The following is a 41,194-nucleotide window of genomic DNA, read 5'->3' as shown; positions in this document are numbered from 1 at the left end:
GCCAGCCCGCCCGCTTGCGTCTGACATCGTTCAATCAGCGCACCACGCCGGATCTGGAAGGGGAGGTGTCCTACGTCGCAGCCGCCAGCACACTTGACCCCGAGACGGGCTTCCCGGGCTTCGAGGCTTCGACGACAGTCAGCCTGCCCGTGGTTGAAGGGGCCGAGCCGCTCACGCTCGTGCCCGGTATGCCGGTCGAGGTGTTCATCCAGACGGGCGCGCGCACGCCTGTCGAGTATCTCCTCCAACCCGTCATCGACAGCATGCGTCGCGCCATGACCGAGGACTAGGTTTCGTCGAAATCAAGGCACAGTTGAACCAGATTCAGCCCTGATGATGAAGAAACGGGTGCGCAGCGTGTTGCGTGGAAAGCAACGAGACAAGTGTCGTGAAAGTGGGGCCTGATCGAGCGCCGCTGATGAACGAGGGTCAGCGCATTCCGGGAGGCTGCGAGGGCAATGAAAATACTGTTGGTTGAAGATGACTCGTATATTGCCACCGGCACCAAACGGGGCTTGGAGAGCGCGGGATATTCGGTCACATGGGAGTCCGACGGTGTTGCGGCGCTGGATCGCTTGTATGAAGAGTCCTACAAGCTCATCATTCTTGACCTTCTGCTCCCCAAACTCGGTGGCCTGAATTTCCTCAAGCTGATCCGAAATGAAGATATCGAGATCCCGGTCATGATCGTATCCGCACTAGACTCGGAAGACATGCGGATCGCAGCTTTGGATTGCGGCGCTGACGATTTTGTCGTCAAACCTGTGTCTAGTGGCGAGATATCGGCTCGCGCTCGTGCGATTTTGCGGCGCTCCGTCGGTTTGAATTTGGCAACGACGTTTTCCTATAAAGGACTTGTCCTTGATGTGGGCAAGCACAGTGTCCAGAGAGATGGAAAAACGATCAGTTTAACGAACCGTGAGTTCATGCTCCTCGTTCTTTTGCTTGAGAATAAAGAACAAGTGCTCAGTCGCGATTTTATTCTCGAAAGTATTTGGGACATGAACTTTACCAGCAATGGCAGCGTGGTTGATGTTTGCATACGGCGTCTGCGTGCGAAAGTTGATGAAAGCTTCAAGGAAAAGCTTCTGCATACAGTCCGCGGGCGTGGATATGTCCTTCGCTGATATCATGAAGTTTCGCCCGGGGTGGCGTAGGTCGCGTTTGTCACTCACTAGAACGATCATCCTCAGCAACGTCTCCATGACGATCCTGATGGCTCTCGTGGCCATACTTTTGATGAGTGAATTGACTTGGAGTCTTTTGGTCGGCCAAGAGAAGCAGGTGATGTATCAGCGTCTTGGCGTGATTACGGCGATGCTTCCTGTGGATGACCTGGGCTCGGGGGAGCTGCATCATGAAATCAGTGAGCAAGTCACGACACCACGTGAGCTTTTGATCCAGTTGAACTGTTCGTGCCTATCCTATGTTGTAGAAACCCCGGGCTTTACGGAGCAGTTTTCAGGCTCGGATTTGCAGGGCATTGATGCAGGGGAATTTGACTATGTAACTCCCCAGAGCGGTTCTGATTTTCTCGTGTACAGGCACGTTACGACACTTCACGACGACAGAGGCCCGGTTGATGTTGAGATCATCATGGGGGCCAATTTGACTCAGGATGAAGAAGCATTTGCCTATTTTTTTGGCAGAGCTGTTCTGGTTTTTGCCGTGGCTGTGATCTTGCTAGGTTTGCTCAAAGCGGTTCTCGTCAGCAAGCTTCTGATGCCCTTGCGTAAGCTCGCCGATGAGATGTCACGGATTTCTCCGGAGACCCTGGCGTTGAGGGTTGGGCATGACCGGTTGCCGACGGAGCTTCATATCTTAGCGCAGAGCCAGAACCGGCTGCTGGATCGTATCGAGGATTCTTATGACGCTCTGAAGTCCTATGGGAATAATGTCGCCCATGAGATCAGAGGACCTATTTCTCGTATCTCTCACGAGATCGACGGTGTTCTGGACGATGCGGATTTGAACGAACTGGGGCGTGATCGTGTTCTCGAGATTGCCACGCATCTTGAAGATTTGTCCCATCTGGTCGATCGCGTCCTGTACTTAGCGAAGGCCGAGAATGGGGTCTGTCCTGTTGACCTACTGCCCTGTCGCATAGATGGGCTCCTGCATGATCTCTATGACATCTACTTGCCGGCATTCGAAGAGAAGAGCGTTAGGTTTGAGGTTGGCACTGAGGATGGTCTGCTCTGGGTAACGGATACCCTTTTGCTGAGGCAAATTCTGATTAACCTCATTGAGAATGCGCTCAAATTTACACCGGCGGGTGGGACTGTATCGCTTGAGGCTCAGCGCCTGCAAGGCGGTCTTGTCCTGAGTGTGAGAGATACGGGTATCGGTATTTCCGAGGAGATGGTTGAAAAAGTCTTCGAACGATTTGTTCAGGAAGACGCAGCTCGGTCTTCACGGTCTGGAGCTGGACTGGGCCTCTCGATTGTGGCGACGCTTGCAAAACTCCTTAGGGCGGAGGTGTCAATCCGCAGCGATAAAGGGGCGGGTACGATGGTGCGTGTTCGCTTTGGCGCTGGGAGCTGAAGCGCCTGTGAAGAGGAGGGCAGAACTGGCTGTGGCAATCTAAGCAGCCGCTATGGCTGGCTCTACAGTCAACAACTTTACAATCAGCTCTCGGCACCAAAACGATGTGGTTTTTGCTTTTGGCCGCGGGCATCGCGGTCTGCAGCGGCCTGTTTAATTTTTCCGCCTTTGCAGTCGTGGGTTGGGGATTGGTTGGGATCGGCGCCGGGGCTTTCGTGGGGACTTACGCCGTTCCAAGGCTCTTGGAGCTGGTGGCCTTGTTGATCGCAGCGGTTATTCGGCTCGCCTTCGGGCTCCTCGAGATCGCGCTGTTTCTCGCTGTTGGCGCCGGACTGATCTGGTTGCTGCTGAAGATCATGACTGCCGTTTCTTGAGGTGACTGTAGAGCAAAAATCTCGGTCAGGCGGGAATGCGGTGGGTGCTCTGCCTTGTGGATCGTGGCAGACCCGCCTTGGTACGCAAATGTTCCGAGCTGGAGGATTCATCGCCGCTTCCTCACTTTGCCGCTCGGGGGGGCACATTGAGATCGCCGAGGTGCTCCTTGATGACCTCTGCAAGTGCTTCGCAAGTCTGCCGAACCACTTCTTGAGAACTTGGTGCGATGACGTGTTCAGCTATCGCCAGTCGATTCCAGGTGCCTTCATCTCAAGGACGTGCACCTCGTTCCTCTCCGGGTGGTACTCGTAGAGGAAGCTATAACCCTCAACGACAAAGAGGCGGACGCTTCCTTGAAAGGGACTTCCGCTTTCAGGGAAGGTGGAGAGTGTTCCGACAAGTCGCTGCTGGACACGTTCTAAGAAGCGTATGACCGTGGGGATGCTATCCAGCTCCACGTAGTCAATCATATCCCGGATCGCGGCATCGACGCTCGAGCCAAAAATTACGGTCGCTTTCTTCATGCTAGGGCAGGGGATTAGGACATACGGCTCTGTGCTCGCTCGCGGAGTGAAGCAAAGTAGCTTTCGTCGGCAACCGCACCGCGACCCTCCGCAATGGCTTTCCGGTTTGCCTCGAGGCGCTTGTTGAGGCTGATCTGCTGAATCATAGCTTCAATCACGTTCAGCCTACCAGCTTCCACGTCTTCCTTCAGTGGCACCGCAAGGAATGCACTTGCAAGGGAGTGGATGTCCTCCATTGAGAACATCGCCGCAATCTCGCGGTTGTTCTTTGTCACCGCTACCGGCTCGCGGTGTACGGCTTCAAGAAAGCGCCCGAAGGCGTTCTTGGCCTCCACGGCAGTCATGGTCTTCATGGTCATAGACTCGCTAGTTAGTAGCTAATGTGTCCATTATAGCTGGTTTGGCTGATTTTGCAAATTTTTGGCTGCTCTCGCGGATGTGTGATAGCGATTTGCTAGCAAGTAGCTATTTGCTTTAATCAACCCCGTCGATAAAGGTCTCAACAAAGGCTTTGATCTTCGCAATTACTCGCCCTTGATAAGGTCATCGCTATCGAGCCCATGCTCTTCGATGTCCTGATTGACCCCAGCCGCCCATCAAAGATGAACAGCACGGAGACGGTGTCGTCTCGGAGCGTGTAGTAGATGTTGTAGCGCTTCTGGAAAATCAGAGTAAGCCTGCGGTGAAGGCCGTCTGCTCTGATTGAGCAAATGGTCGTAAGGCATTGCCTTATGGCATGCGCTTCAATTGTTTCACCAATCGAGATCTTCGCCGCCGATGAGGGTGGCCGTCGTCGCCACCGCGATCCTCGACCGGATGCTGCACCACAGCCACGTGCTCACCATCCGCGGCGAGAGCTACCGACTACGCGAACAAGCTGAAGTCGCACGAGCGCTGGCGTGGACGGTACTCATTACAGATGCGTCCTGATTTTAGAAAGGCTGGGCAGTGGTGTCGACGCGCCGATCTCTCAGTCTATGCCCAGAAACGGATTATCGATCACCAACGACGCCTCGACGACCAGACCATGGTGCATGTCCTCGCTGATGAGTTGCGTAGCACCACTCTGGAGGGCCGCTGCGACGATCATCGCGTCATACACCGCGAGCTGATACCGAGCACCGAGAGCCCGACCAATGTCGTGAATTTCCGGCGTCAGGTCCACCACAGAGCAGATCTCGCGGATACCGTCCAGAAACTCTCCGGCTTCGTCCCAGGTCATTTTCGCCTTGCGCAGGCAGTTGACCAGAACCTCGTTGAGGACCTGCACGCTGATCGCTCCACCTTCGGCGATCAGCTTCTCGGCCACGTCCCGCTTTGGGCCATCATCGAGAAGGTAGAGGATGATGTTCGTGTCGAAGAATCTACCGCTCATGCGCCTCGTCGCGGCTCAGGCGGTCCGATGCGGGAAGACGGCCTCGGAACCGTGCGAGGTCAGTCAGGACCTCGTCGGCGCGGCGCCGCCGCGCGACGCTAAAGCCCTGTTTGTCGCGGTGGAGGTCGACCTGGTCCCCCTCCTTCAAGCCCAGTTCGCGGACCAGGTCCGCCGGAAGCCGAACGGCGAGTGAGTTGCCCCATTTCGCGACCAGCATAAATTGACTCCGCGCTTGGATATCCATTGTCTAATGTATATCCAATAATTGCTCAACTCGCAAGGTCTGCATGAGCATCGTCCCGTTGAGCTCACCCAGTCGGAATGTGTCCTGGTGCCCGTCAGCGGCTCGTGCGCCCAATGGTCTAGGACTTGCACGACGGGTTGCGAACCGAACACGCCCGAATGTCGAAGCACAACCCCGTCGCCAAGGCGATCCACTACACGTCCGATCGGCAGGGTGCTACAGATCGCCCCGTCCACCTATTATGATCGCTTGGCGAAGCGCGCCGATCCGGCCCGGTTGTCGGATCGTGCCCGGCGCGACGCAGTCCTGCGGCCTGAGGTCGAGCGCGTGTTCGAGGAGAACTGGAGGGTCTACGGCGTGCGCAAGGTCTGGCGTCAGCTGGATCGGGAAGGCTTCGATGTCGCCCGTTGCACAGTCGCCAGGCTGATGAAGGACATGGGTATTCAAGGCATCATCCGGGGCAAGCTGGCGCTGGGAGCTGAATCGCCTGTGAAGAGGGGGGGGCGGAACTGGCTGTGCCAATCTAAGCAGACGCTATGGCTGGCTCTACAGTCAACAACTTCACAATCAGCTCTCGGCACCCAGTCGTCATTGCAGGCGAAGGAAGACTGACACAAACTCAAGCCGAAGCTGTTGAGCACGCAGCCATACTACCTTCCGGGGGGTCACAAGTAGCCCGGTGTCGATCGGAGATTTAGCTTTTTAGAAGAGGGTCTTGATGCCAACACATGATTCCACAGACAAAGAGTTCCATAATTATTTGACGGGTCTCAATACTGGATACTCTGGCGGCACAGCGATGGGAGAGTTGGGGAAATCTCATAGATCCCAAGCCGCGCCTCCTCGAGGCGGTCCCGCACGCCCTGCTGCCTCCCCTAAGCCCAGTATTTTCACCCAAAACGATACGGTCTTTGATGGCATAGCCGACAGTATGAATGATTGGTTTTCGCGTATTACGCGAACAATGTGGTTTTGTCTTTTGGCCGCGGGCATCGCGGTCTGCAGCGCCCTGTTTGCTTTTTCCGCCTTTGCAGTCGTGGGTTGGGGATTGGCTGGGATCGGCGCAGGGGCTTTCGTGGGGACTTACGCAGTTTCGAGGCTCTTGGGGCTGGTGGCCTTGTTGATCGCGGCGGTTATTCGGCTCGCCTTCGGGCTCCTCAAGATCGCGCTGTTTCTCGCTGTTGGCGTCGGACTGATCTGGTTGCTGCTGAAGATCATGACTGCCGTTGCTTGAGGTGACTGTAGAGCAAAAATCTCGGACAGGCGGGAATGCGGTGGGTGCTCTGCCTTGTGGATCGTGGCAGACCCGCCTTGGTACGCAAATGTTCCGAGCTGGAGGATTCATCGCCGCTTCCTCACTTTGCCGCTCGGGGGGCACATTGAGATCGCCGAGATGCTCCTTGGTGACCTCTCCAAGTGCTTCGCAAGCCTGCCGAACCACTTCTTGAGAACATGGGCAGACTTCCGCGAGACGAGGGCGGAGGTCTCCATGCGCACCAAGATTTCCGCTCCAAGGCCGACACGGGAGAGATGGACTTTGACCTTGGAGCCTATCTGTCGCAAAGGAGGCATGCTCGAAGGGCCGCAAGCGGCTCGTTTTCTGGAGGATGACCCAAGATGAGCGACCCTATTTCTCTGTCATGGCTGCGGGCCCGGGGCATTGAAGTGCTGGAGCGGGCAGGGGGGAAGATCCCACTGCCGCGCAATACGGTCATTGAAGCGCCATCGAGTCTCAAATGGACAGAATATGTCCATATGGTGCGGTTGGGGGCATTTTCCTATCAGGTTTCAGGGTATTGTTTTGCTGCCAAAATCGGGCGGTATTGCTCGTTCGGTGAGGATGTTCACATCGGTCGGCAGAACCATCCCATGACCTGGATTTCGACAAGCCCTGCCTTCTATTTGGGCGACCGCCTATTCGGCCTGCATGATGGTTTTGCCGGCGCCGAAGAGTATCATTCCTACAAATTCTCGTTCACCGGCCCGCCCACGAAGGTGAAGGTGACGACGATCGGCAATGATGTGTGGATCGGGCATGGGGCGCAGATCATGGCGGGCGTCACGATCGGAGATGGCGCGATCGTTGCCGCAGGCGCGGTTGTTTCCAAGGATGTGCCCCCTTATTCGGTTGTTGCGGGCAACCCGGCAGTCATCAAGAAACTCCGGGTGCCGGCACATCTGATTTCACCGCTCTTGCGTTTGAAATGGTGGCGCTTTGCTCCGTGGCAACTTCAACATCTCGACCCCAGCGACCTTCAGGGGTTTGTCGCAGGCCTGCACAAGATGGGTGATGTTGAGCCCTTCACGCCCGATGTCGTCGATTTGAGGGAGAACTGAGGTGCCTGCACTTTCAGCGCGCATTGTCTTCTTGCACATCCCCAAAACAGCGGGACAAACGATCCATTCCGAGCTGACACGGGTCATGGGAGCCGCGGCGGTCTCTCCGGTCAGGGTTCACACGCAAGCGCCTCGGGGAGAAGCACAGCTTCCCGCTGGCTATCGGCTGTACTCTGGCCACATCGACTGGGAGGCCTTGGACACGGTGCCCGAGCCGCGGTTCGTGTTCACGGTTTTTCGGGACCCGCTCGAGAGAATAGCCTCGTTTTATTTCTACATTCGCCGGCAGGCTGAAGGTCTGTCGGCGGCCGAGCTTGCCAGTCCGACGCGGACGGGGATGCGTATGGCGCTTGAACAATCCCCCGACGACTACTTCATGAATGGCCCTGCTCATTGGCAGAAGTTCATCGTGGATCACTATCACTCGCCCTATTGCAGCTACCTGGCCACACGGCAGATCCGTGGATACTCGCGTGTGGTCGACTTGTCAGAGGAAGAGCTTCTGGCGCGTGCTCTTGAGGGCGCCGAAGCAATCGACGCGATTTACACAGTTGAAGATCTGGGGCGCCTTGAAAGAGACCTGAAGGAGCGGTTTGGTTTTGAGGTTCAGTTGACCGGTCGCTACGTCAACGCGGGCCCTGAGGGCTCGGGGGCTGCTCGTTGGCCGAAGCTCTTGGCCCAGTTGCAACGCGATGAGACGCGCGACCAGTTGGAGCGGTTTGCTCGTACGGATCGCAGACTCATGGAGAGGCTGGGGCTACTCGCGTGACCCCAAGGGGGCAATTCTGATGTTGTTGCCCCCTTCTGCGAGCTACAGGGCCGAGGTCCAGGCGATCTCTCGTACACGCTGAGAACGGGTATGCAAAATTAGTCCACGCGGGCGGCAGGGTGGCGTTGCTAGAGCCGGCGCAGAAATCGACCAATTGGGTCTGTCGGTAGCGGTCAAGGGGAGATGACGCTCTATAGGGTTTTTCAGAGCAGGATCTCTTCATGACGTTTGATCGCGTCTTCGATGTCATCGAAGACTTCGATCTGCCCCTTGTTGAGGACGATCCCTGTATCGCAGAAGGCACGGATATCCGTCATCGAATGGCTCACCATGATGGCACTGGACTGGGCCATGCGCTGTTTGAAGACCTCCTTGCTCTTGGCTCGGAAACGCGCATCCCCTGTCGCGGTTGCTTCATCGATGAGATAGGTGTCGAAGGGGATCCCCATGGAGACACCGAAGGCGAGGCGGGCCTTCATCCCTGAGGAATAGGTGCGGACAGGCATGTGGAAGTGTTTGCCAATCTCGGCAAAATCCTCAACGAAGGCGGTTAGTTCATCACTATCGACACCGTAGATGCGCGCGACGAAGCGGGTGTTCTGAGCGCCCGTCATATCTCCGTGGAAACTTCCGGCGTAGCCGACCGTGAAGGAGATGCTACCGTCGCTATAGATCTTGCCGCTATCGGGGCGCAGGGTTCCTGCAACGATACTGAGGAGGGTTGATTTCCCTGCGCCATTGCGGCCCAGCAATGCGAGAGAGCGATTGCTGGGCAGTGTCAGGTTGAGGTTCCGAATGACGGGAGTATACTCTCCCTTGATCCAGAACCCTTTGGAAATATTCTCAAATCTGATCATGGCGGGGTAGGACTCACCCTCTGTCCCGCAGGCTGTAGTAAACGAGCGCCATGATCGACCACACGAGTGTAGCGAAGGCCAAGGTCAGCGTAATGATCACAAATGTGCGGGGATAGTCGGCTCTCTCTGCAGTGCTGGGCTGGATGAAGGCCTCAAGATACAGTGTTTGCCGGGCTGCGTTGGAGCGAGCAGCATCAAGCGCGGCCATTGCTGCCTGATAGGTCGCTTCCGCGAAGGTCTGATCAACCCGAAGGCTTTCGTAACGTGCGAGAATTCCAGGGTAATCGATACCATCTTGTGTTGCGTTGACCCTGGCAAAGGAATTGCGTTCCGCGTTTATGCGATTGCGGATCACCTCGACGCGACGCTGCAGCTGTCGCAAACGTGGATCATTCTGCTCGGTCGTTTGAGCTATGAGCATGTCATGCTCGACCAAGGCTTCTGCCAATTGCTGCTGCAAGGTGTTGAGCACACCCATTCGGACCTCGAGATCGGCTTGTGGGTCGACGATCTGAGTACGTGCGCGAAAGCTCGCCAACGCTTCACTGGCACGGCGAAGGCGTTCAAGAGCCGCCTGGAGATCCATTTCAGCATTGCGGGTCGCATCGCTGCGAGCCGCTTCGTTCAGCCGATTGATCATCAATTCGCTTTCCGAAATGATCAACCTGGCGATGTCGCGCGCGCTGCCGGGATCGCGCGCCCGCACCTCCGCCAGCATCAGCCCTGACGATTTGTTGTAGGTGATGTGAACCATCCGGTTCCAGAACGAGTGCAGATCTTCAATCGTGGCGGAGGGCCAGATCGAGTAGACGGGGTCCCATGGCCATGTTTGCCCGTAGTGCGCTCGCAAATCGAAGTGATTGCTGATCCGTTCGACAATCTCTTGGCTTTGCACATATTCAAACAAGAGGTCAGCGTTTCCTTGCGCCGGGCTGGACAACAGGCTTCCCAGGCCGCCCATCAGCTCGCTGGCGGAACCACCTTCCTCTCGGCGTATTGTGACGCCGGCCTGCGAGGCAAATTGGGGTTGGGCAAAAACCACCAGGTACAGCGTTGTCAGCAGGACAGGCAGACCGATCACAACGAGCATGCTCAGGAACAAGCCGCGATGGCGGCGCTTCAGGCGGGCACGCCCTGCAACAGGTCGGTCGAAACTCACGGTCTTGACTGGAGCGGGACCAACTTTGGGAGGCGGAGCAGGCTGTTGCGGCTTCGCGGAGGGCACCGCCTGAGGTGTTTGTTGCGGGGCGGGAGGGGTCGTCATAAGAAGGGCTCGATTTGTGAGATGCCCAACGCCGTCGTCCCAAGGCCTCTGCTCCGAGGTCTTGTCAGCGTGCTGCGCGGCAATTACGCTCGACACTACCCGTGCCGCAGCCTGTTTGAAAGAGCCGTGATGTCAGATTTGCCGACCGCGCCCGTGGCGCGCTCGCACGATTTCGCGATCCGGTATCGTGCGATCCCCGCGCTCATGTTGCGTGAAATGTCGACCCGATATGGCCGGACGCCGGGCGGCTATCTCTGGGCGATCCTGGAGCCACTGGGCATGATCATCATTCTCAGCATCGTGTACTCCTATATGGCGGGGACGCCGCCCTTGGGGACGAGCTTCCTTCTTTTCAAAGCCACAGGCTTCATGATTTTGCAGGTGTTCACCGTGTTAGGTGGGCAGGTCGGCAATGCTTTGGCCTTTTCCAAGCCCTTGCTGCGCTATCCGCGCGTGACATGGGGGGATGCCATCCTTGCGCGCTTTGTCCTCAACAGTCTTGTCCTCTTCGGTGTGACAATCCTCATCTTGTGGGGGATCATTCTCTATGATGGCCTGAGCCCAGTCCTTCGCTGGGGTGCGGTGATTGAGGCGCTGGTGTTAGCCGCGCTGCTCGGTCTCGGCGTGGCGAGCTTGAACTGTTATCTGTTCATGCGCTTCCCGGTGTGGCAGCAGCTTTGGGCAATCATTACCCGTCCGCTGTTCCTGATCTCAGGAGTGATCCTCCTTTACGATGACATGCCTGACGAAGCCCAGAATGCGCTGTGGTATAATCCGCTTCTACATCTGACAGGGTTGATCCGGGTTGGCTTCTATCCACTCTATCGTCCGGACTACATCTCTTTGCTCTATGTAGGCTTTTGCATCACCATACCGATGGCCTTGGGGCTATTGTTGCTCCACCGATATCACCGCGATCTTCTCAACCGTTGAGCGCCGCTTGTGCGGGCGACCTCGCACCATGGGCGCGGGCGGCATCCCCGGCAGGGATGGGCCGTAGGCTGTCATATTGTCAGGGTTCGGCTTGCGTTGTGCCATCCCGAATGATCACCTGGCACCTCTTCGGTCAGCGTTATTCGTGGTATGCTGGGTTCTGGCCGTGGTACGGGCCGGTAGAGCGGCATGCGGGTCAAGATTCACAGCAACGCGACGACGCTGCCGAAGACAAGAGCTGTGATGCAGGCCAGCGATAAACCGCGTTTCTCCGGGCTCCAGAATGCCTTCACGGTAACCGATGGGGTGGGCGGGCCCTGGCGGCAACGAATGCGCCACGGCAGCGGGTGTTCACGCACTACTACGAAGGAGAGCGTCCAGAGGAGAGCTTAAATCGCCCTCTCTGTACCTCGCGGCATGGAAAGGGCGTCTCCGATCAGATGCGTCATAGCCTGTATCGCATTCGGGATGATCGATTTCGAGTAACTGAAGGCGATATCGTCCGAGAAGGGAAAAAAATTCATTACAGGGTTGGCTTCAAATATGAGCATCGTGTTATCTGCCTTCAGGGAGAAGTCGATGCCCAGATATTCACAGCGAAGCTTGCGTCGAATTTTCTGGATACTGCTGTGCAAGTTGGGGATGCAGGTCCACGTCTCGAGAAATTTCTTCTCGAATTCTATGAGTGACGGATTGCTCCGCATCACCTCGCCGCGGACTGCAGCGTGAATGTTCCAGGTTTCGCCGCTCAGGGCATGCCTGGGGATGATGTTGCCACCAATACAGAAAACGCGGAATTTTCGAAAATATCCATTCCTATCCCTGAAATCGACAAACTCCGTGACGTAACATGTGTCGCGCTTGGATATGGTGAGCTTGGCCACGTCATCGGCGCAACTCACAAGGTTCATAATATTACCCGTGTGCGTGCCGGCGGATCTAATTATAAAGGGGTAGTCCGCATCCATATCGTCAATGGCCCTCAAGAGCCGATCTGCAGTGGCGTTGGGCACCCGCCTCGTTGTGGGTGTATAGATGTCTTCGGCTTTCCCCAGTGCATTGGAGACAGCATCTCGTGTGGTCATCTTGATCTTTTGGGGAGCATTTAGGATTGGCGTGCTCGTCCCCTTGGCTATCTTCTCAATGACCGATAGAGTTCCTGGGTTTTGATCATAATCGGATATCGCATTGAAGAGGACGTCGAAGCTGTCTAGGTCCCATCGCCTGCCTTGCTTAAGGTAGTTCTTTGTTATGTGAAGGCGCGCATACTCGATATCTGACTTTTGATCGATCAACTTCCATGCATCGTTATTTCCTTCGACATTGACGGGATTATTTTGCGTGGGCTCGAGTTTCGTCGAAATATCGTTGCCGCATAGCAACCCAACTCTTATTTTTTTCATTTGGCCTTCTCCCTGCTGGCTTCTTACTTATGGCCAGAGTCAGCGGTTGGTATCTAGGCGCCACATCCCTGAGGTGGCATGGTTGCTTCTTGAAAAGCTCAGGGCCGAGTCTGTATCAGCCCTCCATCATCTGCAAGGGTGGCTGCTTCCTAAGGCTGAATTCAGGAGGTGTTATCCCTAAAGTCTGACGCAACGGTGCAGTCGAAGCCAGCGATCAGATGCGCTTTAGAATTGTGAGCTTCTCCATCACCGCAAGATCCTGGGCGACGAAGGCCTCCATCCGTCGAATGTTGCAGTCTTTTTCGAAGAGATCCACGAGAGACTTCCAGCGATACTTCTGGCCTTTGTGTGGTCCCTGATTGTTAATATTGCCGACAATGCTAACGGTGGAGCCAAGCTTTGACCGAAGATCGCTTTCCAGATCAATCAAGCGATCTACGGTATATATAGATGAAATCTGCGCTGCACCCTTTAGTGCTAAGGAGATTTTGTCTGCGGGTGACAGGCTTTTCAGCGTAGCAGCCCCCCTCACGCGTCTCGTGGCAAAATAGCTTGTATAGAAATTATCGTACGTCTCGGCAATATTTATCCGCATATTCAGATCGTTTCCGAAAAAATAATCATCTGCAGAAAGTTCAAGAATCAGCTTCTCACCTCGATACTTCAAGAGATTGCTGTCCATATCTCTTTTTTCCCTAGACTTCTGGAGGAGGTAAAAATACAGACTCCCTATCCTTTCTCGAGGATCGCGAAGAACAGTGAATGAGAAAGGATCTTCTAGCTGATCAATGTCATGCCAATTTATGTGCCCTCCGTAGAACGCATACCCCGGAGGTAGATGCGTTTCTCCCGGCTCCGCCATGGGAAGATCTCGAATGGGGCAAACGTTTTCGATACCAACTCGCGCAGCGATCTGATGGAAAATGGTCTGCCCTGCAGTCTTTGGTATGTGCAGGAAAACAATTGGTTTTCTGGGGCGACCGCGTCTAAAAATATTCACCCAGTTGAGAGCATGAATCCTCTTGCCGTCAATCTCAAGAAATTTCATGCGTGTTATCTTTTCTTGTTTCGGATAGAGGTATCGCATCCAATTTTATGGGGTAGCCTCGAAGAATGTCATAGCCCTCCTTTAGGTACCTGTTGCAGATATCGGGAGACGATATTAGAGACTCTGACCGATCCTTCTCATGGAAGACAAAAAGATGGCGAACATAAAGCAGGTCAGCCTCAAGCTTGATCGCTAGGCGGGCAAAGTCAGGGAATTGATGAATATTGTTCCTCATCAGTGTCCAAGAGAGGCCTAATTTTGGTGTTCTCGCGAGATGTGCACTTCGTCTTTGTTCGTTGTAGCTGGATAGATTGTCCATAAATTTTGACAGGCGAAGGCCGCCACGATTTCTTGAGAATACATCATCGGACATCCCGTCAATTGAGAAAGTCAATGTATCTATCAATGGGAGAAGCTCAGAGGTTAGGCGCTGCTTTATGAATGTGCCGTTTGTTACGCATGTTATTAGGACGTCGTGTTCGGAGAGGTGCTCGATAAGTCTATTCCAGAGAGGTAGGGCCACCATCATTGGCTCCCCTCGGCCGACAAGGTTTAGTAGTGTTAGCGAGGGGAATGTGCTCGCGGCCAGATGATCGAGCATATTTTGGTCGAATGCTTGCAGCCGGTTGTTTTTTCGATGCTCTTCAGCCGTACCGTGGCTGCTGCAATGTGGGCATGTTAGATTGCAACCTGCAGTCAGTTCGAGGCTTAGAGATTCCGGTTGGTGAGGAAGCAATCCGCGGCCCATAGCTTCGCTTTCCTCAACTTGCGCTCGTGTCCAGTTCTTAAGTGCCATCCTGCGCGCGCGCTGGCTCGCTGGTGATGCATCATTGGTAGGAAGGAAGCGAACGTTATCAACATGGGCTGTCCCCTTGCTGTAGGGCAGAATATCTATCCTGAGGAGGATGAAGCCGCTGGAGATCGCATTCTCCGGCAGGAGAACCCGGATTGACTCAGTCTCGTCCTTCTTTATGACCCTGAAGCACAGTACTTTAGATTCATCGAATTTATGACCGGGTTCTGTTGAGAAGTACAGTTTGCTATAGTTGTAGTTTTGGCCCGGATCGAAGACCGTCACATCAAATTCAACAATTCGAAAGCCCTCTTCGCACCTATAGGGGCCGAAGACTAGATTGCACCCGCCGATTTCTTCACCGTCCTTTGGGAAGGTGGTGCGCCTTAGGTTACCTAGTGCATGCCGGATGCGTTGTGCCTTGATGGCTATATCCGAGATCATTTAGCGTCCACCCTTTAAGAATCTGGTGAAATCCCATGCGCGTTCACTATAAGTGGATTTCGCCTCAACGTTCGGAGCCAATCCGCTATGCCATTCATCTCGCTGCCGAGCGTACCCTGCCTCTCGGAACCAGCAAGATTTACATTGACTCCACTCATTGATCGTGCCGAAAGATTGCCTCAGATCTTGGAAGCGATCGTTATTCCATATTTCTGGAAGATTGCCTTCATTTCCTAGCTTGCCAATACTTTCAGCATAGAAATTTGCACAGCTGACAACTTCGCCGTCGACCATTATCACCGCTGTTCTGTGGAAGTAAGGGCAGCGATCTAATGTTTCTTCCGGTGTTTCATTGTCCATCACACATCACTTTCATTTAATTTACTGAATTCATCTAGTAATTTAGCTTCGAAACTATAGGGCAGAAAGCCCATGGAATGATCGCTTATGGTCAGGTTTAGTCGAAGTCCGTCTTGCCTCAGCGGCTCTTCTCGTCGGGCATGATGCTCTCGATGACTTTGGGGTCACACTGTTCTTCGCGTAGGAACTCCCCAATACCGCCTTCCCACATCCGTCAGGGCAACCGCGTTTGGCTCAATCGGCTGGCAACTCCGTCAGTATGCTGCAAAGGAAGGCTTCGTTCTAGCCTGCCCTCTGACGCTTCATGGATGTGACCGATAGAGTGCCCTTTGATGTGTCGTGCCGAATGACGTTCAGCGGGCGGCGGCAGAAGATGGCGATGTTTGCCGGGCCGGCGTCTTTGCGATTGCGCGCCGCGTCCTCGCGGAATAACACGTCGAGCTGCCAGTGCAGCGCGTTCTGGATCGCCTAGTGGGCGCAAATGATGGCCAGCAGAACTTCGGGCAAAGGCAACAAGGACTACGCGAGTATCCTGGTCTCAGAACTTGTCCTGCCATCGATCTCGGGCGTCGTCGTGATCTGGCCGAATGCCGTGAGCCCGGGAAATTCATGATGCTCGGCCAGCATCCTGCCGAAGGCCGCGGTCGAGCCCCGAGCGCGGGACGCTCGGGTTCAGGAACTCACGCACCACCGCCAGCAGGTCATCGAGACATTGGCCTGCCCCTATCGGGTGGTCCGGTATCAATCTTAGTGCGTGACAGGTATCCGTGCCAATGCGGATGCCTGCGGCGGGGCTGATCCCCGCCGGCGAGACGGCCAGTGGACAGCCTCCGGCGCCGGCGGCCGATATCCGAGCGATGAGTGAGCCATTGAAAATGCGAAACAAAGTCGCCAAAATAGAAACACCAGGTGGGGGCTCGCCCGACCTGGTGCCTTAATCTGATGTCGACGACGCGTAGCATGAGCCAGTGGGGCCAGTTCGACTGCTCTGAAAGGATATGTGCCGCCGCTATGGCTGAGAGTCAAGTTCCATACCCGTACGATGCGGCAACGATCACTTCACTCAAGGCATCGCTTTCTGAGCCAAGATTCGCAACCTACCTCACAAAAGCGGCGGGAAACGAGCATTTTGCCTTCGCACTCTACCTGTACAACGCAAAGCTTGCGAAATCGTTCCTGTTCCCTTTGAGCGTCGCAGAAGTGACCTTGCGCAACGCCGTGGATGGCGTCCTTCGTCAGCTTCATGGAGATGAATGACACCAGGATGGCGACTTCCGTAATAACGTGCTGACCCCGGAGAGCCTAGGGGCTCTGGACAAGGCAATGGAAAGAGCTCGGTCTAACGAGCGCGGGAAGGTGATTGCCGAGCTCACCTTCGACTTCTGGTCCAACCTGTTTCGCAATGAATACGCTGATCTGTGGCGAACCAAGTCTAATATCGCGTTTCCAGGCCTGTCCCACGACCAAGGGCGTCATGAAATCCAGTCGCTGGTAAGGGAGATCAACCGGTTCCGGAACAGGGTTGCGCATCACGAGCCAATTCTGGACATGAACGTCCCCGACATTCAGTCGAAGATCATCAAGTTGGTGGAACTTCGGTGCGAAGTCACTGCCAATTGGATGCGGCATCATGCGACGGTGAACATCGTCATGCGTTCGCGGCCGAACCTGTCGGGATCTGCACCGGTAAGTCTCGCGAGCAGAGCAGACCCGCGGTTCTATGTCGTCTCAAGAGCCACGAGCTTGATAGAACTTTGCAGAGAAGAAGCGCAGAGCTGTGCGGCGTTTGTTTGTGTCGAGGACGGCCAAGCCACAGCGGCGTTTTCACACCAACAATTGTCAAATTACCTTACGCTCAAGGCGTTTGAATTCGATGGCCTTATCGACCTGAATGACCACTCGATCGAGGATGTCTTGACCGACCCTGCGGTCGGTATGGGTTTTCGGACATTGCCTGCGGATACATCGTTCTTTGAGGCGATCAAGGTCCTGAAAGAACCGAAAACCCGCGTTGTCGTTGCGCTCGACCGGGACCAAGGCATGCCCGTAGGCGTAATGGTTCGAGCGCATCGGCGCTACTGAGCGTTGCTGCATTGGAGTTCCTATGCCCACGCCCCGCGAAACTATCCGCACCGCGCTGCGGGGTGACGTGCTGCCCGAGCGCGTCCCGGCCGAGGGGTTGCTGATCCTGCGCGACGGCGAGCCGGGGGAACCCAAGGTGACGCTGTCGCCGCTGCGCTATCACTACCAGCACCGCGCCGAGATCGAGGCTGTCGTGCAGGGCACCGTACGTGACGCCGCCGACCGCACGCTGGGCAGGCTCTGTGACTGGGTCGAGGGCGCGGCGAGCCTGAAGGCGGCCGTGATCCCGGTCATTCTACACTACACCACGGCCGATCCACTGGCCTGACCCATCCAACAACAGGAGACGGTCCACTTGGAAGCTGATCTGCCCCACTTGAGTGGTCCGGTTCAAAAGTTAGTGCATTGTGGGCCTTTGGCCTACTGGCACGATGCTTTCTGGTGCTGGTGGGCGATATCCCAAAGAGCTATGCGGGCGCACCGTGTTGTAGTGCCGGCGCCAGCGTTCGATCAGGATCTGGGTAAAGACGACGAATGGCTGGGAACGTACGCCTTTCCACATCAGCCGCAACGAGCTGGCCTTGGCCGAGGAGCGGTGCTCGGAGTGGTCGTTGTTTCGCCTATGGAGCGTCGTCCGCGAGCCGACAGCATGTGAGCTGCACCCGCCGCTGGACGCGCATGTCTCGCTGACCGCGACGTCCTTTCAGGCGAGTTCTCACTGTCAGCGACGCGGGTGTCAGGGGGTTCAATTGCGGCATGTCGCGCGTCGACGCTCTTAACTAGGGGTCGTCCGCGTGACCAAAGCTGGGTGACCTTCCCACTATGAACGTTACGCGCAATTCTGGGGAGGCGCCGCGCCACAAACTCAACTATCCTGGCCGAAGGCTATGATTTCTTTCAAGAAACGTCTGAATGCGTCCGCCAAAACAAACGGGGGGCGCTTGCCTCCCCGCAAGCACCCCCCGTCGCCCTCACCACGGCTCTCATCGCTCATCTAACGGCTGCTCGCCAAGCGAAGCAGCGGCGCCTCCTGAGGAGTATCGTGTGCGGCACGGAACTCGAAGCCATCAAGCATCTGAATCAGCCGGGCCAAGTCCGATTGCATCTCTGCAGTATGATGTAGGGCTTCGTCAACCATTGCTGCGTTCTGTTGGGTAATTTTATCTAGATCACTGATGGCTGTGTTGATCTCAGTAATCCCGTTGGATTGTCTCGAGGCGCTTTGTGCGATTTCGTCTGCCAGACCTTGAACTTCATTGAACTTGCCAACAAGATTCATCAGCTTCTTTCCAGTTTTATTGACCAAATCAACGCCCATCTCTACTTGCTCCCCGCTTTTCCGGATCAGATCTTTGATCTGCTTCGTTGAGTCACCTGCGTGAACGGCGAGGCTCCTCACCTCGGTTGCCACTACCGCAAATCCGGCCCCAGCTCTTCCTGCACGCGCGGCTTCGACACCGGCGTTCAGCGCCAAGAGATTGGTCTGGAATGCTATATCCTCGATCATCTGCGTAATTCTTCCGATGAGCTGCGCCGACTCCCGGATCCCATCCATGGCCTCGGAGGCATGCCCGACCGTCTTAGAGGCATCGTTCAGATCCAGATCCGCCGCCGTCGCAACCTTCTGTGAGCTTTCTGTCAGTCTAGTGGAAGCCTCGACAGAGCGGGTAATCTCTTGCATTGCCGCCGCAGTCTCCTCAAGCGACGCCGCCTGGCTACTGGTGCGCGCTGCGTGATCCTCACTCATCGTGGAAATTTGTTGCGCCTTACGCGCCAAGCTCTCCATCAGCGCGCCGATCTGCCCGAACGATCCGCCGAGCCTCAAGACAGCGGCGTTCAACTTCTGACGAACGGGGTCGTAGCGTACCGGGTAGTCGCTGACCTCTGGACCAGGAATTTCATAACACAAATTGCCGTATTCGAGCTGTTCAATGGCATGGCCCAAATGTTCGAAGGCGACTTCAAGCTCTTCGTTCCAGACACGCAGCGTGACGTCTGTGACACATTGGATGTCAAAGGCAAAGGCGCGGTTCACCGCGGAAACCATGCCTCCGATCTGGTTGATGGCAAGCGCTCTGCGGCCGGTGGACTGCTTGGTAATCAAAATTTCCAGAAGGCGGCTTGAGGCAAAAGCATAGGCGCCGAGGTAGACCTTCAACGGCAAGTTGATCTGAGCATGGCGCCGACCAATACGATCAATCGAGGCAAAGTACTCGCTGTCGAACTCACCGCTTAGAAGTCGAAGCCAATGCGCTTTCTGAGCTTCTCTGGCGATCTGCATGCGTTCAGGCGACACGAAGAAGCCAACCAGCTCCGGATTGGTTTTGAGCTTCTCATAGAATTGATCCAGAACGTGATCCATGTAGGGCAGAAGATGTCGACGCGCAGCAGCAAGAGACTTCGCTGACGAGTGGCCCAAGTCGAAGAATTCGACGCTCGCGGAGAAGGTGTTACTCATGAGGTTCTACCATGTTGGGTCAATGCGCAAAATACACATCGGAAATGTTGCTTTTTTCCTAACTCCCGCTGGGATTCACGGTCTTTTGTACGTCTTCATTAGTTGCTTCGGCCACTTCATTGCGGCGCGATGTGAGCTCTACAATTGCCTTCATGAAGGACCATGCCGATATAATTTATCCCTTGATCAACGAAATCGCGCACTTTAGCGCCAACATTGATTGCCAGAAAGACAGACAATAAGAGGGCGGATGGCAAACGACCCGCTGACTTAAGCGGCCAGAATTTCTCGGCATAGGACGTATTCCGTCAGGATCGTATGGATCCGGCAAGGCGCGGCTTTGAGCGGGTGTTCCGGAAGCTCCGGAGCGGTCTGCCTGCCGACGTTCTCGCCGTCTTGGGAGCCGAAGGCGTTTCTGTGGCCTCGATGCGCCCGGTCAACCGCAAGGAAAGGGAACTGTTATGACCAAGAAGCCGATCAGCGAAACCCAGGTTCAGGCGATGATTGCAAGCGATCCCGATGTACCTGAGGCCATCGACGCCCAGCTCGCCTAGGCGAAGCCCTGCTCCGAAGCATTCCCTGCGCTGGCCGAGAAGATGCGCAAAAACGTAGGTGGCCACACGAAAGCCGGGAGCCCAAAGGTGGCTGTTTCCCTACGCCTCGTTCCCGAAAGGGTGTCCCGCTTCAACGCGGAAGGGCCGGATTGGCAGGCGCGGATGAACTGGGCGCTGAGGCTGGCTGCGGGACAGGGATGATCAAATCTGTCGTGTGTTTGTCGGCTTTTCTTGTCGCCTTGATGCCGAGTTAAAGTCGTCGCACTGTCGGGTGAGATTCTGAGCGGATTGGTCTCGAGGAAGCTTAATCGGAGATGATCCATGACCCTTAATCGTCACGCTATCAGGGAGCGCCGAGACGAGCCTGGACTGACACAAGAGCAGCTTAAAGAGCGGACGCACGTTCAAGTCCGCACGATCCAGCGAGCAGAGGCGGGGAACCTCGGAGACGCAGCACTTCGCCCTGTCTTGGGTGCAGACGCCGGAGATCTTGTTCGCGACCGTCCGCGCCCACTGGGCCATCGAGAACAGCCTGCACTGGCAGCTGGACGTGTCGTTCCGCGAAGACGCCGTACGAAATCGGAAGGATAACGGCCCAGGCAATATCGCCATCCTGCGCCGCCGTGCTCTCGACGTCATGCGCAGGGACACGCAGAAGGGATCACTCCCCATCAAGCTCAAGCGAGCAGGTTGGGATCACAACTTCTTCCGTAGCGTTCTGAATGTTTTAACAGCTGCATGAGCCATATGCGATTACCCTGCCGGTCCCCGAAGAGCGCCAGTACCTGATTCAGTCCCGCATTCTTGCGCAGGACTGCCCGACCTGACTCGACAGCCCCGCACACATGAAACGCATTCTTCGCCAGATCGAGACCGACCATGAAAATCTCCGACGTGACCGCCTCCCAATTCGGATTGTTGCTATCCCACCTCGACTGAGTAATGCTGTCGGGGCGGCTACAGCATCAGCACCCATCGCATCAATTCTTGAACTATAGTCATAGTCATTCAAGTTCGACATACGACGCAGGCTGTCATGGTTCCATCTAGACAGGACCGCCAGACCAAAAATCTGACAGACTTACGTCTTACCAGTCGCTGTTCAACGCAGGTGAGGTCCAGTGAGCATCAAAGATACCCTAAGAGAAAGCGCAGTTTCTGTGTGGCAGTCTACGGATCGGGTCATGGGGCTCACACGTGGAAAAATTGAAAGATCGCTCTCTCTACAAGACCCAGAGACTGCAGGTTTCGCCCCGTTGCTGCAGAAAAATGAAGTAATCCCAGCATCTGATTGGCCAGTCGCCTGCGCTGCCGATAGGGAAAGCGAAATCTACAAGCGGAAGCTGCAGGCGTCGTATCCTCATGACGCAAAATGGACATATGGCGTGGCTGCGTTGAGCCAAGCGAAGGTGGATCTCGGCCGTGGCGTCCATGTTGCCCGAGCAGGCATGTTACTGACGCACTATTGTGGCGACCAAACATTCGACAACCCAAAATACGCGGTTCCAATGCTCACGCTGCCATTTCGTCGAGTGCGCAGTCGGCAGGAATGTGGTGTGATGCTGCTACCTGCATGGCACCACAATTTCTATCATTGGATTATCGACATATTGCCACGCCTCGGATTGTTGGACGAAACGAGTATCTGCGCGCCGCTTATCTTGCCTGATACTGCAAAGGGTTTCGTGCGAGATACCCTTACGCTACTCGGTCGAGACTTTCAGACTCTCGGAGCTGGGGTGCATTTTTTTGACAGTCTGTACTTGCCATCGGCTATGAGCCCAACGTTGGATATATCGAGAAGTAAACTCTCTTTTCTTAGAAATCAGGTTCTGCCTGTAATGAAGCGTGCAGCGTCAGAGCCGAGAGGTCGTCGCCTCTACATCTCTCGGAAGGATGCGAATATACGCCGTATCAGGAATGAAAGCTCATTGATTGATATGCTTAGCGCAAGAGGGTTTGAGGTGGTCACTCTCTCCGAGCTATCAATCGCGGATCAAGTTTCTACGTTTGCAGACGCTGAATTTATTGTAGGTCCACATGGTGCAGGTTTCGCCAACTTAGCCTTTGCTCGCGAAGGCACCAAATTCGTAGAGATCTTCAGGAAAGGTCACTTTAGCCCCTCCTATTACCGTATCGCTCAAGCAATCGGCTGCCCATACGGTGTTATCGTCGCAACGCCTGACGGCCCCGATATGGAAGTCAATGAAGAAAAATTGATCGAGCTTATTGATAGAATGGATGCTGCCGCAATGTGATTTTAGACGGTTGGATACTTGCCTTCAAATGGCCTTGAGCGACTCGGATCGATAATTTCGACGCACTTAAAGTCACATGCGCTCATAATATTAATGTTTAGGCATCCCTCTCTATACGGGGCCACTTATGGCTGGGAAGGCAAAGCCCTTCCAGCCAGTCACGCGATACATCTATCCCAAGAATCGTGGTCTCAAATATCATGTTGCTCTCTCTTTCTTATGTTTCTTGCTCCCACAAACTGGGCCGCCCTCAATTGTTCGAGATGGTGAAGGGAGGCAGGATTGGCCTGCCAGATGATGCGCCGCCCAGATGATGATCGGTCTGGCGGCGGATCACGGCGAGGAGAAGGCGGTGATGATTGACGCGACCTACCTCAGGCTCATCGCACGGCGTCCAGTCTAGGCATCAAATAGGGGACGCGGGCGCCTGATTGATCGTACCAAAGGTGGTATGAAAACGAAGCTGTACGCGATTTGCGACAGCCAGGGTTGTCTGATCCGCCTCTTCGTCAGCGCGGGTCAAGTCAGGCCTATGCAAGTTTCGTCAAAACGATGGATTCATGTCGATCGGGGGCGGGGCACCCACTGGGGTCTGCCCTAATTTTCCATGACCCGGGCGCTGTTCGCGCTCCTCCGGCGTTCTTCAAAAGTCAGGTGAGGGCGGCAGCGCCCCATTCAGTGTCACCCACGCAAGCTTATGGTTCCATACAGAATTTCCGCTTCTGCAAGCTAAAGTCTCTTAAGGAATATTATGTAATTAAAACGTGCCAGATCAGTAACGGCATCAAAGCCGGCCTCAGGGAGCGTCTGATACACCTGCGCGTTCCTGCGTGATCTGGCCGGATTGATTTCGCTCACTGATCCGGCTGCGTGGTTCAAAAGGCGCAGAAGCTCGAGGAGCAAACCGCACCGTAGCATCACCGAAAAACGCAGCGATCAAAACCGGCCAAGGTGGTTGACGCTCTACACCTGTCAGTCCTCTTTCGCGCCCAAGGCCTCCAGAATGCTGCGCGCCAGCGTTTCAGGATCGGATTGATCAGCAGACCACCGCAGGAGCGTGCCGTTCTTTGCCTTTCGCACCGCATCACCCTGGGCACCGAGATCAAAGGCCAAGGTGGGCAAGCCTGTCGCGAGGCATTCATGAACCGTGTAGGAAAACGTCTCCGGCCAGACGGAGGGGATAAGCCAATGCGTAATCCCATAACGCTTTGCGAGATGGGGAATATCTTCTACCGCGTAGGTGCCGTGAGCCTGAGTGCTATCGGCAAGAACATACCCTGGAGCGATCCGGCCAATCAGGGCGAGGTTTATATCCGCTCGCGTAGACAGCATTTCTGAGAGCGCAACCACGATCGCCGCCCCTTTCTGCGGCCCAATCGCGCCGAGAACACCAATCGTGATCACGGCACTCTCGTCGACACTGAGCTGGGGGAGCGGGTGCAAGAGGCTATGAGGGGCGACAACCAAACGGGTTTCCGCCTCAGGATAGGCTTGCTTCAGAAGCGCAGCACTTGCCTCCGAGAAGACCTGAACCCGTGTTGCTGCCCTGAGAGCCATACCCCACGCGTGGCGCCAGGCTTCAAGCGATAGAATGACCCCATTGGGACGATGGTAGCGGTGAGCGGGATCCTGCGTCGCGATATCTGGCAATCCTCGATAGACACCATCTTGGTCGAGCAGCGTATAGGAGGGGCTCAGCGGGAGATAATCGTGGAGAAGGATGTCCATCTCTGCCCCCACCGCAAGTGTGGTCAAGAAGCTTGGGATCTCGCCAAGATCGGAATCTCCGACTGCACACGAGTAGATGATTTTACGCTTTGTGACCGGCGCCAGAAGCCTCTCCACCAGTTCCAAGCTTTCTGTATTGGCAATCAATCGGCCTTGGGGCGTTGCAAGCTCGATCCGGCACCGGAAGGCACCCCCCAACCGGATGACGACCGAGACCGCCTCTTTCTGAAGCCTATCCTGAAGGTAGCTCTCAGCGCCGCCTCCCATCGAATGCGCAATATAGACCGGGATCTGCGGCAGATTGGAGTTCGTCTCGGCCCATGCGAGAGCGCCGACCATGCGGGCGGTGATCAGGGGATCCTCTCGAATGAAGGTCTGGACCAAGCGGTCGTAGCCTGGATAGCGCGTGGCGATGACGGCATTGTTCTTTTGGATCAGCGCGAGTTTTTCAGGGCCAAAACTGGCCCCACCGCGATGTTCCACGAAAAGGTTGGGAACAGCGACATGGTGAGCCCCTTTTGCCACGGCGCGGCGACACCAATCGACCTCTTCGCCATAGCCGCGCCCGAACACAGTATCGAGGCCGCCGAGGTCCGCCAGCCAATGCCAATGCATGGCCATGCAGAAGCCCACGCCGGTTGGGGCGCGCACTTCTGGGGCGCTAGCGGAGATCTGCTGTTGCAAGAGAGCATCGATCTTGTCGACTTGCCCGTCTTCCAGCTCCGAGCGAACGCAGACGATCGGGATATTGAAAATCTCAGCGTCGCTCGAGAGGGGGGTGGCCGTCGCGACCATCGGATCTTCCAACGGCGCGGTCAGTCGACTTGCCCAGCCTGCGGGAACCATGGCGTCGCTGTTCAGAAGGATGACCGGGCCTCGAAGCGCCAACTCATGGGCATGGGCAAAGCCACGGTTGACGGATTGAATGAAACCAAGATTGGTTTCGTTCTCGAGCAAGTCGACCCGCGTGGTCGGAGGCAGGCTCTCGACCCAAGCCCGCAACCACGGCCGCACTCTGTCATCCGGAGACGCATCGTCGATCAGCACGAGGTGGAACGGCAGATCGGTATGCGCCACGACGCGGCTCAACGCTTCCTCGAGGAGCTCGAAGGCGTTATAGATGGGCATGATGATGGTGATGACGTTCGGCGTCAGACGGGGAGCCGCGCTCGAGCTTTCCGCCGCGAGAAAATCAGCGTCGAGAGACAGCTCGCTTGCAGGCAAGCCGAGGCGCAAAGCGGCTTTGATCCGCCGCGGCAAGTCAGGATCCTTCCGCCACAAACCGCGAAGGATCATCGGGACGATGGGGAGTGTGTCACGCCAGAAGCGCAGCCTTAGTCCACGCGATGCCCGCCGGCGCGTTTTCTCCACGCGCATATCGTGCAGGATTTCCACCCGCCCTTCGGGAGTGTCGAGCTCCAGCAAAAGCAGGCCGTGATCATAGGGCAAGCTCGCTCGAAACCCGACATGACGATCAAAGTTGAGAGCCTTGGCAACATCCTCGCGCTCGTCGTGTGGTGAGCGCCAGATTTGAGTTTCTCCCAAGCGGATACCTAGCCGCGGAACCCGAGCCCAGCCTCTCAAGTGAATCCGACCTTGGTACAGGCGCAGTTCTTCCAGATACCCAAGGTTTGCGCCGCTCTTGTCGCGCAGAGCACAGCCCGGCAGTGCCAAGTCCAGATGATGATCCAGGTAGTAAGTCTGCATCCACCGTAGGCGATTTCGGAGGAACCGGATTTTCTCGATGAGGACGGGCAAGCTGGGTTTCCTTCCTGGTCACACGATCCGCAGGGGCGCTCTATAGCCTTCCGAGCGCAGCGGCCAGATAGATCAGGGCCGTCTCTGCCCGCGCCTGACGATGAACGGCAAATTCTTGCAGGAGTTTCAGCTTCCCCACCCTGCCCTGATTGGCCCACTGAGTACTCAAATGCCTCGCGCGTGGTGTCAGGGGTAGGTCGAGCCCCCCAAGGGCACTCATGTTGGCGGTGAGCCATCTGCCAAGCTGACCCTCGCGCACCGCTGAAAGTCGCTGGCGCCTTGCTGCTGCGGAGGAGCGAACGCCCATGACGTTCCGGCCATGCTGGCGGTATATGAGAGCGGTTTCCGGGTCGATGAGGGCAGTAGCGTCTACCGACATGAGGAGAAGGTAGATCCACCAGTCGTGATGCGGCACGTTCACCGGACCGGCCTTGCGCACGATTTCCAAGGCGGCCGGGTTAAGTGTCAGGGTGTGACCCGACATGATATTTTGAACGAGGGCATTCCCCAGCGAGGGACCTCGCTCCCACACCTGCGAGGGTCGTTGGCCAGCCAGGTTCTCATCTGCAATTTCGTAGCGCGCGGCCCAAGCTGCCGGAGGCAAGTCTGGGTCACCCAACTGCGTGAGGGCACGCTCGAGCTTGTGGGGAAGCCAGACATCATCCTGGTCCGAGAGGGCCACAAAGCCTTTTGGCAAATCCTTATGACAAAGAAGGTGCAAGAAATTTGCAGCACTTCCGCGCCCGGGGCCACTCAGCAGGCGAACCTCGCGTTCAGGATTGCGACGCGCAAAGGCTTCAAGCCGCGCCCAGGTGTCGTCTTGCGAGCCGTCATCGCTCACCCAAAGCGACCAGTTTTCATGGCTTTGTGCCAGAAAGCTCTCGAGTTGCGCCTCAATCCAGCTAGCACCGTTATAGGTGCCCATAAGGATGCGGATGTGAGGTCGGCCGCTTGGCTGCGCCAAAGAGGGGGGAGTCTGCATTTAACTGGCTTACGTCAGTCCTCCGACCGAGGGCAAGAGACGTGTCGGATGCAGCATTGCCCTCTCGCCGCACACCAAGCTTGCTCTTGAACATCATCTGTGACGCAGACGATTGGCGCCCTCGAGCAAGTGACGGGTGCCCCTGCCTGGGGCGATATTCTTGTCTTTCAGTGCAAAAAACGGCATTGGGCGGGTGAGGCGTTTTATAGACGTCGTCGCTTCTCCTGTTCTTGTCGAGAGCGATTGACCCAGAAGTTCCAGGCGTGAGGTGCTTGATTTGCGGATCCGGTTCAAGCTGTACTCAGCGTCCAATCTCACAGCCGGGTGGGCGGCATGAAGCTTCTGATCACAGGAGGAGCGGGCTTCATCGGGTCGGCCGTAGTTCGCCGGGCTATTGGACAAGGCCACCGAGTCATCAACGTCGACGCGCTCACCTATGCGGCGTGTGAGGAGAATGTTTCCTCCGTCGCCGACAAGTCTTCTTATGTCTTTGAGCACGCGGACATTCGTGATCGGGCGACGATGGACCGCATTCTGGGACAGTATACGCCCGATGCAATCATGCATCTCGCGGCCGAATCTCACGTCGACCGGTCGATTGATGGGCCTGGAGCCTTCATCGATACGAATATCACGGGAACTTACACTCTCCTTGAAGCTGCACGTGCCTACTGGGTTCAGCAAGGGCAACCGGAGACATTCCGCTTCCACCATGTCTCTACGGATGAGGTGTACGGCAGCCTAGGGCCGAGCGGGCAGTTCCAGGAAACAACCCCCTACGATCCCCGCAGCCCTTACTCAGCGAGCAAAGCTGCAAGTGATCATCTGGTCAGCGCTTGGCATCATACCTACGGCTTGCCCATGGTGATGACCAACTGCTCAAACAACTACGGCCCGTTTCACTTCCCAGAAAAACTCATCCCTGTGATCATCCTGAATGCCTTGGCAGGCAAGCCGCTACCGATCTATGGCGATGGCTCGAACGTACGGGATTGGCTCTATGTCGAGGATCACGCTGATGCCTTGCTTCTGGTCATCCAGAAGGCCGCGCCTGGCGCGCGCTACAACATCGGTGGCGAGAACGAACGCTCCAATCTGGAATTGGTCAGAACCCTGTGCCGCCTGCTGGACGCCAAACGCCCCAAGGCAGTCGGGTCTTACGCAGATCAGATAACCTTTGTGACGGATCGACCGGGGCATGATGCGCGCTACGCCATCGACCCGACGCGGATACGGAATGAGCTTGGTTGGCGTCCCAGTGTGACAGTCGAAGAGGGCCTGGCGCGAACGGTTGATTGGTATCTCGAGAACGAGGCCTGGTGGCGGCCTCTTCAGGCGCGCCGCGGGGTGGGCGAACGCCTCGGGGCGGGGGGCGCGTCATGATCCTGATTTTTGGGCGGACAGGACAGGTGGCTTGCGAACTCGCACGCCTCGCTCCCGAGGCCGTGTTTCTGGACCGCGGGCAGGCCGACCTCCGGCAGCCGGCGCATTGCGTGGGAGAGATCCTCGCACTGCGCCCGAAGGCCGTGATCAACGCCGCCGCGTGGACGGCCGTTGATCAGGCCGAAGAGGAAGAAGAAACCGCAACTCTTGTGAACGGAGAGGCGCCAGCGGCCATGGCGCGGGCCTGTGCGGACATCGGAGCGGTGATGGTCCAGATTTCGACCGACTATGTCTTTAATGGCATGGGCACGACCCCGTTTCTGCCCCATGACGAACCCGCGCCCCTCAGCGCCTATGGGCGCTCCAAACTGGTGGGCGAACAGGGTGTTCAGACGGCAGGCTGCTCACATGCCATCCTGAGGACCTCTTGGGTGTTCTCGGCACATGGGGCCAATTTCGTGAAGACCATGCTGCGGTTGGGAGCTGTACGCGACAGTCTCACGGTTGTGGCCGATCAGATCGGAGGCCCCACCTCGGCACGAGCGATCGCACAGGCCTGTCTGACGATGGCCTATACGCTTCGAACCGATCCCGAACTGAGTGGGATATACCACTTCAGCGGCGGGCCAGACACGAGCTGGGCCGATTTCGCGCGGGCGATCATGACCGAGGCTGGTTTGTCTTGTCGCATCGACGACATTCCAACATCGAGCTACCCAACATTGGCAACACGCCCTGCCAACTCGCGGCTGGATTGCAGCTCCCTCGCCCAATTCGGGCTCGAGCGACCGGATTGGCGCCTTGAGCTGCGCCACGTCCTTGAAGAATTGAAAGGCTCGTCATGACACGGCGCAAAGGCATCATCCTCGCGGGTGGCTCGGGAACGCGGCTCTACCCCATCACCATGGGTGTCTCGAAGCAGCTCCTCCCGGTCTACGACAAGCCCATGATCTATTACCCGATCAGCGTCCTGATGCTTGCCGGTATCCGAGAAATCGCGATCATCACCACGCCGGAAGATCAGGGGCAGTTTCAGCGACTTCTGGGGGATGGAAGCCAGTGGGGCCTCCGTTTCGAATGGCTTGTACAGGCTCGCCCCGATGGGCTCGCCCAAGCCTATCTCCTCGCCGAGGCGTTTCTGGCGGGCAGCCCGTCGCTCATGGTTCTGGGCGACAACATCTTCTTCGGCCATGGCTTGCCAGATCTTCTCGCACGTGCCGATGCCTTGGAGGCGGGAGCGACCGTCTTTGGATATCGGGTCGCGGACCCCGAGCGCTACGGTGTCGTCGACTTCGACAAGAAGGGGCAAGTGCGCGCCATCGTCGAGAAGCCTCCGGTCGCGCCGTCCAATTATGCGGTGACAGGATTGTATTGCCTCGATGGGACGGCCCCGCTCAAAGCCGCGCAGGTCACCCCGTCCGCCCGTGGCGAGTTGGAAATCACAACCCTTCTGGAAATGTATCTGGCAGAAGGGAGCCTCACGGTCGAGACCATGGGCCGCGGTTTTGCCTGGTTCGATACCGGCACCCATGAAAGCCTGCTCGATGCGGGCAATTTCGTGCGGACGCTGGAAGCGCGCCAAGGCTTGCAAATGGGAAGCCCAGATGAGATCGCCTACACCGCCGGCTGGATCGACCGCTATCAGCTAACAGCCCGGGCAGAACTTTTCGGAAAAACGACCTACGGACGCTACCTCGGCCAGTTGCTGCATGAGTGAAAACAGTCCTGCAGAGCCTGTAGAGAGATTGACGAGCCATCATGAAAATCCTGTTCATCCATCAGAACTTCCCGGCCCAGTTCAAGAATCTGGCGCCTGCTCTGGCCGCTCAGGGGCATGAATGCGTTGTCTTGACGCTGCGCGTGGCCCAACCCTCGCGCTGGCGGGGCGTCAAGATCTATCCCTATAAAGTACAAGCGCCCGTCGCCAAGAACGCCCACCCCTGGGTTGTCGATCTCGACACCCAAACCAAGCGTGGGGAGGCCTGCTACCGAGCCGCCCTGAAGTTGCGGGAAAGTGGCTTCTCTCCCGATCTGATCCTGGTCCATCCCGGGTGGGGCGAGGGTCTGTTCCTGCGCGATGTCTGGCCGAACGCCCGCATGGGCCTTTATGCCGAGTTCTACCACCTCGCCGAGTATCCGTATCTGAACTTCGACACCGAGTTCCGCTCTGACGAAACCATCGCCGCGCAGCGCGTGCGGATGAAAAACATCAACAACCAGATGCACTTCGATCTCGCGCATGGCGGGATCAGTCCGACCAAATTCCAGGCGGACACCTTTCCTCAGCCCTTCCGTGACAGCATCACGATCTGCCATGACGGGATCGATACAGCCCACGCGCGTCCGGACCCTGACGTCAGGCTCACGGTAAAGTCCGAGACTGCGGGCGAACTCAACCTGACCCGGGACGATGAAGTGATCACCTTCGTCAATCGGAACCTGGAGCCCTATCGCGGCTATCACCGCTTCATGCGCGCCCTGCCCCGGCTTCTGCGCGAACGCCCCAATGCCAAGGTGCTTATCGTTGGCGGAAACGAGACCAGCTACGGCCCCAAGCCACCGACCGGCCGCACCTGGAAGCAAATGTATATTGATGAGGTGCGGGGGCGCATCCCAACGCCTCACTGGGAGCGCGTCCACTTCCTGGGCAAAATGCACTACACTCAGTTTCTTCAGCTTCTTCAGCTGACACGCGTACATGTCTACCTGACGTATCCTTTCGTGCTGAGCTGGAGCATGCTGGAGGCCATGAGTTCGCAGGCAGCCATCGTCGGAGCCAATGTTGCGCCCGTCCAGGAACTCATCACGCATGATGTGACAGGCAGGCTGGTCGATTTTTTCGATGGTGATGCGCTGGTCGGCGAGATCTGTGCGCTTCTTGACGACGCTGAGCTGCGGGAGCGTTTGGGCACAGCCGCGCGCGCGCATATTCAGGCCAATTACGACCTCCAATCGGTCTGTCTTCCGCGCCAGATTGAGTGGGTGAACAGCCTGATGGCCTGACTCTGGCGCTTGCTGTGTGGGTGTGACAAAAAAGCGACTACACGGCAGAAGGGCCGGGATTTCTATCCGTCATGGTGCAGGGTTGAAGACATCAGAACGCTTGCTTCTCAAGATCCGCATGGCGCGTCCTCTGGCGTACCTGAGACAGAAGAATTTTGCCAATTATGATGTCGCGCGGAAGTTCTCAACATTGGCGCAGGACGAGCAAATCGTCCGGACAGGAGTTCAAACCAAGACCCTGCCACGCGCACTTCATGTGTATGGCGCCCTCGTGCGCCGTGACATTGTAGACCCAGAAATCAGGGACAGGATCCTCTCTCAAGAAGCTGCCTTCGAGAGCCTCCATAGTCCTGCAGACGTTTACGAACTGGCCCTGTTCCTGTTCTCCGAGAGGCAATGGCAAACTTTGGCCAAGGTCTTGCCGACCTGCCTACGCCAACTGACAAGGGGAGAACAACGGGGGCCATTACGCCTGGTGGCAGACCTTGCCTATCTGACGGCCCATCGGTTGCGGGTAGCAAACCAAGAGATGGTAGCAGCGCCTATCAAGCTTGAGCTCGCCAAGCTGGCTGGTCATCTCGACCAAAATCAGCTTCGCTTCCATCGAGCCTGTGATGACTTCCTTGCTCATCCTTGGCGCGAAGATCGCTTGCTTCTGGTCAGAGCTGTCCGTTCCTACGAGCCCTATTTTTCCCTGAGAGGCCTACGTTCCCTGTATCGACGGCCGGACCCTGAGCAGCAGAATACGTTTAGCCCATCGATCAAGATAGCGCAGAAGTCAGCGCATCAGGCCGTCGTCCTCGTTGCCTGTGACAAGCGGTACTTTGAGACTTATGCACAGCGATTTGTCGCAAGTGTTGAAGAATTGCGCCTGCCGCTTGGGGTTCATCTTCATTGCGTGGGCTTTACGCCCGAGCCTCGGGGATGGCTGGCAAACTGTGGCCTCAGTCACGAGCCCTTGCCATCCTTTCTGGCCTCGTCCGACCTCCCGGATCGCTACCGGAACACATACTTCGCGGCAGCGCGCTTCCTCGTGCTTGAGGAATTACTCGCGTCCTATGGCTACATCTGGGTCAGCGATATCGATGGAAAAGTAACACCGACTATCCAGGACGCACCGACAGGCTCCGTCAACTTGCATTCTGCTGTTCGGAAATTCATGGGCAAGAAACTTCCCATGGAACTCATTTCTGCAGCCAATGTAGGTGTTCGGGCAGACGACGGTGGGAGAGTATTCGCCGCCTATCTACGGCAATATCTCCTGCAAGGCATTCAGGAGGGTCTCGAACCGGTCTGGTATCTGGATCAGAATGCCCTGTTCTGCGCCTGGCAAGATCTGAAAAACAAGATTGAGATCCAAACCGACCTCCCACCCTTCTTCAGGCAAACCGGAAATTGGAGCCTTTCCCAGGGTCGCGCCATGAAACTTGATACACCCAGCGACTGAGCTTTGCTCGGAGCGAGGCACCTCTTTGCAAAAGAGAAGCGATGGGCACTGGTCACGCGCTGCTCTCCCGCCCCCACAGGCCTCCCGTTGCATAGCGGTAACGGGATTGCCTATACCCAAGGCCAATTTTGACCACAGGACCTTGTCGATGCCTGAGCTTTTGTGCGCCGCTGACGTGGAGATGCTGCCGGGTGTTGTGGTGGCCCCGGAAGACTACGACGATGCCGCAGCCCTTGGGCTGGAAGTCGCCCTCCTCGTCTGGGAGGGAGATGACGCGCTGAGAGGCGCCCATGGGTCAAAGCCGCTGCAAACCATGACTGCCCGGGTCGTCGGGGCCCTCGCGTTGAGTGCTGAGGGGCAGCAGACGCTGCAAGAGTTCGTGACACATTGGTCGCGTACAACGGGGATGCCAGACCTGCCGTTGGCGGTGATCCCCGAGTCCGACCCGTCGGCGCGGCGCGCATTGGCGTCTCAGGCTTTGTTACGCTGTATTGCGCCTGTCGTCCTGGCCCTCGCCAAGCACAATGCAGACCTACTGGGGATGCTGGCGCAGTTGCGCCTCACGCATGAGCGGCAGGGCATCTTGCTGCGCAAATATGAAGAGCAGCTGCGGACACAGTCCCAGAACCAGCGTTGGCTCACGCGATCACGAGGCCCCTTGGCGACCGCTGCAGAAACGGGCTTCTGCTTGATGCCGGGCGCAACCCTGCGCCAGCGGCTGGAGCTGGGCAGCGAAGGTGTCTCGGATGTGGCGATTTTTGTGCCGGAGCAAATGATTGCCCAAGACGGACAGCTCAAGGCACGCCTCCATCTCTCCGAGAGCGGGGACGTGGCAGCAGAATGGACCCTTCCTGCCGCAGTGCTTCACACCGGTTGGCTCCGCTTGTCCCTCGCGAGAACACTCTCGGACGATATCCAGACCCTTCAACTTGAGTTTTGCTGGCAAGGCCGGTTGCCCCTGCGATTGGGCGCAGGCTTGTATCATCCGGACCCTGGCCTGTGCGCGCGCTTGAACGGCCAGCCCCAGTCTCAGATCCTGGCCTATCAAGTTTGGACGTTCTTGGCGGAAAGTTCCCCGCCTTTGCCCGCCGATGGTCATTGTGAGGATCTGAGCGCGGCGAAGGCGCCTGGGGAGCGCCCGTCATGTTTCTATCTTGATCCCACGTATTTCGAACAGGCGCTGGAAGCGGATCCCGATGCGTCTTGCGTGTCGTTTCATCAAGAAAAACAAGCGCTGCAGGTCCACCCGCGCCCAGATGAACTCAGTGCGGCGCGCTTGTTGAGAGCGGTCCCCTCGGGTGTTCGCTCTGTTTCCGCCCGTGTCGGAGGCCTCGCTCCGATTTGCCCGATCATGGAATATGCGCTGGCTGTTGTCCCGCGTCACCCTGTGCGCCCCTTTAAGGATCTGGTGGCCGAGGCTGAGCACACAGGCTGTTTATCAGATTGGGTTCGCCGGGAGGGCGACGTCTCGGGCGATCTGACGCTTCATTTGCGAGAGCCCCTCCCTCAGGCCTGTGATCTGCTCCTGATCACCCGGGTCCCGCCGGGACATCCCACCTCGCATGGCTGGGCAACGTTCCGCGATATCCGGATGAGCGCATGAACCCGACGCCCTCAGCGCCGCGGTTGGCGATCATCATTCCTGTCTACGGCCACCCTGTTCTGGTGAGCGAGGCGCTTCAGAGTGCTTTGGCGCAAGACGCGGATTTTGGAATCCAGATCATCGTCGTCAACGATGGCTGTCCTCATCCTGAAACTCATCAGGTCCTGCAGGCCTTTGCTCTCGCCTATCCGGAGCGGCTGACCTATCTGCGCAAACCCAACGGGGGCTTGAGCTCTGCACGCAACGCGGGGATCCGGCATGTGCTGGCACATCTGCAGAGCGTCGAGGCTTTGTTCATGCTCGATGCCGACAACAGGCTGCGCCCTCGCGCCATGGCCCATGCGATGGGGCAGCTTGAGGCGCATCCCGAAGCCGGCTGGGTCTATCCCAGCATCGACATGTTCGGGATCATGGCCCGCTGTGACTATGGCGGACCCTATAGCCGTCTGATCCACACCCAGATGAACACCTGTGAGGCTGGTAGCCTGATCCGGCGCGCAGTCTTTGAGGCGGGGGTCCTGTTCGATGAGAATTTCCGCCTGGGCTTTGAGGATTGGGACTTCTTTCTGTCCGCCGGGGATGCGGGTTTCCGGGGTGTGAACCTTGAGGATTTCGGGTTTCTGTACCGCAAACGCCCGGAAAGCATGCTCGCCAACGCGAACCGCAGTCAGGAGTTCCTGGTTCGCCAGATCCGCGAAGCGCATCCCGCGCTCTACAGTCCCGCGAACCAGCTTCAGATGGAGCATGACGAGGCCCCGCGCTACGCAATCTGGCTCACGGACCGCGCCCTTGTCCGCCTGGTCACAGACCCTGATCTTGCAGGGCCAACTCTGAGTATATCGGATTATGTGCGGCTGTATTGGGCCAGCCGGACAGCTCCCATGCAGCATCGAATACCCCCATATCTGGTCGCCACGACTGAAAGCACCCTGCATGCCCTGGGGCAGCAAGCCGTTTTGCATTGGCTGCTGTGGCAGTTGGAAACGGTCGCGCCTGAGCCGGAGAGCCTGACCTTCGCGGAAATAGTGGAGGCCGCGACGCCGGGGCATATTCACGTGCAACCGGTCTCAGAGGCTGAGGAGAACGCCGACAGCGTATTCCAGTCGCCCCGCGAACGGGCCCAGTTGTGGCTCCTCGGACATCAGGCCCTTTTTGGTATCCTGCAGCGAGGGGATGAGTCGGCTGCGATCCCGACAGCCCCAGGTCTGACAGTGCAGCTGGATGGGCCTCAGCTACCCCGCGCGAATCTGGAGACGGTGCTGGAGACGATGGCGACCGCGCTCTGGGCTGCTGCAGGCGAGGCCCGCTGGCGCTGGCGCCAACCATCCATCGGCTTGAGAAACCGCGAGCACTACGTCTTGAGAAAAGCTGTCGATGGCCAACCGGTCCTGCCGCGATGCGCGGGCCACGGCAGAGAGATCGGCATTATTCTGTCGGGCACGGATGCCGTCCCCGACAGATTCGCGACGCTCATGCGCGAGCTGCAAGACCTACGGCAGGACGGCGGGCGCCTACACCTGATCCTCCTCGATACTCATGCTGACCGCCAGCGCCTGGCGATCGCGGGATGTGCCTATGACAGCCTGTCGTTACTCGGGGCGCCTTGGCCGGAGGGCCCTGATGCAGAGGTTCTTCTGTTTGAGGAGCTCCCGCTTCCCATCGCAGATCCGGTTCTTGACGATCGAGCGCTTGGCTTGATGCTGGCGCTGAATGAGGTGCATGTTCTGGCAGAGGTTCAGCGAGCTCCCGCCGCCTCGCGGTTAATGGGTGCTCTGCGCCGCTGGGGTACTAGGACGATCCTGCACCTGCCCGAAGCCTCCGCATCGGAGCCAGGCGTGGCGCTGACCTTGGCCTACGAGCATGCCTATGATCACATCCTGGCACCTGACGAAAGGTTGTGGACGGAGCTCAGGGCCCGAGGTCTACCCCTGGCGAAGATCGGCCTGAGAACGGCACAGTCGCCCAGTGCCGAATCGACCGTCTGACAGCGTGAAGGAACACGGCTAAACCCTCCATCTGTGGTTAAATTGCAGCACTCGCCCACCGTTGCGCGCATCTTTGCCGGTTGCGTGTCATCTTCCTTGAACACAAGCCAGAATTGCGCTCTTGTCAGGGTTGGTAAGCAGCTTGGCCAATGGCGTGATGGTGGGCAGAGAGCGGAAAAACGAACCGGCAGCGGGATCACAACTGCAGGCCGCGTCCGGCAAGCAGGGGCTAACTCCCTGCTTTGACGTTGACACGTCTAATCCCCCGCTGGTACCAGCTTCTCCAGAACCGTCCGCGTGATAGCGCTTCATCAACACTCGATAGATCTCAACTAGGAGACCATAAAATGGCTATGGTAATTGGCTCGCAAGCCGCTGATACGCTGGTCGGCGTTTCGGGCGAAAACGACACCCTCATCGGCCTCGGTGGCGCAGACGTCATCAACGGCTTCGACGGCGACGATCTGATCGTCATCAATTCGGCCGCTGAGCTCTCGACTGCTGGCGTCGCACCTTTCGACAATATCGACGGCGGCACGGGCATTGACACCCTCGAAACGGAACTCATGGACAGCGATGTCATCAACAACGATGGCATCACCCCCGACACGATTTGGGGTGTGGCTGGCGTTGTCACCAACAACATCGAAATGGTCAAGGTATCTAACGCCAGCGATTTCATGCTGGATCTGGCTGACGATGCTTTCTTTGCATGGGATGCGATTGTCGCACTGAATGACCCCGCTGCTTCGGTCACCAAGGATTTGCAGGTCGCTGGGTATGACGCTTCCACCGGTATCGTTGCTAACACTGCTATCGCTGATGCGGCTGAAGGTCTGGTCATCAACGGCGTCACCTACATGGATGGGGACGACTTTACCGCAGCTGATGGCGGGACAATTGACGTGACTTTCGCCCTTGGGGAGTGGTCATTGACGTATACTCCCGCCGCAGAGTCGCTGTACGCAGTTGGCGATGCAGGCAGTTCTGCTGACGACGTAGCCGTTGAATCGTTTGTCGCCACCGTAACCAATACCGATGGTACGACTGTTGACGTTTCTGTCGATATCACCCTCAATCTCGATAACACCTTTACTGCGGCGACGGCGACTGCTGGCATCATCTCGCGCGGCGATGCAGGCAACAACTCTATGACTGGCTCCAACTTCGATGATATCATCTGGGCTGGCAAAGGTGACACTGGTGCTGATATCCTGAATGGTCTGCAGGGCAACGATGTGCTCGCAGGTGGTGCAGGTAATGATAACCTCTCCGGCGGAGAAGGTAATGACACCCTCTACGCGGGCTCGGGCAACGATGTTGCGCTTGGCAATGAAGGTGACGACGAAGTTTGGGGCGGCGCTGGTAGCGACAACCTTGACGGCGGTGACGGGAATGACGTCATCGGTGGCGGTGCAGATGGCGATATCATTCTTGGCGGCGCCGGTGACGACGTGGTCTACGGTGGCGCTGATGATGGCAATGACAATATCGCCGGCGACGATGGCGACGACACCATCTACGGTGGTGCCGGCGACGATACGCTCAACGGTGGTAATGATGATGACCTGATCTTCAACGGCGCAGGCGATGACTCTGTCGTCGGCGGCTTGGGTAATGACACCCTCTGGGGTGGCGCGGGCAACGACACGCTCACTGGCAACGCTGGCGATGATGTCTTCGCGTTCGTGGCCGGAAACGGGAATGATGTGATCACAGCCTTTGGCTTTGACACCCTTAGCGTGCACGGCAACGATGTCCTCGACCTTACTGGCCTTGGCTTCGCCAGCACGCAAGACGTGATTGATCACATGACTGATGACGGCGCCGACACGACGCTGGCTATCGCACCGGGGCAGACTATTGTTATTGAAGGTGCGCTTGTTGCGGACTTCCAAGCGGCGGTCGACGACTGGGTTCTCGTCTGATCCGTATCGGATCAAGTTGAGATATGGGAAAGGGCCCTTCGGGGCCCTTTTTTCATACGCGGCTGTGGCATTCGATTGCAGAGACAGCTCAGCGCGTATCCAACACTTGCCTGCGATTGAACATTTCCTATAGCAGTTAACAGGCTGCTGAAAAACTCCGTTCTCGACACGCATCAAGGAACATGATTCATCGCCACCAGGGTATGACGGAGGTGGCGATGCGCGGATCGGACGAGGTGACGGGGGCGCTATTCAGCTATGTCGATCTTGAGGTGCGCATCCCGTCCCGGCATCCGCTGCGCAAGATCAGATCCGTCGTCAACGATGCCCTGCGTTCACTGGATGCCGAGTTCGATCGACTTTATGCGTGTGAAGGCCGTCCTTCCATTGCGCCGGAACGCTTGATCCGCGCCAGCCTGTTGCAAATCCTCTACTCAATCCGATCCGAGCGGCAGCTCGTGGAGCAGATGGACTACAACTTGCTGTTCCGGTGGTTCGTAGGCCTCGGAATAGATGACGCGGTGTGGGTCCCCACGGTGTTCACGAAGACTTCGGCCGTCTGCTGACCACGGACATGTCCCGCAAGATCATGGCCGCCATCCTGGCGCATCGCGAGGTGGCGCCGCTGCTGTCCGACGATCATTTCTCGGTCGACGGAACGCTGGTGAAGGCCTGGGCATCCATGAAGAGCTTCCAGCCGAAGGACAGTGCGATGTCCGACCGGGACGACGATCCGGGTGATCCGCCAGATGACCGTGTATCGCCAACATCGTCTCCTGACCAATCCACTGCCGAGCCCAAACCCATGCCCCGTCCCGCACGCCGCAGCCGCAATGCCGAAGTCGATTTTCGTGGCGAACGTCGGTCGAACGCGACGCACGCGTCGCTGACTGATCCCGAGGCCCGGCTGTTCAAGAAGTCGCCCGGCGCTGGCGCGGTGCTATGCTTCATGGGGCATAGCCTGATGGAGAACCGTTCCGGCCTGATCGTGCAAGCCGACCTCACGCAAGCTGACGGGCACGCCGAGCGCCGTGCCGCCATCGACATGCTCCATCGGCACTCGCCCGGTTCGACGCGGCGTCTGACCCTGGCAGCGGATCGTGGCTACGACAGCGCCGACTTCGTCGCCGAACTGCGCCAGATGGTGGTGACGCCGCATATCGCCCAGAAGTCCCGCCATTCAGCCATCGACGGTCGGACCACCCGACATCCCGGCTATGCCAAATCCCAGCGATGCCGAAAGAAGATCGAGGAACCCTTCGGCTGGGCCAAGACCGTCGGCGGCCTGACACAGACCATGTATCGCGGCATGGAGCGCGTGCGCGCCCGCTTTACGCTGACAATGGCGGCCTGCAATCTCGCAAGGCTGCCGAAACTGCTGGCGGCCTGACTGGGGAAGCCGCAGTCAGGTCTGCCTGCGCATGCTCCAGCCCCACCCAGCATCCGCGTCGAGGGAAACCATCCCTCACGCGGGCCTTTTTCAGCGGCCTGCTAACGCCGATGACGTCATTACGGATAGTCTCATCCTGACCGTCGAGAATGCCGTCGGTGACACTGTCAATGTGGCGGTGGACCTTACTTTGAACCTGAACCGTCACTTCGACGCAACAGCCGCTACGGTCGGCATTGTAACGCGCGGCGATGGTCAAGATAACCGCATGGCAGGCTCAAATTTCGACGACATCATCTGGGCCGGCAAGGGAGATACAGGTTCGGATACTTTGTATGGCCAGCAGGGGAATGACATCCTTGCGGGCGGCGGCGGCAATGACACCGTCAGTGGCGATCAAGGTAACGACACTCTATATGGCGGCGCTGGTGCCGATAATGTCAACGGCGGTGATGGTGATGACCAGGCGTGGGGTGGCCTAGGAAACGACACCGTCTATGGCGGCGTCTTCGGCGCTGACACCCTCGGCGGTGGCGCGGGCGACGACAACATCTACGGTGGGGATGGTAGCGACGTCATCTATGGCGGCACAGGCGAAGACGTCGCGAATAACACCACGCTTGCCGGTGGGCGCTATTGGATCAATGGCTCTGATACCGTCTATCTCAACGATTCTATTTTCGGTGACGCAGGGAACGATACGATCTACGCCGGGGATGGGCGAGACAGGATAATGGGCGGGAGAGGAGATGACCTGCTCTTCAATGGCACTGGCGATGATTATGTCTACGGAGACGAAGCATCAGGGGATGCTGTCTTCGGAGATGATATCCTGTGGGGAGGCGCCGGTGACGACGTGTTGTGGGGAGACGATGGCGACACCGCAACCGCAGGCGGCAAGGACGTCTTTGCCTTCTCCGCTGGAAATGGCAATGACACGATCATGGATTTTGAATTCGGCACGGCATCGAACAAAGGTGATGTTTTGGACCTCAGCGATCTCGGTCTGTTTGACAGCACGTCTGAGGTGCTTGCAAAGATGGTCGATGGGAGCAGCGGCGTTGTCCTTGCAATCGCGCCTGGACAGACCATCACTTTTGACGGCATGACCAAAGCCGCATTTCAGGCGGCGGTCGACGACTGGGTTTGACCTGCCCCCCGCGAAATCCCTCGCCTTAATGTAGAGTCTGCGCCAACTCTGAAGGAGCAGACGAATGCGAAAGAGCCGTTTCACCGAAGCGCAGATAATCGGGATGATCAAGGAGCAAGAGGCGGGAATGCCGACTGCGGAGGTGTGCCGCAGGCACGGCCTGAGCAGCGCGACGTTCTACAAGCTGAAGTCAAAGTATGGCGGCCTGGAAGTGT

General features: G+C 57.2%; 35 protein-coding genes and 10 pseudogenes. 30 read left to right on the top strand and 15 right to left on the bottom strand.

What is annotated here, in order from left to right; translation table 11 throughout:
* From BCY78_RS21735 to BCY78_RS21720, 4 genes and pseudogenes are all read left to right on the top strand, one after another.
* Positions 1-290 (top strand): annotated as a pseudogene (locus BCY78_RS21735) (HlyD family type I secretion periplasmic adaptor subunit); the annotation flags it as partial.
* A gap of 168 nt (positions 291-458) precedes the next feature.
* The gene (locus BCY78_RS21730) at positions 459-1,127 is read left to right on the top strand and encodes a response regulator transcription factor (RefSeq protein ID WP_068306012.1); all 669 of its coding nucleotides are present in this window, start codon (positions 459-461) and stop codon (positions 1,125-1,127) included.
* A 76-nt stretch (positions 1,128-1,203) separates the two neighbouring features.
* Complete coding sequence (locus BCY78_RS21725; RefSeq protein WP_158515989.1) at positions 1,204-2,544, top strand: cell wall metabolism sensor histidine kinase WalK; 1,341 nt, start codon at positions 1,204-1,206, stop codon at positions 2,542-2,544.
* A 104-nt stretch (positions 2,545-2,648) separates the two neighbouring features.
* Positions 2,649-2,918, top strand: coding sequence for a hypothetical protein (locus BCY78_RS21720; protein WP_068306009.1), 270 nt, complete (start codon positions 2,649-2,651; stop codon positions 2,916-2,918).
* Between the two features lie 240 nt (positions 2,919-3,158).
* Here the strand turns inward: BCY78_RS21720 and BCY78_RS21715 are convergent, their stop codons facing one another.
* Together BCY78_RS21715 and BCY78_RS21710 are read right to left on the bottom strand one after the other, a co-directional pair.
* Positions 3,159-3,443 carry a type II toxin-antitoxin system RelE/ParE family toxin gene (locus BCY78_RS21715; RefSeq protein WP_068306008.1) on the bottom strand — a complete coding sequence of 95 codons (285 nt, stop codon included), beginning with the start codon at positions 3,441-3,443 and terminating at the stop codon, positions 3,159-3,161.
* Positions 3,444-3,457: 14 nt separating this feature from the next.
* Positions 3,458-3,802 carry a type II toxin-antitoxin system Phd/YefM family antitoxin gene (locus BCY78_RS21710; protein WP_068306005.1) on the bottom strand — a complete coding sequence of 115 codons (345 nt, stop codon included), beginning with the start codon at positions 3,800-3,802 and terminating at the stop codon, positions 3,458-3,460.
* Between the two features lie 430 nt (positions 3,803-4,232).
* Between BCY78_RS21710 and BCY78_RS25385 the strand changes: the two are divergent.
* Positions 4,233-4,373 (top strand): annotated as a pseudogene (locus BCY78_RS25385) (ATP-binding protein); the annotation flags it as partial.
* Between the two features lie 40 nt (positions 4,374-4,413).
* On the opposite strand, the gene BCY78_RS21705 reads toward BCY78_RS25385, so the two are convergent.
* Both BCY78_RS21705 and BCY78_RS24950 read right to left on the bottom strand, forming a co-directional pair.
* Positions 4,414-4,818: a PIN domain-containing protein gene (locus BCY78_RS21705; protein ID WP_068306002.1), complete on the bottom strand. Its 405-nt coding sequence runs from the start codon at positions 4,816-4,818 to the stop codon at positions 4,414-4,416.
* Positions 4,808-5,035 carry an AbrB/MazE/SpoVT family DNA-binding domain-containing protein gene (locus BCY78_RS24950; protein ID WP_083195231.1) on the bottom strand — a complete coding sequence of 76 codons (228 nt, stop codon included), beginning with the start codon at positions 5,033-5,035 and terminating at the stop codon, positions 4,808-4,810. The genes BCY78_RS21705 and BCY78_RS24950 overlap by 11 nt, the downstream gene beginning before the upstream one ends.
* A gap of 228 nt (positions 5,036-5,263) precedes the next feature.
* On the opposite strand from BCY78_RS24950, the pseudogene BCY78_RS24945 reads away from it, so the two are divergent.
* The 4 genes and pseudogenes from BCY78_RS24945 to BCY78_RS21675 form a co-directional block, all read left to right on the top strand.
* Positions 5,264-5,527: pseudogene (locus tag BCY78_RS24945) on the top strand (IS3 family transposase); the annotation flags it as partial.
* 466 nt (positions 5,528-5,993) lie between these two features.
* Positions 5,994-6,296 (top strand): hypothetical protein, encoded by a 303-nt coding sequence (locus BCY78_RS21690; protein WP_139103272.1) that lies wholly within the window; start codon positions 5,994-5,996, stop codon positions 6,294-6,296.
* Between the two features lie 383 nt (positions 6,297-6,679).
* On the top strand, positions 6,680-7,399 hold the full coding sequence (locus BCY78_RS26275; protein ID WP_068305986.1) for a CatB-related O-acetyltransferase: 720 nt from the start codon (positions 6,680-6,682) through the stop codon (positions 7,397-7,399).
* Position 7,400: 1 nt separating this feature from the next.
* Positions 7,401-8,168, top strand: coding sequence for a sulfotransferase family 2 domain-containing protein (locus BCY78_RS21675; RefSeq protein ID WP_068305983.1), 768 nt, complete (start codon positions 7,401-7,403; stop codon positions 8,166-8,168).
* 203 nt (positions 8,169-8,371) lie between these two features.
* Here BCY78_RS21675 and BCY78_RS21670 read toward each other — a convergent pair whose 3' ends face one another.
* A complete protein-coding gene (locus BCY78_RS21670) occupies positions 8,372-9,025 on the bottom strand; it encodes an ABC transporter ATP-binding protein (protein WP_068305981.1) in 654 nt (217 codons plus the stop codon).
* A 13-nt stretch (positions 9,026-9,038) separates the two neighbouring features.
* A complete protein-coding gene (locus BCY78_RS21665; protein WP_083195230.1) occupies positions 9,039-10,115 on the bottom strand; it encodes a hypothetical protein in 1,077 nt (358 codons plus the stop codon).
* A 195-nt stretch (positions 10,116-10,310) separates the two neighbouring features.
* On the opposite strand from BCY78_RS21665, the gene BCY78_RS21660 reads away from it, so the two are divergent.
* Positions 10,311-11,222, top strand: a complete 912-nt coding sequence (locus BCY78_RS21660; RefSeq protein ID WP_233499463.1) for an ABC transporter permease — start codon at positions 10,311-10,313, stop codon at positions 11,220-11,222.
* Positions 11,223-11,611: 389 nt separating this feature from the next.
* Here BCY78_RS21660 and BCY78_RS21655 read toward each other — a convergent pair whose 3' ends face one another.
* From BCY78_RS21655 to BCY78_RS24930, 4 genes are all read right to left on the bottom strand, one after another.
* Positions 11,612-12,625 (bottom strand): RimK family alpha-L-glutamate ligase, encoded by a 1,014-nt coding sequence (locus BCY78_RS21655; protein ID WP_139103270.1) that lies wholly within the window; start codon positions 12,623-12,625, stop codon positions 11,612-11,614.
* 214 nt (positions 12,626-12,839) lie between these two features.
* On the bottom strand, positions 12,840-13,673 hold the full coding sequence (locus BCY78_RS24940; RefSeq protein ID WP_158515988.1) for a sulfotransferase family 2 domain-containing protein: 834 nt from the start codon (positions 13,671-13,673) through the stop codon (positions 12,840-12,842).
* A complete protein-coding gene (locus tag BCY78_RS24935) occupies positions 13,660-14,910 on the bottom strand; it encodes a radical SAM protein (RefSeq protein ID WP_083195228.1) in 1,251 nt (416 codons plus the stop codon). Before BCY78_RS24935 ends, BCY78_RS24940 begins: the two co-directional genes overlap by 14 nt.
* Entirely contained in the window at positions 14,911-15,270 is a 360-nt protein-coding gene (locus tag BCY78_RS24930) for an SPASM domain-containing protein (RefSeq protein ID WP_083195227.1), read from the bottom strand.
* 960 nt (positions 15,271-16,230) lie between these two features.
* Between BCY78_RS24930 and BCY78_RS21645 the strand changes: the two genes are divergently transcribed.
* Genes BCY78_RS21645 through BCY78_RS21635 form a run of 3 tightly spaced genes read left to right on the top strand, consistent with a single transcriptional unit; the run spans position 16,231 to position 17,680 of the window.
* Positions 16,231-16,527: a hypothetical protein gene (locus tag BCY78_RS21645; RefSeq protein ID WP_139103269.1), complete on the top strand. Its 297-nt coding sequence runs from the start codon at positions 16,231-16,233 to the stop codon at positions 16,525-16,527.
* A gap of 27 nt (positions 16,528-16,554) precedes the next feature.
* Complete coding sequence (locus BCY78_RS21640; RefSeq protein ID WP_068305961.1) at positions 16,555-17,352, top strand: hypothetical protein; 798 nt, start codon at positions 16,555-16,557, stop codon at positions 17,350-17,352.
* A 22-nt stretch (positions 17,353-17,374) separates the two neighbouring features.
* A complete protein-coding gene (locus BCY78_RS21635) occupies positions 17,375-17,680 on the top strand; it encodes an acyl-CoA transferase (protein WP_068305959.1) in 306 nt (101 codons plus the stop codon).
* A 69-nt stretch (positions 17,681-17,749) separates the two neighbouring features.
* Here the strand turns inward: BCY78_RS21635 and BCY78_RS24925 are convergent.
* A pseudogene (locus BCY78_RS24925) lies at positions 17,750-17,872 on the bottom strand (integrase core domain-containing protein); the annotation flags it as partial.
* Here BCY78_RS24925 and BCY78_RS24920 point away from each other — a divergent pair.
* Positions 17,868-18,071, top strand: a pseudogene (locus tag BCY78_RS24920) (protein NO VEIN domain-containing protein); the annotation flags it as partial. The pseudogenes BCY78_RS24925 and BCY78_RS24920 sit on opposite strands and share 5 nt — an antisense overlap.
* A 275-nt stretch (positions 18,072-18,346) precedes the next feature.
* Here the strand turns inward: BCY78_RS24920 and BCY78_RS21630 are convergent.
* Positions 18,347-19,810 (bottom strand): globin-coupled sensor protein, encoded by a 1,464-nt coding sequence (locus BCY78_RS21630; protein ID WP_068305958.1) that lies wholly within the window; start codon positions 19,808-19,810, stop codon positions 18,347-18,349.
* Positions 19,811-20,385: 575 nt separating this feature from the next.
* Between BCY78_RS21630 and BCY78_RS26055 the strand changes: the two are divergent.
* The 3 pseudogenes from BCY78_RS26055 to BCY78_RS25715 form a co-directional block, all read left to right on the top strand.
* Positions 20,386-20,565: pseudogene (locus tag BCY78_RS26055) on the top strand (BrnA antitoxin family protein); the annotation flags it as partial.
* A 120-nt stretch (positions 20,566-20,685) separates the two neighbouring features.
* Positions 20,686-20,790 (top strand): annotated as a pseudogene (locus tag BCY78_RS26340) (helix-turn-helix domain-containing protein); the annotation flags it as partial.
* Positions 20,777-21,106, top strand: a pseudogene (locus BCY78_RS25715) (ISAs1 family transposase); the annotation flags it as partial. The pseudogenes BCY78_RS26340 and BCY78_RS25715, both read left to right, overlap by 14 nt.
* Here the strand turns inward: BCY78_RS25715 and BCY78_RS26335 are convergent.
* Entirely contained in the window at positions 21,042-21,245 is a 204-nt protein-coding gene (locus BCY78_RS26335; RefSeq protein ID WP_139103267.1) for an IS110 family transposase, read from the bottom strand. The pseudogene BCY78_RS25715 and the gene BCY78_RS26335 overlap by 65 nt on opposite strands.
* 240 nt (positions 21,246-21,485) lie before the next feature.
* Between BCY78_RS26335 and BCY78_RS24910 the strand changes: the two genes are divergently transcribed.
* Together BCY78_RS24910 and BCY78_RS24905 are read left to right on the top strand one after the other, a co-directional pair.
* A complete protein-coding gene (locus BCY78_RS24910) occupies positions 21,486-22,622 on the top strand; it encodes a DUF563 domain-containing protein (protein WP_139103266.1) in 1,137 nt (378 codons plus the stop codon).
* A gap of 304 nt (positions 22,623-22,926) precedes the next feature.
* Positions 22,927-23,211: pseudogene (locus BCY78_RS24905) on the top strand (IS5/IS1182 family transposase); the annotation flags it as partial.
* Between the two features lie 383 nt (positions 23,212-23,594).
* Here the strand turns inward: BCY78_RS24905 and BCY78_RS21610 are convergent.
* Both BCY78_RS21610 and BCY78_RS21605 read right to left on the bottom strand, forming a co-directional pair.
* Positions 23,595-26,057: a glycosyltransferase gene (locus tag BCY78_RS21610; RefSeq protein ID WP_158515985.1), complete on the bottom strand. Its 2,463-nt coding sequence runs from the start codon at positions 26,055-26,057 to the stop codon at positions 23,595-23,597.
* Positions 26,058-26,148: 91 nt separating this feature from the next.
* Positions 26,149-27,090, bottom strand: coding sequence for a glycosyltransferase family 2 protein (locus tag BCY78_RS21605; RefSeq protein WP_068305952.1), 942 nt, complete (start codon positions 27,088-27,090; stop codon positions 26,149-26,151).
* 333 nt (positions 27,091-27,423) lie between these two features.
* Here BCY78_RS21605 and rfbB point away from each other — a divergent pair, with 333 nt between their 5' ends.
* From rfbB to BCY78_RS21545, 11 genes and pseudogenes are all read left to right on the top strand, one after another.
* Positions 27,424-28,473, top strand: coding sequence for a dTDP-glucose 4,6-dehydratase (rfbB, locus tag BCY78_RS21600; RefSeq protein WP_068305950.1), 1,050 nt, complete (start codon positions 27,424-27,426; stop codon positions 28,471-28,473).
* Positions 28,470-29,318, top strand: coding sequence for a dTDP-4-dehydrorhamnose reductase (rfbD, locus tag BCY78_RS21595; protein ID WP_068305948.1), 849 nt, complete (start codon positions 28,470-28,472; stop codon positions 29,316-29,318). The genes rfbB and rfbD overlap by 4 nt, the downstream gene beginning before the upstream one ends.
* Complete coding sequence (gene rfbA, locus BCY78_RS21590) at positions 29,315-30,190, top strand: glucose-1-phosphate thymidylyltransferase RfbA (protein WP_068305946.1); 876 nt, start codon at positions 29,315-29,317, stop codon at positions 30,188-30,190. Before rfbD ends, rfbA begins: the two co-directional genes overlap by 4 nt.
* Before the next feature lie 41 nt (positions 30,191-30,231).
* Positions 30,232-31,476 (top strand): glycosyltransferase, encoded by a 1,245-nt coding sequence (locus tag BCY78_RS21585; protein WP_068305945.1) that lies wholly within the window; start codon positions 30,232-30,234, stop codon positions 31,474-31,476.
* A gap of 100 nt (positions 31,477-31,576) precedes the next feature.
* Positions 31,577-32,923 carry a hypothetical protein gene (locus BCY78_RS25375; protein ID WP_158515983.1) on the top strand — a complete coding sequence of 449 codons (1,347 nt, stop codon included), beginning with the start codon at positions 31,577-31,579 and terminating at the stop codon, positions 32,921-32,923.
* Between the two features lie 148 nt (positions 32,924-33,071).
* Positions 33,072-34,526, top strand: a complete 1,455-nt coding sequence (locus tag BCY78_RS21575; protein WP_068305942.1) for a DUF6212 domain-containing protein — start codon at positions 33,072-33,074, stop codon at positions 34,524-34,526.
* Positions 34,523-36,511, top strand: coding sequence for a glycosyltransferase family A protein (locus BCY78_RS21570; protein WP_068305940.1), 1,989 nt, complete (start codon positions 34,523-34,525; stop codon positions 36,509-36,511). Before BCY78_RS21575 ends, BCY78_RS21570 begins: the two co-directional genes overlap by 4 nt.
* Before the next feature lie 347 nt (positions 36,512-36,858).
* On the top strand, positions 36,859-38,439 hold the full coding sequence (locus tag BCY78_RS24900) for a calcium-binding protein (RefSeq protein WP_083195224.1): 1,581 nt from the start codon (positions 36,859-36,861) through the stop codon (positions 38,437-38,439).
* Positions 38,440-38,657: 218 nt separating this feature from the next.
* Positions 38,658-39,829: pseudogene (locus tag BCY78_RS24895) on the top strand (IS5 family transposase).
* 31 nt (positions 39,830-39,860) lie between these two features.
* Positions 39,861-40,979, top strand: coding sequence for a calcium-binding protein (locus BCY78_RS25370; protein ID WP_068305935.1), 1,119 nt, complete (start codon positions 39,861-39,863; stop codon positions 40,977-40,979).
* Positions 40,980-41,043: 64 nt separating this feature from the next.
* A partial coding sequence (locus tag BCY78_RS21545) for a transposase (protein ID WP_139103264.1) occupies positions 41,044-41,194 on the top strand: 151 nt, incomplete at its 3' end.

It is taken from the genome of Pararhodobacter sp. CCB-MM2, assembly GCF_001691415.1.
Lineage (GTDB): Bacteria > Pseudomonadota > Alphaproteobacteria > Rhodobacterales > Rhodobacteraceae > Pararhodobacter.
Note: the sequence above shows the minus strand (reverse complement) of the source record. Positions and strands in the feature narration are given on the sequence as shown.

Coding starts and splice junctions, on each gene's coding strand:
- BCY78_RS26335 (WP_139103267.1), bottom strand. CDS start 21,245: ATGGTCGGTCTCGATCTGGCGAAGAATGCGTTTCATGTGTGCGGGGCT.
- BCY78_RS21705 (WP_068306002.1), bottom strand. CDS start 4,818: ATGAGCGGTAGATTCTTCGACACGAACATCATCCTCTACCTTCTCGAT.
- BCY78_RS21655 (WP_139103270.1), bottom strand. CDS start 12,625: ATGAAAAAAATAAGAGTTGGGTTGCTATGCGGCAACGATATTTCGACG.
- BCY78_RS21605 (WP_068305952.1), bottom strand. CDS start 27,090: ATGCAGACTCCCCCCTCTTTGGCGCAGCCAAGCGGCCGACCTCACATC.
- BCY78_RS21715 (WP_068306008.1), bottom strand. CDS start 3,443: ATGAAGAAAGCGACCGTAATTTTTGGCTCGAGCGTCGATGCCGCGATC.
- BCY78_RS21630 (WP_068305958.1), bottom strand. CDS start 19,810: ATGAGTAACACCTTCTCCGCGAGCGTCGAATTCTTCGACTTGGGCCAC.
- BCY78_RS21660 (WP_233499463.1), top strand. CDS start 10,311: ATGCCCAACGCCGTCGTCCCAAGGCCTCTGCTCCGAGGTCTTGTCAGC.
- rfbD (WP_068305948.1), top strand. CDS start 28,470: ATGATCCTGATTTTTGGGCGGACAGGACAGGTGGCTTGCGAACTCGCA.
- BCY78_RS25370 (WP_068305935.1), top strand. CDS start 39,861: ATGCTCCAGCCCCACCCAGCATCCGCGTCGAGGGAAACCATCCCTCAC.
- BCY78_RS21725 (WP_158515989.1), top strand. CDS start 1,204: ATGACGATCCTGATGGCTCTCGTGGCCATACTTTTGATGAGTGAATTG.
- BCY78_RS21690 (WP_139103272.1), top strand. CDS start 5,994: ATGAATGATTGGTTTTCGCGTATTACGCGAACAATGTGGTTTTGTCTT.
- BCY78_RS26275 (WP_068305986.1), top strand. CDS start 6,680: ATGAGCGACCCTATTTCTCTGTCATGGCTGCGGGCCCGGGGCATTGAA.
- BCY78_RS21670 (WP_068305981.1), bottom strand. CDS start 9,025: ATGATCAGATTTGAGAATATTTCCAAAGGGTTCTGGATCAAGGGAGAG.
- BCY78_RS21610 (WP_158515985.1), bottom strand. CDS start 26,057: ATGCAGACTTACTACCTGGATCATCATCTGGACTTGGCACTGCCGGGC.
- BCY78_RS21720 (WP_068306009.1), top strand. CDS start 2,649: ATGTGGTTTTTGCTTTTGGCCGCGGGCATCGCGGTCTGCAGCGGCCTG.
- BCY78_RS21730 (WP_068306012.1), top strand. CDS start 459: ATGAAAATACTGTTGGTTGAAGATGACTCGTATATTGCCACCGGCACC.
- BCY78_RS24940 (WP_158515988.1), bottom strand. CDS start 13,673: ATGAAATTTCTTGAGATTGACGGCAAGAGGATTCATGCTCTCAACTGG.
- BCY78_RS24900 (WP_083195224.1), top strand. CDS start 36,859: ATGGCTATGGTAATTGGCTCGCAAGCCGCTGATACGCTGGTCGGCGTT.
- BCY78_RS24950 (WP_083195231.1), bottom strand. CDS start 5,035: ATGCTGGTCGCGAAATGGGGCAACTCACTCGCCGTTCGGCTTCCGGCG.
- BCY78_RS21665 (WP_083195230.1), bottom strand. CDS start 10,115: ATGCTCGTTGTGATCGGTCTGCCTGTCCTGCTGACAACGCTGTACCTG.
- rfbB (WP_068305950.1), top strand. CDS start 27,424: ATGAAGCTTCTGATCACAGGAGGAGCGGGCTTCATCGGGTCGGCCGTA.
- BCY78_RS21575 (WP_068305942.1), top strand. CDS start 33,072: ATGCCTGAGCTTTTGTGCGCCGCTGACGTGGAGATGCTGCCGGGTGTT.
- BCY78_RS21710 (WP_068306005.1), bottom strand. CDS start 3,802: ATGACCATGAAGACCATGACTGCCGTGGAGGCCAAGAACGCCTTCGGG.
- rfbA (WP_068305946.1), top strand. CDS start 29,315: ATGACACGGCGCAAAGGCATCATCCTCGCGGGTGGCTCGGGAACGCGG.
- BCY78_RS21585 (WP_068305945.1), top strand. CDS start 30,232: ATGAAAATCCTGTTCATCCATCAGAACTTCCCGGCCCAGTTCAAGAAT.
- BCY78_RS21635 (WP_068305959.1), top strand. CDS start 17,375: ATGCCCACGCCCCGCGAAACTATCCGCACCGCGCTGCGGGGTGACGTG.
- BCY78_RS21570 (WP_068305940.1), top strand. CDS start 34,523: ATGAACCCGACGCCCTCAGCGCCGCGGTTGGCGATCATCATTCCTGTC.
- BCY78_RS24930 (WP_083195227.1), bottom strand. CDS start 15,270: ATGGACAATGAAACACCGGAAGAAACATTAGATCGCTGCCCTTACTTC.
- BCY78_RS21645 (WP_139103269.1), top strand. CDS start 16,231: ATGAGCCAGTGGGGCCAGTTCGACTGCTCTGAAAGGATATGTGCCGCC.
- BCY78_RS24935 (WP_083195228.1), bottom strand. CDS start 14,910: ATGATCTCGGATATAGCCATCAAGGCACAACGCATCCGGCATGCACTA.